Source organism: Vibrio sp. Evd11 (genome assembly GCF_900382755.1).
GTDB lineage: Bacteria > Pseudomonadota > Gammaproteobacteria > Enterobacterales > Vibrionaceae > Vibrio > Vibrio lentus.
Window position 1 is genome coordinate 1 of sequence record NZ_OSDX01000032.1, and the last position, 47,976, is coordinate 47,976.

The following is a 47,976-nucleotide window of genomic DNA, read 5'->3' on the forward strand; positions in this document are numbered from 1 at the left end:
TCGAATTAATGATAATTTTCAAGTTCTCAAGCCTGCACCTTCAAGTTGAACGGGTATATAAGCAATTTCATACAGCGCTGACGGAGTCACTGAATCAATACCCACAAATCAAAGGACGCTATCACCTATCCCCCACGGAAGGCGCGTTTCTGATTTGGTTAACCTTGCCCGATTCGTTCGACAGTTATGAGCTCTATTTAGACTGCTTAGAGCACAAATTGGGTATTCTTCCGGGAACGGCGATCGGTAAAAATGATCAATACAAACATTGTGTTCGATTCAGTGTTACCAACCTAGAAGAGACCAAAGAGTGGCGAGAAGGAGTTGAGATAATGGCGAGATTGATTGCCAAACAATTGGATTAATAGAACGGACGTAAGCTGATTTATGCGTAAGCCAGTTTAAGCGTTATCCATGTATAAACATTAAACTGCCTTACTCCCTAGTGAGTGAAGCCACCATTAAAATTTGCCGGTCAATAACGTCGTACAGAGGATTATTATGTTCCGGCTCGCATCACTTTCATGGTGTTTTTTCGCCTCTTCAACAGCTTTCAGTAACGGCAACAGCCCTACTCAATATGAGAGCGCCGTCAGTAAAACCTATAATGTTGAAAAGTCGTCCCTCTCTGAGAGTGATGCAATGCTCACAGCGACCAGCTTGTACCAGACACAGGGTAAAGAAACACAGGTAATGCGAATCAGCAACCGCATTGAAGAGCAGATGCAAACCACTACGATAAACTTTTCCTGTGTCGACGTTCCTTAAAGGCCCCTTTTTCTGGCGACCCAGTTTGTCGCCAATAATTACACTTTCATGCTAAATCCGAAGTACCCCCCCCTCAATTCGCGACATATCTCTGCCTTTCCAGCTGTCCACTGTGTCGTGAATTCGGTAGCCGAGTTCCATTTTCATGTTCTCTATCGGTTCGAAAGTTGAGCCAAACTGACCTCAAGCCAACACGCCATCATCCCTTTTGGCGAAACTATAACCAGTCGATGCGCCACCGAAAATTGCCCATTTTGAGTCGAAGTTATAAACATAATCATAAGAGCCAGTCGTAGTTGTGTAGTCTGACTTCATACTATGCGCCACTCCTATCCCCCAACGATGCCTATCATCGATCAACGCATGATAGCCGACCGCAGGCGTAAACTCCGACTCATTCAACGCGGTGTAACCATCGAGTACACCTAAACTCACAAAGTGTTCAACGTCATCACTCACCGCAAACGCTTCACTCACCACGAATCCTGACAACATCACAGCAGGGACCACAAAGTACTTCACTCTTCCTCCAAAATATAAAACATCATTCAATTAAAGATTGCAATAGAGGCTTCTGAAGGAAAGTAAAATGAGAAGTAAAAGAGACCAACAGAGCCAATAGCTTATGCAACAACTCAAAACGCGAGAGACTCTAAGGCCTCAAGCAAGCTAATTGTCAGAGCTATGACAACTTTGGGTACACAGCATCAATAATTGGAAAGGTAGGTTGATAAACAGGCAAACACAGGTGTCTATCAACCTAAATGACCATCTAGTCGAGAATGATGTGGGGAAGGTAACGAGACATATCTTGAGTCACTAGGGAGCTGTCTTCTCGGATTGAGATTCCAGCGGGCTCATCGTTAATCAACCAACTACCAACCAAGGTATAGTTATCACCAAACTTTGGTAATGGATGAAAAGCCTGAATGATATGTCCTTCTTCACCGTAAGGGCCGTCGGTATCGAGAACAAGCTCTTGATCTCTTACAACTTGAATATTGGCACCTTCCCGTGAAAATAGAGGCTTAATTACATGATCTTTGAGCTCGGAATTTTTCAGTTGTTTTAGTTTAGGATCATCTGAAAAATACGCAGCTAGTAAGTTCGGATGGTTAGGGAATTTTTCCCATAACAAAGGAAGAATTGCCTTGTTAGATAGCACTGACTTCCACATAGGCTCTAGCCAATTCACTTTGGCCGTCTCCAAGTGCTTGGCGTAATCCTCTTGGAACATGAATTCCCAAGGGTAAAGCTTAAACATCCATCGAATCAGGTTATCTTGAGTGTCGGTAAACTCTCCATCTCTCGTTACGCCGATGTCTTCAATATGAACAAACTTCGTTTTCAACCCGGCTTCAATCGCACAGTCTTGCATATACTGAACCGTACCACGATCTTCTTCAGTATCTTTACAGCATGAAAAGTGTAATGTCTGACCGGGTTGTAAGCGAGCTAACTCTTGGAATCTCGCCATCATTAACTCTTGAAGCAAGTTAAATTGATCAGAATCCCGCCTTAGCTTTCCTGAGTTCACCAAATCTTCAAGCCAAAACCATTGCCAGAATCCTGTTTCAAACAGCGATGTAGGTGTATCAGCGTTGTTTTCATAAAACTTGGCCGGACCACGCCCAGCATAAGCAAGATCGATACGAGAATAGAGAGAAGGCTCCCTTCGCTTCCACGAATCCAAAACACCTTGCCACATGGGTTGAGGAATTTGAAAACGTTTAAGCCAGTATTCATCGCGCACGACCACATCCACGATCTCGAGACACATTTCATGAATTTCTCGAGTTGGCTCTTCAAGATCTTCTTCGATTTGCTTCAGAGTGAACTGGTAGTAAGCCGTTTCATCCCAATACGGTTCATCGTACATGGTATGGAAACCAAAACCATACTCTGCCGCCAGCTGCTTCCAGTGTTTTCGAGGTTCCGAATTCAGACGAAGCATTAGCCGCCCCAACCTTTACTTGAGCTCTTAGAACTACTCCAACTTGATTTCGCTGATACCGTGGAGCCAAAACCACCACGAGAGATAGTTCGTTTCACCGTCGGCTTGGGCTTAAACTCGTCACGACTCACAGATACCGTGCCACGTTGATATGACTTCCCATAAGTTCGACCATCCGCAGTAATCCAATCATCATAGAAAATGCTACGAGAGTACGTCGATGTAAACATAGGCTGAGAATAGTAACGACGATCATCTACCATGCGTGCGAACATAAACCCTGCCATCGCAGGCATAAACCAATTGTTTTGAGGAGCAGCAACACATCCGCTAAAGCCAAACTCATGCGCACAATCATCAATGCTCTTATACTTAGGTGCCGTGCGACTCGCTTCTTCTAGAGCATCCTGATAAGCACTTTTGCACTCCGCCGCATAAGATGGGTGATCATAAATACAATCATCAATCGTGCCATAAATATTGGTTCGAACAGAATCATCACTGCAGCCAGAAATCATTGCTGTTGTCACCGCTACAGAAATCGGGGCCAAACTGAACTGACGCCAGTTTTTACGCATTTCAGGCAAAACTACATTTTGACTACGTTTCATTCCGCCTCCTAGTAGGTCATACAAGCGGCATTAAGCAGGCCAATAGCGATAGACATAGATGCCATTACGATACCTGCAGGAATTTCGTTAGCCTTAATACGCTCGACCAATTTTGGCATAAAACCATAACGAACTATCGCAAAAGCGAGTAGTTGTGCGACCAAAGCAATCACACCCCAGATAGCAAAATCGACCAGATTTACTGAGTTCTTTGCTGCACCAGCAATCGCCAAGCTATAACCTAGGAAAGCACCAGATAGCGTGATACCAGCTGCAATATTTTGTTCATCCTTAACCAACTTCCACTCGTCGTAAGGAGTGCAACGAATATAAACAAACTTAAAAAGCAGTAAGAAGAAAATTGACAATGCGAAGTAAAGTGCAAACGCACCAAGCCCTGCCAGAGAATTTACAAATTGAGACATAATGTTTCCTTAACGGAGATAGAGAGTTGTTAGCTAATTAACGTGAAGTCAGTTGGAGTAAGATTAATACCAGTGCTTGTTACTACACTGCGAACATGCTGATTATTGACGATCGACTCTTCGGCGCTCACCAATAGTGACTCGAATAAATCCGTTTCAGCCTCACGTTCATAAACCATGATAAATTGATCGGTGGTTGTAATATTTCCCGACTGATCCCAAGTGGTCTCCGTCATGGGAACCGGACGAATATTGTCCCAAACCTTGGAAAAGCGATGCCCTTCAAGCTCCTTATACGATTGAACCACATCATTGTCTAACAATGATTGCCACTGAGCGTCGGTATCAATCGGCTTAGACTCATAGAAATACCAAAGCTTCACTTCTTCAATATCAGCTTCTTGATTCCCATGTTGAAGGATCTGTAAATACCCCTCGTCGTCAGTGTAATACCGCAAAAGGCGAGTCTGATTATCAAGTTTGACCTCGCCAACTGCTTTAATGATTTGAGTTCGAGCTGCACCTTCAATAACTAGACTAGGTTCAATAATCTTCAGTTTGAGATCATCGAGTTCAAACGCACCGCCTAACCTCAATCCAATCACTTCCGGCGCTTGGGGTGCCTGAGGTTTCTCGTCTTTTTGTTTTTTAAACCAGCCAAACATAAAGCACTCCTTGTTTAACAAACGAAAGAGCGTAACGGCCAAGCGCTACGCTCCATATACACGCAACTTAGAAGCTACTTCCCGAGAATTCGAGCTAGTTCGTCTTCAGCTGACGTACTTCCCCCAGACACAATGCCAGCATCCGCCAACTTCTTATCTAAACTGCTGCCAGATTGCTGTTCATGGAGTTCTTGTGCAGCTTCAAATTGTGCTTGCCTTTCATCCTGGCGGCGCTTTATACGATCTAAAGACTCAACCGCAGTATGCATTTTTGCATTAGCGCCAACATTTGTTGCAGATACAGCGGCCTGCGCTTTTTGGACTGCTTCATTGGCTTTAACAACGTCAACTTGTTGTTCTAATTGACGTAATTTGTCTTTCGCTTGTGCGATATTCGTACGCATAGATTGCTCAGACTGAGTAAACTGCTGAAAATAAGCCTGCTCCGCTTGTTGTTCGCTACGCAGCGTCGCGACCTTTGTCGCACACTCCAACGCTAGATCCTGTTGGCCTTTTTCCATCGCTGAACGGGCATGCCCTTCGTATTCAGCTATTCCACTATCGAAGCTCGCGACTTTCTGTTCTGACAGCTTTCTTTTTGCAATGATTTTAACTAAAGCTTCATCTGAACGGCGCAACTCCTCTTTTGCTTCTCGGATTTCTTGATCAAGAATCCTTAGAGCTTGGTTGTCCGCTACCGCTTCTGCCGCTTCATTTGCGCCACCTTTGATGGCCGTTACTAGTTTTTTCCAAACACTCATCTGCTCTCTCCTTATAAGTATTCTTGGTAAAGGTCGATGAATGCCTCAACGTTTCTAAATAGAGTAGCAACCTCAATGACTACGCTCTCTTTTTTAGATTGAGACGACAATGAACCAAACGCTGTGTAATAGCTCTCACCATTCACGTCATTAATCCCAATAGTTGATAGAGGGAACATCTTGTGCGTACGCAGGATTGTTTCATTAAGCGCATGCTTATCCTTGACGTCAGATTGAGAGAACAACAAGACTTCAACCAATATCTGTTCCCCTGAAACGGCTAAAAAAGCAATAATTCCATCTTCGTTTTGTATCACGATAGACTGCTCAGTTGACTCAACACTCCAACCCTGATGCTCACTTAAGAGCACTTGTAACTCATTAGTATTCCAATTCATTATTTGTTGCCTTTTGACGTTCAAACCAAAGCATGACTCGTGTCTTATTAAACACGCAGTTAAGAAAGCCGCTTTTATTACATAAAAAACAAAAACATATGTTATAAAAGCGAACCAAATTGTATCTTTAATCCATTTATCAATCCCACTTTATACGTTTTTTATGTGGACTTCATTGCATAATTATAGTGTAAATTTCTTTTCCAACTATCAATTTCTATCTAATAACCCAGTCGTATAGAGCTCCATTAATTTAAATGCAGCGTACCTGTGCACATAAGAAAAGTGGTCAAGCAATACACTTTATTGTTACCGAAGCGTTGTTACAGGAGCGTCCCTGGAGGTGGGGCAATATTCCAAAGTAAAAGCAGCCAAAACTTGCCATAAATTGTATTCAATCGAGCGCCTTATACGCTAATAAGGTGCAAGAACAACTTTTAAATCGAGCAAAACACAGCTTTACCGGAACGAACGTTCAGCATAAAATTTCGAACATATGTTCAGATTAATGAAGCAGATGTTATGTCCAAGACCGCGAAGTTCGATAGACAAGACGCAGTAGATAAGGCAACGAACCTGTATTGGGAAAAGGACTTCACGCAACTTCTATGCGTAACCTGCAATATGTGCTTGGTCTTCGTCCGGGTAGCATCTATTCAACCGCTGGCAGCAAAGCAAGTCTATTTAAAGAGGTGCTTGCTCACTATACAGAGCTTGGCATTCTCAACCTGAACCGCTTTCGCAACGAAACAGACTCACCAATCAAAGCGCTTGAAAACTTCGCAGGACGTGAAGTCGTGAACCCAAACAAAGCGTGCCAAATAGCATGTATATATTGTCGATATCGCACTAGGCTCACTAACCACAGCGGTTATCGTTGGCTTCTGGAAACCAGTGGTCGTTGAAACAGAAGAAGACACAGTTGAAGCTGCGCCAGTTCAAGATCAAACAGCACCTGTAGCTGGTGAAGGCGAGTACGATATCGTAGCAGTAACATGTTGCCCTTCTGGTGTTGCACACACCTTCATGGCAGCCAAAGCACTAGAAAAAGCAGGTGCGGCAGCAGGCCTTAAGATTAAGGTAGAAACACAAGGTCAAAACGGCATTCAAAACCGCATCACTGACTTAGATGTAGCAAATGCGAAACTGGTTATCTTGGCTCACGATATTCAAGTGAAAGACGCTCACCGCTTTGCCAATGCGAACGTGATTGAGTGTTCAACCAAAGAAGCGATGAAGAAAGCCGCGGATATGGTAACTATCTAAAACAGAGGTCACCTAAAACGGAAACTATCCAAAAGAATCAATAAATTAGTGAATGCTCACTATTGATAAAGTACCCCCTACTAAGTAGAACCCCCTACTAAGAAAAATCCCCGTTCGTCTAGTCAACGAATGGGGATTTCTTTATTCAGCTCTCACTTAATTGGCGAGGCAAGATCAGCTCTTAGGATCAAGTGTCTCTTCTGTCTCTAAATCGAATAAGTGACATTGGCTTGTGTTGAAATGCAGCACTGTCTCTTCGCCACTGTTTGCCGTGCGATCTGCATCGAAAGGCACGCGAGCCACCAGCTTATCTGCACCCAATTTGAAGTAGAGATACAGCTCATTCCCCATCGACTCGACCACATCAAGCCTGTGCGTTTGGGTATTAACCTCCGACAACGGTGCGTCGTGATTAGCCAACTGAATGTGCTCAGGACGAACGCCAAACCACACCCACTCTCCCGATTTTTCGCGAGCAATAGCCTGCTTATCCTGTGGCAGCGTCCAACGAGTTCCACTTTCAGAAACCACGTTCATCACACCATCAATCTCATCCAACCTTGCCTTGAGGAGATTCATCGCTGGCGAACCAATAAAGCCCGCGACAAACTTGTTTGCCGGGTATTGATAAAGATTCATAGGCGTATCGACCTGCATGATCTCACCTTGATTCAACACGCAGATGCGATCACCAAGAGTCATGGCTTCCACCTGATCGTGTGTCACGTAGATCATGGTGGCGTTTTGCCCTTCTTGCTTAAGATTGTTGTGCAGCTGCGCAATGCTGACTCGCGTTGAAACCCGCAGCTTCGCATCCAAGTTAGACAAAGGCTCATCAAACAAGAACACATCTGGTTTACGAACCATCGCACGACCAAGCGCGACACGCTGCCTTTGACCGCCCGACATTTCACCCGGCTTGTTATCTAACAAGTGCTCAATGTCTAGTGTCTTGGCTGCTTCTTCGATACGTTCAGTGATTTCGCGCTTTGGCAGCTTCTGCTGCTTAAGGCCAAAAGCCATGTTGTCGTATACCGACATGTGTGGGTAAAGCGCGTAGTTCTGAAACACCATAGAGATACCGCGATCTTTAGGTTGCAGCTCATTCACACGTTTATCGCCAATGTAGACATCGCCTTCTGAGATATCTTCAAGGCCTGCGATCATTCGAAGTGTGGTAGATTTTGCGCAGCCAGACGGCCCAACAAACACCATGAACTCACCTTCGCGAATATTCAGATCGACACCGTGCACGGCCTTAAAACCATTTGGGTAGGTTTTCTCTACCCCTCTCAGTGTGACTTCAGCCATAACCTGTCCTTAAATCAATTGGTTAAATACTATCTTTACAATTTGTCGTGGACGTTTTAGCCACGTTCTTGCAGTTGGTTGAGCTCAAAATGAGCGACTGATGCGATAACCAGATCCGCCACTGGCTCCAGCTCACTGTGTTGTGCAGTTCCCGTCAGCACACCAACATTGCTTGCGCCTGCATTGCGGCCAAATTCCATATCCGAAACCGTGTCACCAAACATGATCACCTCATGTGGCTCAATACCGCATTGCTCACAGAAGGCATTAAGTAGTGCTGGCGCTGGTTTAGGTTCGATATCACCATCGGAGTAACCAACATAATCAAACATCCCACTCAAACCCGATTGCTCTAATGTGTAGATCGTTGAGTCTTTGGTATCTGCAGTCGCGATGCCTAAAATCATGCCTTGCTGCTTAAACAGACCGAGCTTTTCGGTCACACCCGGTAGTGCTTCAATCCAGCTTGGGTTCTCTTCCACTTCTTCATTGAATGCCGCTTTGGTCACTTTAGTGAACTCAGTGAGCAAGACATTGGGTTGCAGCATGTTGAACCACGCTGTCGCGGTATCTTCCACTGGGTTTGAGGCTAATAGTCCATAGTTATCAACCACATCACCTTCAACACCGATGGCCAAGAGTAACTCAGCAGGTGTGACAGTTTGATTACCCTGATGCTGGTCACTGTAATATTTCACACGCTCACAAGCACCACGAGAAACGTTGAGCCACATCTTGTGGAACTCTAACAATGTGCCGTCTTTATCAAATAACATCGCCTTAAACTTCATCACGGCTCATTCGCTCCATTAGTTCTCCCCAAGTACGCACTAGGGGTTGGTTAAATTCTGGTTGTTTACCGTCGAATACGGCGTTGATGCAGCCTTCAAACTCACGCTCGTCAGATGCAGATTGATTGCTGTTGATTAATGTTGAAGAAAGATCCCCACGACGAACATCCACTCGACACCAACGGTAGCCCTGATCAATATGGATACTTTGCAGCTCATCACTCAAAGCGATTCGATCGACAATCTCACCATCTACCACGCACTCCGCGTAGTAAGGGTTTTCTGAGTCAGAGACGGCAATTCGGTATGTAAGCGCTTGTCCTTGAGAGTCATTACCCGGCAGTAAGTCACCTAAATTGATATCAAATTTCAAGCCGCAGCGGCGCTCTAGGTAAACTTGCCCATTACGCAAACCGGACAAGATGCCTTCACCGCTCAAGCCATGGCTGTAAACGAAGGTGGATGGGTCACCGTAGATAGAAGGCTCATCGGCCTTAGGATTACGCTCATGCGGTTCAAGGTGTGAATCACTGCCGCCAATCGCGGTAATGCGCTGGCCACAATTCCACATTTCATTGAGAACCAATAACGCTTCTTCGGTCGCTTTCGGCGAGGTCGACCAAGTTGGGTCACAACACACTTCAAACGTAGACACTTGGCTGAGATCGACTTGATCGTAATGCCAATGCCACGGCTTCATCATTGGGTGATTGATGCCAAGGGAGCTGTGTCCACTTTTCACTAAACTCAATCCCGCTTCCATGGTCGCTTGCCTGCTGTGTTCGACGTCTCTAAGGTCCAAAGACTTGACCGGACCATGCACATTGAAGTGCCCGAGATCGGTCGTGACTTCTAACGCAGGTAAGAACAAGCACTGCTTTGATACTGGCAGTTTAGGCTGGCAGATGTTGTGCTCTGTAAAGAAGAAAAAATCGAGCCCTTGTGATTCCACAATGTCTTTAGCCGCGGCCAAGGTATTGTGACCATCAGAAAGCTGAGTGTGAGCGTGTAAATCGCCACGATACCAGCGAGAATCAGAGCTCAGCATGTGGCTGTAATCAAACTCGATATCGTGATCACTTGTCACCGTTGGGGTCAGTTCTAACTCAGCATCGCTATTAACTAACTCTTCAATGCAAAGTATATCGACTTGATACTGCATCGCACGCTCGGTGCGGAACTCACCCTCAAGGTTGTAAAGCTCTAAGAACCACTGGCCCGATGGAATCGCTCCATCAATCGCGCCTAAACCAGAGTTTTTCAGTTGAATAGTGAGTGACTTGTGCGCCTTTTCAAATAGCACTTTGCCACGAAATGCCTGGTTGGCATCGTAGGCTGCCGCGTATAAGAATCCTTTTTTCACCGTTGTGCCGGTAATCGTTACGCTGTGAGAACCTGCTGATACATCAAAGGGGATACGTACTCTGCCAAACGGCAGCTCACCTTGAAATTGGGTCATTGTCTTCACCAAATTCGTCCTAATTGAAGGACTGGGTCAAAAAGAGGCCCACCCGAATAGATGGGCCTTTATGCATGCAAAGATAGTTCTAACCACTTTACTGATTAAGAACGATTCGCTCGGTCTAGTGCACGTTGCGCTTTCTTAGCCGCTTGTTTTAGCGCTTTATCAGCAGGCACGTTTTGGATTTGAATCTGATCCGCTGCCACCTTCAGAGCATCCATGATCTTACCGTTGGTAGGGTCTAGGAAATCTTTGGTCGCCGTGTTCGCTTGCTTCAACGGAATCAGAGCTTGTGGGTTGTCTTTGGTGAATGCTTGGTATTCTGGAACTTCAGAAACACTGTTGCGCACTGGGATGTAGCCCGTAAACATCGACCATGCTGCCGTGTTTTTCGCGTTGGTGTAGAACTCAACAAACTCAAATGCACCTTTCGCCGCTGCGTCGTCAGTGCCTTTTGGCATGACGTAAACCAACGCACCCGCTTGTGGTGCAGAAGGGTTTGAGCCCCAACCTGGTTGCGTGGTTGCTGAAAGCTTAGTGAAGTCCAAGTCACCTTGATCACCCGATGAACCGGTGTAGCCTAGTGCGTTGTCTTTCATCACATCATCAATGGTTTTGTACCAGTATTCCCAACCTTGACCACCATAGTGAATACGCATGATTTGATCATCGTGGATCCACTTACGGAAGCTGTCCCACACCTCAACCCACTCAGGAGAGTCAATCAGCACTTTCTTACCGTCATCGCTGATGATCTTAGCGCCGTTAGAAAATGCCGCGTCAATCATGTTGTCTTGACCCCACATCGGCTCCCAGCCGTAGAAGGTCACATTACCTTTCTCATCACGTTGTGTGACTTTCTCTGCGATCTTAGCCACGCCTTGCCATGTCTTTAGATCTTGCTCAGTAAAGCCGTTATCTGCCAACACCTGCTTGTTGTAGTAGAACACTTGGGTTGTACCGTAAGCAGGTAGGCCGATGATGGTGCCATCTTCTGCTGTCACTTGATCTTTAAACGCGCCGATGAAATCAGAGAAGTTGAACTCTTCATCCATGAACGGCGTTAGGTCACGGCTCAAACCACGTCCATGCATCGCTTCCGCACGGCCTGAATCTAACAGCACAAGTTCAGGTGCCGTTTTCGACGCTAAACCGGCTTGCAGCTTCTGGTAGGTTTCCGTGTAGTTACCTTGCAATGCGGGCTTCACCACATACTCATCTTGGCTCGCATTGAACTCTTCGATGAGCTTAGTCATCATTTGCTGTGGCTTAGTACCACCGGAATACCAAAAGTTAACTTCGGTTGCCGCAAGAACACTGCTAGAGAACATAGACGCGCTTGCTGCGCCAGTACACACTAGTGCGAGAGTTTTTAGTTTCATTTCCGTTTACTCTTTTACGCCGTTATCGGCGATACCTGAAAGAATCGTCTTTTGACAAATGACGAATAGAATTAACAAAGGCAATACTGCAATGGTGCTCGCCGCCATGATTTGCGACCAGTTCAACCCATAGTTACCTTCGGCAATAAAGTAGTGACGAATACCAGTAGCGATCAGGTTTAAATCCTGAGTCGTAATCACCAGACTTGGCCACATGTAGCTGTTGTAATTGGTAATAAAAGTGATGAGGAACAGTGTTGCGACTGCTGCTCGGCATTGCGGTAAGATGATTGCCCATAAGATCTTGAGCTCACCTGCACCATCAATTCGTGCCGCTTCAATCAGCGACGGATGCACCTTGATAAACACTTGGCGTAAATAGAACACACCGAACACCGACGCCGCGTTCGACGCCACCAAGCCCATGTGTGAATCCAACAAACCCAGTTTTGCCAAGGTGATGTAAGACGGAATGTACGTCACTGCGCCCGGCAGCATGTAACAGCCCATCACGACGAAATAGAGCACTGTCTTCGAGCGAAACTTCAGCTGAGTCAGCGCGTATGCAAACATCGCTGAATTCACAATCACCAACAAGGTAGTGAACAAAGCCACACTAAAGCTGTTGAAGATGTACAAGCCAAACGGCGCGCTGTGGAAAGTTTCAACAAAGGTTTCCCAGCGAAACTGCTCTGGAATCAAGTCCAGCGGGTTAGCAAAGATCTCATCGTTACTTTTCAACGAACCAGACAGCATCCATAAGAACGGAAACACCATAATGGTTCCGCACGTTGCCAAGAATAGGTGCTTAGCCAGTGCGAGGAACGAACGGCGATCCACTGAATTTGTCTTTGACGCAACCTCTGACTTCGTCGCTTTGGCTTGAGCTCTAACTTTGGTTTTCGCTGCGCCCTGATTTAAGACTTGATTGGCATCCAATACTTGCGTGGTCATAATTCTGTCCTTTCAAAAATCGACTAGTAGTACACCCAACGCTTGCCGATGTAGGTATTAATAAGTGCCAGCAATCCAGTAATCAGGAATATCACTAACGATGTCGCGGCCGCAGGTCCCATTTCGTAACGTTCAAACGCCTGTTGGTAGAACAAGTACAATAAGGTACGTGTCTCACCACCCGGCCCGCCTTGCGTTAGGATCTGGAACTGATCGAACGCCTGCATTGCCGTGATAATATTGACCACCACTAAAAAGAATGTGGTTGGAGAAATCAGTGGCAGCGTTATCTTCAAAAAGCGCGTTAAGCTACTACAGCCATCAATCAAAGAAGCCTCATACAGTGACTCTGGAATCTTGTTGAGCGCACTGATGTAAAACAACATCGTCCAACCAATCGCCTGCCAAACTGTCACGATAATCACCGCAACCAAGGCTGTGTTTCCGTTCTCTAACCATGGAATCGCACTAAACCCCGCCGACTCCAATAAGTGGTTTGCCAAGCCTGATTTGCTCTCGAATACCCAAGACCACACGATCGAAACTGCTACCGTTGGCGTAATCCACGGTGAGAAAATCACCGCACGATAAAACTGGCTGCCCTTAAAGTTTTTGTGCAGCAGCATGGCAAATACAAGGCCAAAAATGATGGTTGGAATAACCACACCAACCGAGAACCAAAACGTGTTTAGCATCGCTTGGATGAACTCGTAGTCCTCGACCATGTACTCGTAATTTTCTAAACCGATGAACGAATAATCTGGCGAGATGTAATCCCAATCGGTGAAGCTGATGTAAATCGAATAACCAAATGGTACGAGCCAAAAAGTAAACAGTGGCACCAACAACGGTGCAGTAAATAGCAGTACCTTTAAGCGGTTTTTCATTGGTTCTGAGAAAGCACTCATGGTGACCTCGTCCTGATTTGTATGCGGTTAAATTAAGGGGTTTGTGTGACAGGTTAGTAAGAGCGCCCTTCATTTTTTTTATGGCTACCCATTAGGAAATCTTTCTTCCAGTTCACCGTCTTCCATCTGGTGATAAAGCCAATCACAAAAGAAATTCACCTTGGCACTACGTCGGTGTTTGGTAATCAAATAGTGGGCAGATTCAGCAGGCATCGAGGACTCTGTCGCCAGAACAAGGTCGTTTTTCTCTAACAACTCGGACACCGCAAGCGAACGCACCAACAACACGCCGATCCCATGCTTAACCGCTTCTAGGGCATGCAAAGAGTTACTCACTTCAAGTAGCACCTTCGGTAAAGTCATCTCGAATTGGTTATGGCTTAGCCATTGCAGCCAGTTCTCGCGGTAACCTTTTACTTGTACGGTCGGCAGAGCAGAAAAATCATGCTCAGCCAAGGCTTCTTGATATTGGTTTTTAAATTCTGGGCTGCACACCAACTGCCAATGTTCTTGAAACAGTCGCTCACTATGAGTGTCTTCGCTTTCGACCTTACCGTTGGTCAGTTCAATCTCGACATTCTGACAAGGGTTGGTTGATGGCCAGTCCACCAGCTGAATATCGAGCCTGATAAAAGGGTATTTTTGATAAAAAGATGGCAGGCGAGGTAGCAGCCAGTTATGGCAAAAGGTGTGATTAACGCGCAGGCTCAACACGTCGGTTTCTTTCTCCCCGAACAGGATTTGAGTCTGCAGTTTCAGGTGTGCCAATGAGCCCGCCACAATCGGTTGATAATGCTGGGCAGCCGAAGTCAGCTTTACGCCTTTGGAGCTGCGTTCAAACAGTGTGGTATCGAGAAAGGTTTCTAAACTTTTAAGCTGCTGACTCACCGCAGCTTGGGTAACACACAGCTCGCGCGCGGCAGCGCCAATAGAACCGAGGCGGGCAACAGCTTCGAACGCAACAAGGGCACGTAGAGGGGGTAACATGGCTTCACCTGATTGAAATAAAAGTGAAAAATACTTCAGTCAGGTTTCAGTTTTTTGCGCTTATCGTTACAGATTAATGACGAAGGGACGTTGATCAGAGATTTATGATCAACGTCCCTTTTCTTTATTTCAGACTTTTAATGATGTACCAGAAGCTCAACTACTCTTTGATGTAGAGATCCTTAGAGTAGATACGCCCTTCTACATTGTTCTTCGCAAAACCACCGACACTTGGTCGCACTAAACGAGCCTGCATGTAGTAATAGATTGGTGCGATCGGCATGTCTTCTGCCATCAATTGCTCTGCTTGGTCATAGAAACCTTGGCGATCTTGTTCGCTGGTTGCGGCTAGTGCGCTATCCATTGCTGCGTCGTACTTGTCATTACTGTAGCGAGCAAAGTTACCCGAAGAACCAGAACGCAACAGGCTCAAGAAGGTTGATGCTTCGTTGTAATCACCACACCAAGAGGCACGCATTACATCAAAATCACCTTGGCGACGAGACACCAAGTAAGACTTCCATTCTTGGTTTTCGAGTTCGACTTGAGCACCCAAATTACCCTTCAACATTGACGCAATCGCCACTGCAATCGACTTGTTCGACTCACTGGTGTTGTAGAGCAGTTTAAAATCCAATGGGTTAGACGCATCGTAGCCCGCTTCTTTCAGTAACTCTTTTGCTTTTTGATCACGTTCTTTCTGAGTCCACGTACTGTATTCAGGTTGTGTCGCATCAAAACCAGCCGTGTACTCATGTGCAAAGGTATAAGCCGGTAAGTTGCCCACCTGAGTCACACCATTGGTGATAACGTCACGCATCATAGAATAAGAGACAGCTTTACGTACTCGCGCATCATCAAAAGGTGGTCGCGTAGTATTGAATGCGTAGTAATAAGTACACAGCAAAGGCACTGTGGTAAACGCATCTTGGTATTTGCTTTTAAGCTGCTGCGCCATATGGGTAGGCACATCAGACGTAATATCGACCTCGCCCACGGCATAACGGTTAATCGAGGCATTCTGATTCTCAAACGGAATATAAGTCACTTCGGTTAAGTGAGTATCTGAACTGTCCCAATATTTCGGGTTCTTGTTCAGTTCAATGCGCTCGTTCACCACCCACTCGTCTAGTACGAATGCCCCATTACCAACAAATTGCTTAGGTTCGCTCCACGGCTTGTCGCTACTTTCTAGGGCTGCTTTGTGCACTGGCATCATAGATGTATGGCCCGTCATCGCCACAAAGTAAGGCACTTGACTGTCAAGTTCAAAACGCACTGTGTGTTTATCAACAGCTGATACGCCTAGCTCTTCAAGTGGCTTCTTACCTTCTGCCACATCAGCAATGTTGTTGATTTTGGTGAGCTTCAGGTACCACACATTTGGCGATGCCGTTTTAGGATCGACCGCGCGTCTTAACGCATACACGAAATCATCGGCCGTCACCGGATCGCCATTTGACCATTGCGCGTCTTTACGAAGGTGGAATACAAAGGTCTTGTTGTCTTCGGTTTCCCAAGACTGTGCAACACCCGGAGTGATGTTGCCATCACGGTCTTGAATCACTAAACCTTCAAACAAGTCACGCAGTATGTGCATTTCTGGTAAGCCTTCTGCTTTTGCAGGATCAAGCGTCGCCGCTTCCGCATCATTAGCACGCACTAAGTGTTGCTGCTTTGCAAGAGTGGTTCCCGCAGGCAACGTTTCAGCAACGGCAGTTACTGAGATAAAAGGGGTCAAAAGAGATGAAATGAGTAACGCTGTTGAATGTTTCTTAAAATCCATATGTTTTTGCTCTCCTAGCCTATCTTTGAAGCAAGTAATAAAATTAACAATGCGACTGTTGACGAGTTTTAACGCTTTCGTTTATCTAAGTAGGGTTGTGTAATCGTTAATACTTGATCGTACTTGATCAATCAGGAGATAAAGGTGAGTTTAATTCCAAGAACGGAAAGAGCTGCATTTTCAATAAAGCCGCTGCCATATGGAAGGTCGGTATTGGGCGCACCCTTGCTCTATTTCCCCGCGCAAGTTGAAAGCGAATCTCGAGGGCTAATCATAGCAGGTACACACGGTGATGAAACCGCACCTATCGCAGGTTTGTCTTGTGCGCTAAGAAGCTTGCCATCAGCCAACTTACGACACGATGTGATCTTATCAATGAATCCAGACGGCAACCAACTAGGTACCCGTGCCAACGCTAATCAAGTCGACCTAAACCGAGCCTTCCCAACGCAAAACTGGACAGAAAACGGCACCGTCTATCGCTGGAGTTCCCACACTCCAGTAAGAGACGTAAAAGTGGAAACGGGACGAGTTGATCAACTAGAACCTGAAGTGCAATCGCTCATCAACCTCATTGAGCAGCGCCAACCTAAATTCGTCATATCTTTCCACGAACCACTCGCTATGGTCGACGACTCCGAACAATCGAAACTTGCCACTTGGCTAGGCAAACAGTTCAACCTACCGCTCGTTGAAGACGTCGACTACGAAACCCCAGGCTCATTCGGCACCTGGTGCCAAGAAAGAAATCTACCATGTATTACTGTAGAGCTCCCACCTGTTTCTGCGGACCTGACTATAGAGCAATATTTGGATGCGTTTGTAGCTGTGTTGGGGTGTGAGGGGAGTTAGCACAACTCATTTTTGGACAAAAATGAGCTGGAGTATTCACTCGCAACCGCCTTCTTCGGATAACTTAAATTTAGGGAAACTATCAATTAGCTTAGTAAGCTCATCAACCACATCTTTAGAGCTATGTGGTTAATAAGATAGAGGAGGTAACGAACTTAGACTTTTTTCAGCATAGTGCCCCTACAACTGGGAGTGTAGCCAAAAAGCAGCAGTAGGCATCGGTAGGTTAGCTAATAAGCTGCTCTGAAATACCTTTGAATGAGGCAAAACAGGTATCAAAGTCATGTGGTTCTGTGTTGTACACCATTGGGGCCACAAACGCGTCAAAACGTTTACGATAATCCTCGTTAGCTTCTAGCTCTTCTAACCCCAGCTTTAACTCATTACGTGGATCGTCGACAAACTCCTGATGTTGATTTCCATATCGCTCCTTGTCTTCTTCCAACACGGTATCAAACATCGGCTTTAACACGTCCATATCAATCGTATGCTCTGCGCTAATGCAGTGAACATCGTAGATGTGACGAACCAATGTTTCGTCATCCTTACGCTTTGGATCACGCTTGACTGACATGGTGCGGCGTAACATGGAAAGCACTTTTTCAACCAACGTCGAATCAATGGAAATACACAACATAGCGCTTACTTCGGCAGGTTGCGTGTAGCTCTGTGACACCAGCGATGAAATAGAGCGAGATTCAACGCCTTGAAGTTCAATGGTTTCGATGAGCTCAAGTTTGATATAAGGTCGTAGACACGGTGCTTGATGGTATTGTTGCGGGTACTCTATTTCGATTTCGACATAGCGATACTCATCGCTTACCGTTTTATCACTGTAATTCAGATAAGGGTGCTCAACTAACCTCGCAATGAGGTGTTCGACTAACGCCTTACGAGCTCTTTTCTTCGCACCTGTGCCCTTGTCGAGAAATTCCTGAGTTGGAATCAATTTTATGTCGACGTCTTCAGACATACGCAGGATCTTAATGTTGGACTTGGCCAAAGCTGTTCCACCTGAAAAAACGAGCCGGTGGTGCTCACTTTCCACGTTTTCCAACATGGCAAGCAGTGACACCACCCAATAGTCCTTTTCTGTGATCGATGGGTTACCTAAGTCGAGGGCATCAGAGACTTCAAGAAACTGCTTTTTTAGTTTTGGTATGCTCATTGTCGATTATTCAATACTCTATTACCAACCTTAAGGCTGCGGTTGAAATGCTTAGAATCCCACGTGTATCTGATAGACGCTGGTATTTGAGTGGACTGTCCATTGATGCTCTTCAATGACATGGCATCCATCTCAAAGTCTACACCGCGCAATTTTAGGACCTCACGCATAATTGCGTCAGTACCACCGGGGTTCATTGGCATCGGTTTATTAGTTAGGCTGTTGATCGTTGACTTGGTGTATAAGCCATATCCGATTTTCATCAGTACACCTTTATCCACAAGTTTTTTCAAGACACGACCAATTTGGTCATAGCTCGCATAGTTGTCGAAATCTTTCCGTTCGAACACATAGCGGCGAGAGCGTTTTATCTTTTGATTAATACGGTCAGTTGCTGTCATAATTCACCCTCCTACATAGTACTTAATCGTAGTATACTTGAGCCCATCGTTATTTGAAATATTTACGGCATCCATTTAAGAGAAAATACGACGTGCATATTTTTATTATCAACTTATGATTATGTTTTTATTAGATTTTTTTCATTTACAAATTAACGACCTGCTTTAGGATTTATAAGCGACCTAATTCTAAATTTAACCTTTATATTGGAGTAAATGGCTATATAGCGCGTGACTACCGAATGAAGCTCATGTGTACTCACTGACAGGGAGAGGAATTATTAGTCTTGGGCCTTTTTTGACCTGTAACCTCGTTCGTAAGGTTTTAAAACGATCAGTGAGCAACACTTTTGTATTGGTTGGTTGTACGCTCACGGATCGAGCTTCTACTGCTGCCTTTACTTAAAACGCCACTAATTATTGTGTACTTAACTTTACATTAAAGGCATGAAATAAATTGAGCCAAAAAGTAGCTTCTGAAAATGTTGCGAACATCAGCCATAACACGTCTTGGGGCAAAAGCGAGGTAGAGTTCTTAATGACTCACAGTTCTTAATGACTCACCGACATCGAAAACAGGTTGATAATCACCATACCTGCCAAAATCAAAGTGATGCCAATGATCGCGAGATATCGAGCTTTTCCAGTAGACCAGCCAAACAACGCAGAGCCAACGACATCATTTGCGCTATATTCGACGCACAAAAAAGTGCGAGAGACGGATGTCATTCTCGCGCTTTTTTAGAACCGTATAACTCGAAGTTTACGGCTAGATCTTAGCAGTAAACGTACGGCTAATTACATCTTGTTGCTGCTCACGTGTTAGTGAGTTGAATCGCACAGCGTAACCCGAGACCCGGATAGTTAACTGTGGGTACTTTTCTGGATGTTCAACGGCATCCAGCAACATGTCGCGGTTAAGTACGTTAACGTTAAGATGTTGCCCACCCTCAACACGAATCGATCCTGCACTTTCCTCGTGGTGGAAGTAACCATCCATTAGTGCTGCTAGGTTCACTTTTTGGCTTAGGTCATCTTTACCTAGTGCATTTGGTACGATTGAGAAGGTGTAAGAGATACCATCTTTAGCGAACTCGAATGGCAGTTTGGCAACCGAAGAAAGTGAAGCCACCGCTCCTTTCTCATCACGACCGTGCATTGGGTTTGCGCCCGGGCCAAATGGCATACCAGCGCGGCGCCCATCAGGCGTGTTACCGGTTTTTTTACCATATACAACGTTTGAAGTAATCGTAAGGATAGATTGAGTTGGAACCGCTTCACGGTAGGTGTTCATCTTCTGAATTTTCTTCATAAAACGTTCAACCAAATCACAAGCAATATCATCGACACGTGAATCGTTGTTGCCGAATTTCGGATATTCGCCTTCAATCTCAAAGTCGACAGCGATGCCATCTTCGTTACGCACAGGTGTTACCTTCGCGTATTTAATAGCCGCTAGTGAGTCAGCAACAACCGATAACCCTGCAATGCCACAAGCCATTGTACGATGAACATCGCGATCCATTAATGCCATTAATGATGCTTCATAACTGTAACGGTCATGTGAGTAATGGATCACGTTCAGCGCAGTGACGTATTGCGTTGCAAGCCAATCCATCATGTCATCAAAACGAGGCATTAAGCGGTCAAAATCGAGCGCTTCATCTTCGATACGAGCAACTTGAGGGCCAACCTGCATGTTAGATTTTTCATCCACACCACCATTAATGGTGTAAAGCAGAGCTTTAGCAAGGTTTGCACGAGCACCAAAGAACTGCATATGTTGGCCAACCACCTGTGGGCTCACACAGCACGCAATCGCGTAATCGTCGTTATCAAAATCAGCACGCATTAGGTCATCGTTCTCATACTGAAGTGATGAGGTTTCGATCGACACTTTAGCCGCGTATTGTTTAAACGCAATAGGCAGTTGTTCAGACCATAGAACGGTCATGTTCGGCTCAGGTGCAGGGCCCATCGTGTGCAAAGTATGTAAGTAGCGGAAAGTCGTTTTGCTCACGAGAGTACGACCGTCAACGCCCATACCAGCCATTGCTTCAGTTGCCCAAATTGGGTCGCCTGAGAAAAGTGAATCGTATTCAGGTGTTCGAAGGAAACGAACCATACGAAGCTTCATGATGAAATGATCAATCAACTCTTGCGCTTGTTTTTCATCAATCAGACCAAGTTTAAGGTCACGCTCAATGTAAACATCTAAGAAAGTTGATGTACGGCCTAGTGACATCGCTGCGCCATTTTGAGACTTAACCGCAGCTAAGTAGCCAAAATAGGTAAACTGGATTGCTTCTTGTGCAGTACGAGCAGGAGAAGACATATCAATGCCGTACTTCAAACCCATTTCTCGCATTTCATCAAGGGCACGAATTTGATCAGTAAGCTCTTCACGTAGGCGCAATGTCTTATCTAAATCCCCCCCTGTTTCAAGCATTTTCTGAGTCGATTTTAACTGCTCATTTTTGTCTGATTTTAGGAAGTCGATACCGTACAAAGCAAGACGACGATAATCGCCAATGATACGTCCACGACCATAAGCATCTGGCAGACCAGTAATAATCCCAGAACGGCGACATGCTTTAATTTCGTCAGTATAAAGATCGAACGCTACTTGGTTATGCGTTTTGCGGTACTCAGTGAAGATCTTTTCTATTTGTGGTTCTAATTCACGACCGTACACCTCGCACGACGTTTTCACCATCCGAATACCACCGTTAGCGATAATGCCGCGTTTCAGTGGTTTATCGGTTTGTAGACCCACGATTTTTTCGAGGTTTTTTGCAATGTAACCTGCATCATGTGAAGTGATAGTAGAAACGATATCAGTATCAAAATCGACCGGGGCATGAGTGCGACTTTCTTCTTTAATACCCTCTAGCACAGATTCCCATAGCTGTGTCGTCGAATCCGACACGTCCGCAAGGAAAGATTCATCACCTTCATAAGGGGTGTAGTTTCGCTGAATAAAATCACGTGCATTAACGGATGTTTGCCACTCGCCAGCTTGAAATCCCGCCCAAGCTTCCATCATATCGGTTGTCGGAATAGTCATAATGACCTCCTAAGTTATTGATAAACAGACAATATCGATGATTATTTATAATCATTGGTTTCTGCTGGCTATACTAAACCGACCAATCTATGAGTAAAGTGAGCTGTTTTCATAAAATACATGCACAAAATGCATGTGATGGAATTACTACATTACATTCAATACCTTAAGTTGAAGGTTAACAACTCTAGATTCCAATTAGTTTGTTCCTTTAGAAGTAGGAATCGACTTTTAGTGACTCACCGAACTCGAAAACAGGTTGATAATCACCACACCTGCCAGAATCAAAGCGATGCCGATGACTGCGTAGATATCGAGCTTTTGCCCGTAGACCAGCCAAGACAAAGCTGCGACTAGCACGATCCCTGCCCCGCACCAAATCGCATACGCCACACCTAAAGACATGGTTTGCACTGTGAGAGACAACAGATAAAAAGCACAGCCGTAGCTAGCCAATACCGCGGCAGTAGCCGGTAGAGAAGTAAACTGCTGTGTTTTAGGTAATAGAGAAGTTGCGACAACTTCAAGCACGATGGCGAGTGACAGCATCACTGGAGGTGGAAGAGATAAAAGCATGTTCGAGTCTACAACGAGAAAATAGGCGGAAAGCTTACGTCCCATTTGTTTCTAATAAATGTCTTGCCTACATAGTTCCTGTTTACAGTGTCCTTAGATTTTCTGAGTAACTAACCCTCCTTTCTGAACCCTTCTGAATACACCAATTATTACACATGCGTAATAATCATTTTCTATTTAAGGGGATTATCAAAACACGCACTCACACCTATACTGGCTCCAACAAAACGAGAGAGCGGAAACAATTAAGCTCAACTACTCTTAACGGGTTGAAGCTAATTGCACAGTTATCCGCTGTACTGACATATATAGGAAACATCCAATGACAATCGAAATTAAACCTGGTCAAACTCATATCAAATCAAAAGCAATGGTTGCATGGGCAGCTGGCGAGCCACTAAAAATGGAAGAAGTTGATGTACAACTTCCTAAAGCTGGTGAGGTTCTAGTTCGCATCGTTGCTACTGGTGTTTGTCACACTGACGCATTCACATTATCAGGTGACGATCCAGAAGGTATCTTCCCTTCAATCCTTGGTCACGAAGGTGGCGGTATCGTTGAGATGATCGGCGAAGGCGTTACAAGTGTTGAGATTGGCGACCACGTTATCCCACTTTACACAGCTGAATGTGGCGAATGTAAGTTCTGTAAATCTGGTAAAACTAACCTATGCCAAGCCGTTCGTGAAACGCAAGGTAAAGGCCTAATGCCAGACGGTACAAGCCGCTTCTCTATCAATGGCGAAACAATTTTCCATTACATGGGTTGCTCGACTTTCTCTGAGTACACAGTACTTCCAGAAATCTCTCTAGCGAAAGTAAGCAAAGAAGCACCACTTGAAGAAGTTTGTCTTCTAGGTTGTGGTGTAACAACAGGTATGGGTGCGGTACTAAACACAGCTAAAGTTGAAAAAGGCGACAACGTTGCTGTATTCGGCCTAGGCGGTATCGGTCTATCTGCAATCATTGGTGCTCGCATGGCTGGTGCTGACCGCATCATCGGTGTTGATATCAACGAGAGCAAATTCGAGCTAGCAAAACAGCTTGGCGCGACCGACTGCATCAACCCAACTAAATTCGACAAGCCAATCCAAGACGTTATCGTTGAGATGACAGACGGCGGTGTTGAGTACTCTTTCGAGTGTATCGGTAACGTAAACGTGATGCGTCAAGCACTTGAGTGCTGCCACAAAGGTTGGGGCGAATCAGTCATCATTGGTGTTGCAGGTGCAGGTCAAGAGATCTCAACTCGTCCATTCCAACTAGTGACTGGTCGTGTATGGCGTGGTTCTGCTTTCGGTGGTGTTAAAGGCCGCTCTGAGCTTCCAGAAATCGTTAACCGTTACATGGCGGGTGAGTTTGGTCTTCAAGAGTTCATCACTCACACTATGGGTCTGCAAGACGTAAACGAAGCATTCGACCTAATGCACAAAGGTGAATCTATCCGTACTGTTCTACATATGGATAAATAAATCTCCTTGGTCTCGATACTTAGGTGTCGAGGCCAAAGCTATAAATGAAAAGCAACAAACTGTCTTCACCACCTCCTGCCCGGTGGGTGGTGAAACTTTAAATGACATAGACAAGTTACTCCCCAAAACCATCAACCTAACGGAGCACAATAGATGACAATCGAAAACATTAGCCAAGCAAAGGTTGCTGGTGGTTGGCATAAACAATACACCCACTTTTCTGCAACGCTTGACTGCAACATGCGTTTTGCGATTTTCTTGCCACCTAACGCAAGCAAAGAAAACCCAGTTCCTGTTTTGTATTGGTTATCAGGCTTAACCTGTACCGATGAAAACTTCATGCAAAAAGCCGGCGCATTCAAAGCCGCGGCTGAGCAAGGCATTGCTATTGTTGCACCGGACACGAGTCCGCGCGGTGAAGGTGTTGCCAACAATGAAAGCTACGATCTCGGCCAAGGTGCAGGTTTCTATGTGAATGCTACTCAAGCACCATGGGACAACCATTACCACATGTACGATTACGTGGTAACAGAGCTCCCAGCTTTGATTGAATCTTTCTTCCCAGTAACGTCTGTGAAATCAATTTCGGGTCACAGCATGGGCGGACACGGTGCCCTAACGATTGGTATCAAAAACGAAGATAGCTACCGTTCTATCTCCGCATTCAGCCCAATCACCAACCCAATGCAATGCCCTTGGGGACAGAAAGCATTCAACCAATACCTTGGCTTAGATATTGAAGAGTGGAAGCACTACGATGCCTCTGAGCTTCTCAAAACCAAAGGCACTAAGCTGCCAATGTTGGTTGACCAAGGTGAAGCCGATAACTTCTTGATTGAGCAGCTTAAGCCTGAGCAATTAGTCGAAGCGGCTAAGGTAACCAATGCCGATTTGGAGCTACGTATGCAGCCAGGTTACGACCACAGCTACTACTTCATCTCTAGCTTTATTGATGAGCATATTGAGTTCCACGCTGCTTACCTAAACAAGTAGTCACACCGATTTAGCCCACACCTTGCAAAAGCGTGAGGTGTGGGCTTTTTTGTGCCTGCTGTTTGGGCAAATACGCTGTGACTAAAGAGCAGCAACAACGATTAACACTTTCAAATACTCCGCTATACCAACAAAAAACAATACAACTAAAAGGTACGACTATGAGCTGGTTTTTCTTAATGATGGGCGTGATGGCGGAAGCACTTTCTCACGTAGCACTTAAAGCAACCGACGGTTTCAGTTTGTCTAAACCCATCCCTGCTCTATTGGTGATTTCAGGACACTTAGCTGCATTTCTATTTTTGAGCCAAGCGATGAAAGGGATGCCAGTTGGTGTAGTGCACTCTTTATGGGCGGGCTTGGCTATCGTCACCGTGAGCTTGATTTCTACGTTTGTTTACCGCCAACACCTCGATACTATGGTGTGGGTTGGTATGTTATTTGTGGCGGCAGGTGTTGTGATGATCAACCTATCTCAAGGTCACTCGCACTAGTGTAGATCGTGACTTATGAACAGTGTGTCAATTCATTCAAACTTCCTAACAGACAGGTGCCGCCTTCACTTATTCATACTCTTACAATCAACAATTCAAACCTGTTACCATAGCGTCTTCAACATCACCTATTTTGAAGGTTGCTATGAAAGCAATTAAGACTCTTTTCTTCCTTATGGTTTTATTGAGCGGTCTGTTTACCGCTTGGCTGTTTATCCCAATTCCAGCGACCATGGACAAGCAAACGCTCGACGTTCCATTAACGGAACCGTTCAAGCTTGTGGCGTACCGCAGCAACCCGAATGATGCGAGCAAGCCGCTGACTTACCACTACTATGTGATTTCAGATGCGGTTGGCGTGGACGACATGGACCCGTTCCTAGTTACCACAGACCAATTCGTGAAACTTGGCGAATTCGACGAGAACACGTTCAATTTAACGGTTAACGGCAAGATTGAGAGCTACACCAACGATTTGTGGATCAAAAAATCTGACGGCAAGCTTCAGCACTGGTACGTGAGTATCGATGCGAACTATGTGCGTTAACGTCGAACCCAAATAGACCCGATTTAAAACTGCGCTTTGGCTTCCAAGCGCAGTTTTTGTTTCTAGCGCAATTTTTGTTTCAAGCCGCCCGCCTTAAACTCTCCCTCACTTTTTACCCACCACTGCCGTGCTCTTAAAAATGCTACTAGCAGAGCGGGTGTTATAAGCTCATGAGATAAGATAAGCTCCACCTATGCTCGACTCCCTATAAATCAAAAATAATAAAGGATCACTCGTGGAATTTACGCTCGACAAATTTAACGGCATCATCATCGACCCAGCAACTGCCCCTCACGATGCTGATTCATTCAATGCCGAACTCAGCGAGATCACCGAATTTTCAAAGCAGAATAACAAAGGCATCATTTGGATTAGCTTGCCTATTTCACTCTCGCACCTTATTCCGGTGGCGACTGAACTTGGCTTTGTGTTTCACAACTGTCTAGAAGACGAAATTACGCTGATCCACAAATCCGAAATTGTAGAGTTTGTGCCTTTCATCCCTACCCACACCTTGGGTGCTGGCGCGTTGATCACCAACGAACACAATCAAGTGCTGATGATTAAAGAGCACGGTATGACTGGCTACAAGTTACCTGGCGGCCATATTGAGTTGGGTGAAGGCATTGAAGAATCGGTGGTTCGTGAAACCTTGGAAGAGACAGGTATCGAGGCAACGTTCATTTCTGTGGTTGGCATGGCGACAAGACACCCGTATCAATTCGGCAAATCAAACCTCTACTTTATTTGTCACCTTATCGCTCAAACTCAAGATATCGCGATTCAAGACACTGATGAAATTGCAGAAGCTAAATGGATTGATGTTGAAGAGTATATTAACAACCCCGACAGCTACCCGTTCAACCGCCAGTTAGTCGGCTCTTTGATAGGCAAACAAGGATTAGAGCTTACCCAACTAGAAGGCAACTATGGCCCGGTCCACAAGCCCGAGATCTTCTTTTCGAAAAGCTAGAGTGCTTCAGATATAAAAACGCCCAATTCGAATGAATCGGGCGTTTTGGTTTTACTTTTTGTTTTTCTTAATTAAGCCAACTGCGTTGTTAGTTATTCTTTGTACCCATGATTCATTCTCATACTTTTAGAACGAACCTGTATTAGAAGAAGCCCAACGGATTAGTATCGTAGCTGATCAATAGGTTCTTCGTATTTTGGTAGTGATCGAGCATCATCTTGTGTGTCTCACGGCCTATGCCCGATTTTTTGTAACCACCAAACGCCGCATGTGCTGGGTAAGCGTGGTAACAGTTCACCCAAATACGCCCCGCTTCAATGTTACGACCCATGCGATACGCTAGGTTTGCATCACGTGTCCACACGCCTGCACCCAAGCCATACTCGGTATCGTTAGCGATTTCTAACGCTTCCGCTTCATCTTTAAACGTCGTGACCGCGATAACAGGACCGAAGATCTCTTCTTGGAATACACGCATCTTGTTGTGTCCTTCCAGCATGGTTGGCTGAATGTAGTAACCGTTGCCGAGATCATCCGGTTGCTGCGCGATTTCACCACCTGTTAGCACTTTCGCACCTTCTTGACGACCGATTTCTAGGTAGCTCAAGATCTTATCAAACTGCTCTTTTGAAGCTTGTGCGCCAACCTGCGTATCGGTATCTAGCGGGTTACCTTGTTTAATCGTTTGAGCACGCTCGACCACCTTGGCGATAAACTTGTCGTACACCGATTCATGGATCAACACACGTGATGGACAGGTACACACTTCACCTTGGTTGAAGAACGCAAGCAGCATGCCTTCGACACACTTGTCTAGGTATTCATCTTCATGGTTAAAGATGTCTGGGAAGTAAATGTTTGGAGACTTACCGCCAAGCTCTACCGTTGATGGAATCAAGCTTTCTGCGGCACATTTCAGGATATGGTGGCCGACCTCTGTTGAACCGGTAAACGCTAGCTTCGCCAAACGATCGCTGGTTGCTAACGCTTGACCCGCTTCGCTACCAAAACCATTCACGATGTTGACTACGCCAGCGGGCAGAAGATCAGCGATCTTCTCCATCATCACCAAAATCGACGTTGGTGTTTGCTCGGCGGGTTTCATCACCACACAACAGCCCGCAGCCAGTGCAGGAGCCAATTTCCAAGCCGCCATTAAAATCGGGAAGTTCCAAGGAATGATCTGCCCTACGACACCAATAGGTTCTGGGAAGTGGTAGCTTGCGGTGTTTGAATCTAGCTCTGCTGCGCTGCCTTCTTGCGCTCGAATACAGCCAGCAAAGTAACGGAAGTGATCGACAACCAAAGGAATGTCCGCCGCTAATGTTTCACGCACAGGCTTGCCGTTTTCCCACGTTTCGGCGACTGCGATTTCTTCAAGGTTCGCTTCAATGCGGTCGGCAATTTTAAGCAGGATGTTCGAACGCTCAGTCACACTGGTCGAAGCCCAGCTAGCACGAGCAGCATGCGCCGCATCAAGTGCCAAGCTAATATCCGCCTCGGTTGAACGTGCCACTTGGCAATACACCTGACCATTCACTGGGGAAGTGTTATCAAAATACTCGCCGCTGACAGGCTTCACCCACTCGCCACCGATAAAGTTATCGTATTGCGCTTTAAAGTTCACCACTGCGTTATCACTACCCGGCTGTGCGTAAATCATAGTTAGATCCTTCTTAGATTTTTAGTCGTTGTTCATTCGTTATTGAGCTTATGTTGTCGAGCTAGCATGGCGGCTTCCCTTGAGAAGAGATCTCATGAAAAGAGCTCTAAAAAAGAGTGCCACCATGTTTATGCTTTCTGTTTAAAACACTGATACTTCGTGTTTTCTTCACAACAGTAACAACGCAAATCACACGCCAGAACTTCAAAACTTGTTGTTAATAAATTGTAAAACTATGATTACCAAACGTTTACAACCCAAAGTGAGTTGCATTGAACGGACGTATGGAAACCACTCCAGTGTTCAACTGTTCCAAATTGGTACACCCTCACTGTTACGACATGGAACAGTCATGCACCTTCAACAAGCAAACACCTCAGATTGGCTTTCATCCTCTTGGCACCGCAGCACAGAAGCGGGTCTAAAACAGAGACGACTTCCCGAAGACATTCGCCTGCCACAATCGATTCTTAAACAGCGACGTCACCAATCTTCGAGCTTAATTCAAATAGTCGAACGTAATGCTCTACCTCTGTTTAATCAGATGTTTGCACGCACTGACAGTCGTTTGATTTTGACCGATATTGAGGGCGTCATTCTGGCAAGTTGGGGACAGGAGCGGTTTAAGGAGAAACTGACGTCAATTGCACTCAGCTCAGGGGCGTGTTGGCAGGAACAACTGAAAGGCACCAACGCGATTGGCACCGCCATTGTGGAAGCCAAGCCAGTATCGATCATTGGCGAACAGCACTTCATCCACCAGCATCGATTTATCAGTTGTTCAGCGAGCCCGGTGTTTGATCACCAAGGCCAAATGGTTGGGGTGTTAGACATTACCAGCGAGCAGCAACAACACGACAGCTCAGTGCAATTACTGGTTCAAAATATGGTTCAGCTTGTTGAGAATCAGCTACTGAGTCACATCCCACAAGGCACCACTCGTATTGACCTCGCATACGAGAAATCGTTATTACACAGTGGTTGGCAAGGGATAGTGATAGCCAATGAAGCTGGCGAGGTAGTAGCGCACAATCAAGTCGCCTCTCAGCTGCTGGATCAAACCTCGATCGTCGGCGAATGCATAGATACCCTGTTCAATCGAACTTCATTAGATACACCTTTTGTGTTTGAGAAACAGCACCTCAAACAACCAACCGCAAAACGCACTCGCTCTATTTCAGCATCGTGCGATCTGCACCATGGCGAACAACAAATTGAACATGCTTGGCAGCAAGCCAACAAGGTTATCGACAAAGGGATCAGCCTACTAATCTTAGGTGAAACGGGCGTTGGCAAAGGCGAGTTTGTTAAAGCATTGCACAAACAAAGCCAGCGTAAATCGTCGCCCTTAGTGGCGGTAAATTGCGGTGCGCTACCGAAAGATCTTATCGAATCTGAACTGTTTGGTTACGCGCCGGGCGCTTTTACTGGCGCAAGCCACAAAGGTTTCCAAGGTAAGATCCGCCAAGCAGATAAAGGCATTCTATTTTTGGATGAAATAGCCGACATGCCGTTAGAGGCTCAGTGTCGATTGCTGCATGTTCTGCAAGACAAATCGGTAGTGCCTGTTGGCTCAAATCAGAGCTACCAAGTCGATTGTCAGATCATCGCTGCGACGCATAAAAACCTAGAACAGTTAGTCGCAACTGGAGAGTTTCGACAAGATCTCTTTTACCGCCTAAACGGCTTGGCCTTTACTCTGCCAAGCTTGCAACACCGACAAGACAAGCACGCCTTAATCGAGCACATTCATCGTAAATACGCAGAAGACGAACAGACAATCTGCCCGCACTTAATGAGCTTGCTGTGCGCCTATTCATGGCCCGGTAATATCCGCGAGTTAGACAATTTACTTAAGGTCGCCGCCTTACTCGCGAGTGATGAACCACAGCTCACCTTAGAGCACGTACCTAGCCACCTTGCTCAACATCTCACGTCGTTAGCACACGATAATCAGCACCAACTAATAACTCCTAATGCCATCAAAGGTACAGCGAATTCCGATTTAAAAAGTACAGTTGAAGAAACCTTGCTACAAACCTATCAAGCGAACCAAGGCAACATCAGTAAGACATCTCGAATACTGGGCATCAGCCGTAATACCATTTATCGAAAGCTGAAAAGCTTAGGCATTCTTCAATAAAACATGAACAATGATTTGGATGCTCTAATTGAGCATCCAAAGTAGAAACACACACTTTATAAGTGGACATACAGTGCTTCGGACTAAATTAAAGTGTGAGTAAAGTCACGTAATAAGTAATCCATATTCAGGACACCCTCAAACTACAACCTCTTGATTTACCGACAAATAAATATCAATAATAAATTTAAAAGATCAATAAATACAAATAGCTAATGAAATACTAACGGCCATTTGCTTACCTTATAGAACCCGCCTACAAGATATAAATCTGAGTACTATGCAATCCTATTTATAATTTTGATCACCCTATTCTTTTTGTGTTCATTATTTTGAATTTTCCATTCACTTATCTTGTTTAAAATCTCTGGAAAACTACCAATATTTGGCTATAGGGATCATATGTTTAACAGTATACGAACGCGAATTGCGGTGAGTGCAGGTGGAGCAATGGCTTTCACTCTGTTGATCGCAATGGGCATGACCACCAGCGCATTTACCGATGTGAACAAACAAGTCACTGAAAAAGTAAAGACGCAGCTGACAGACGCCACAACGACAGATTTGCAAAACACAGCCATTCAACAAGGTTTGAACATTGCTAACCAACTTGATCCTGTACTAGCAAACCTTAAGCAAGCACGATCCATTATCGAATTAAGTTCAGAAACCAACGCAAGCGCAGACCTTATCGTTAAACAGTTTACTGCCGCCTTGGAAGCCCAAAACAAAGCTGTATTTGCTGGCTACATGGTGTGGGAGAACAAGACTTGGCCACAACAAACCGATCTGAATAACGAGATCAGCTTGGACACCGAATTGGGTTTTAACAGTCAGGGCTACCTTGCGCCTTTCTTCTCTCCAAATGATCAGAACAGCTTTGACGCCGTCGCAATGGAGAGCTTTAGCAATACCGAACTCAACAGCAATGGTGAGCGCAAAGATGACTGGCACTTAATGCCATACCAAACCGGTAAGACATTTGTGATGGAACCCTATTTCTATCCAGTTCGCGGTAAGCAAGAGCTCATCACCACCATCAGCCAACCAATCAAACAAGACGGGAAAATCATTGGCTCAATTGGTTTTGATTTGTCTTTGTTTGAGCTTCAAAGCCAAAGCGAATTGCTTGCACGTAACTTGTTTGATGGCGAAGGAAAAATCCTTATTACATCATGGAAAGGCATAACTCTCGCCAACAGCCGAGCTGGAAACATGGTGGGTAAAAGAGTCTCTTCTGAATTGGAATCGGAATGGTCGACTATTCAATCTATCGCTAAACAAGAAGGTGCAGGCCTTGTTAATTTCGGCGGAGATGAGTACGCAATTACCGCAATTGATACCAGTGATGCTCCTTGGGTAGTCATGGTATCCGTTCCCAGTAGTCACCTTACAAAAAGCGTCGACGATTACACGCAATGGAGTGATGCACAGAATTCAAAAGCACTTGAAAAAGGTGTGTGGGCGGGGATCATCGCAGCTCTTCTAGGCATAGCCTCAATGGCATTCATTGCCAATTCTCTAGGCAAAGTGCTGAACAATTTAGTGGATCGCTTTAAAGATGCAGCACAAGGCGAAGGCGACTTAACTTACCGCATTGAAGTGAAAGGAAAAGATGAAACTGCTCAGCTTGCACACTGGTTCAATACCTTCCTATCTCGTATGCAAGAGATGCTACTTACCGTGATGGTAACGGCCGACCAAGTGGATAAAAACGCAACAGAAGGTCAAGCTCGTGCTGAAGTTTCACGTGACCAGTTGAACTCTCAGGTTAACGAGGTGAACTCACTTGCAACCGCCATCAATGAAATGAGTGCAACTGCGCAAGAAGTGGCAAGTTCAGCTGTTCAAGCAGCCGCAGCCGCAAGCCAAGTACAAAGCAACAGCCTTAATGGCATGACACGCATGGACAATGCCGCCAGCGCGGTAGACAGCTTGGCTGTGCAGGTTAACGATGCGCAGCAACAAACACAGAACCTAGTCGATTCAAGCACCGCTATTCAGGGCATCTTGAGCGAGATTGGTGGTATTGCAGAACAAACCAACTTACTTGCGCTCAATGCCGCTATTGAGGCTGCACGTGCTGGTGAAGCAGGACGAGGCTTTGCTGTCGTGGCAGATGAAGTACGTAACCTCGCAAATCGCACTCAAGGCTCGACAGAGGAGATTCGCTCGATGCTGGCTCGCCTAGAGCAAGAGACTCAATCTATCGTGATATTGATGGAGCAAAGCCAGAAGCAAGCGAACGATACCAAAGGCGAAACCCAAGCTGCACACCTCGCCTTGTCTGAAATCAACCAAGCAATTGAAGTGATTAACGACATGAATAATCAGATTGCTTCGGCTGCTGAAGAACAAAGCTCAGTATCAGAAGAGATTAACCGCAATGTAGTGATCATCAATGACACCGCTGTGGAAGTGATGGACACCATGACATCATCAGTAGCAATCAGTAACGAACTGACCGTAAAAGCTGGAGATTTACACGGTGAGTTAAGCAAGTTTAAGCTCTCTTAACTCACGTTCAGTCTTCCATAAAAATAAGGCCGAGAAACGCAATGTTCTCGGCCTCTTCATTTCTTAATTCCCGCTCAGCTTCAAACTCATCGATTACAGTTCATCTATTAGATTTTACGGAACCAAGCTCGCCTAACAAAGCTACTCAGAATCCAACTCGACAAGTTGATTGAGCACTTCTTTGTCTAACACCGGGTGATGTTTGCTCGCTAAGATCAATACAATATCTACCGAAGGCAGTGGTGGCATATCATCGAGTATTTTCAAATCCGGAGTCACGCTGAGTTTACCCATCGCACCAATGGCTAAACCCGCTTTGACGATAGCACGTTGTGCAGACGCCGTATTGCTGCATGCCAACAACTGATAAGGCGTACCCTGCTTAGTTAAACCATTCACTGCTGCAGCGTGATATTTACAGTCCGTTTGAAACAAGGCTAATGGAACAGGCTTGGAACCATCAAACGCATAATCAGGACTACTAATCCAAACCCCAATATCACTGGTGAGCCAATGTCCCTCTTCGCTGTCGGGCGCTCGAGTGACAATCGCGGCATCGAGTCGACCATCATCCAGCCACTCTCTCAGCGTAATGCTCGGCAGGCTAAATACTTGAATAGAACAGGTGGGTTCCGCTTTCTGTAACAGGCGAATGACTTTCGGCAGAATGGTGTCGTTATAGTCTTCTGGACAACCCAACCTAAGTGGCTTTTTGTCTTCATAACGCTTTACTTGCTTTAGCGCGGTATTGTGGAGGGCGACCAACTGCTCGGCATGAGAACGCAGCGCTAAGCCCGCTTCAGTCAGTATTAAATTACGTCCTTCTTTCTGGAAAAGAGTGACGTTGAGTTCTTCTTCCAATTTGCGCATCTGAGCACTGAATGCCGATTGGGTGCGGTTGATCTGTTTCGCGGCACGCGTAAAGCTACTGGTTTCTACAAACGCGAGAAAGCCTCGCAACGCATCAATGTCCATATTGAAATCACCACCCATCGTTTTTATTAATGTATTGCATCAAAATTATCCGTTAGTGCCTCGCAATACAATCCCCTAAGCTCAAAAGCGCCCCTAGGCTCAAAGCATATCCACCAAACACAAGGAAGCAACGATGCAGCTTTATATTGGAAACCAGAACTACTCAACTTGGTCACTGCGCGCATGGCTGATATTCGACAACTACAACCTGAATCCAGAAGTCATTAAGCTCAAGCTTTTCACCTCTGATTTCTATGACACTCTGGAGAAAGTGACACCAACGGCTAAGGTTCCAACCCTAGTTGATGGTGACGTTGCGGTGTGGGATTCATTGGCCATTCTCGAATACGTTAACGACGCCCACTTGAACGGTGCAGCGTGGCCTAGATCAGTGAAAGAACGCGCTCATGCCCGAGCAATTTCCGCAGAGATGCATTCTGGATTTTTTGCCGTCAGAAATGAAATGCCGATGAACTGCCGCGCGCAACGAAAGCTCAAACTCAGTGAAGACGCTTTGAAAGACATCGCTCGTATCGATGCCATTTGGTCAGCGCAAATGGAACAATACCCAAAGGGATGGTTGTTCGGTGAATGGTCGATTGCCGATGCGATGTTTGCACCCGTTGCATTACGTGTAGAAACCTATGGAATACAACTTTCAGAGAAGGCATCACAGTATCAACAACGTGTGCTTAACAGCCCATCGATACAAAAATGGCTGGCAGAGGCAAGCTTAGAAACCGATGTGGTTGAAGAGGACGAGGCGGGCGAGACTGTATAAATAGTTAGCAATGAGTCTCGATAAGGGCATCGAGACTCGTTCAATATTAGATGATTAGAAAGCGATTTCCTTACCGGCTACTCTTCAGCAGCGCTGTCTTGATGATCATTCGGTTCAAACTCCAAAATATCACCAGGTTGGCACTCTAAAACTTCACACAGCTTATCGAGTGTCGATAGCCTTACCGCTTTGGCTTTACCATTTTTTAATACTGATAAGTTGGCTTCAGTAATCCCAACTTCTTTTGCCAATGTCTTCAATCGCATTTTTCGTTTGGCCATCATAATGTCTAAATTAATGCGGATAGTCATGACAAGTCCTTTAAATGGTTTGGCTATGTTCGTCAGCCAGAATATAACCTTCTTTCATCACCCATGAGATGATCAAAATAATTATACCCAATATCAGTGTTAAAAAGTCCATACCAACAAAACTAATCTCAAAGATACGTTCACCTGGTGGATTATTGAACGATAGAATCACTGACATCAATGAACCATAGATAACTGAGCCTAATACCCAATAAAACAGGCTATATCCGAGCTTCTGGTAGGACATTGCGTTTTCTAAAGAGAAGATTTCACCTCGCTCATAGTTACGGAATAAACGTATCAGAACCATCAGTGCGTACATAAGGATGCTGGACATCAATAAGCTTGTGAACGCAGCAACGATTCTTGTTGTCATAGTGAGCGGTAACATCGTGAAATACCCGATGTCGTAGGTAAGATAAAAAATGCCCGTCGCACTAATAAAGTCATAGGGAGTCTCAATTGTTAGCCAGAAGTAACACACCATTATAGGGGTAAGTACAAAAAGGGATTGCAATAGCATACGTACACGTCGGCTTTGTTTTTGGATGTTGGACATACTTAGATTCCTGTTGAATTGACGAAGGGGATATTAAGATCAAAAAAAACGATGATCAACAAAAAATTATCGATAAACGATAATTTTATATCGATTTAAGTTTAGTAACATCAGGCCAATCTAGTGCGTATTCTGTCAATAAATTGAGATAACAACCGCCTGGTTCTAAAAGCTCCAACCCAATAATCCATTTTCATCAGACTTCCATTTACTTCCTAATAATTTGATCGATTGTGATCACCGAATCACAATGTGCAGATGTGATTGTTTATATTCAACGAAACTCAAATCATTAAGATAAACATCATGTTACGAGCAACGATCGCATTACTCAGCGTGGCCAGTTTCACTGTATCTGCCAATGTCACCCTTCCCTCCGGAGAAGACTGGATCAATCACGCCTCTGAAGGGCTGGCACCTTACTGGCTAATGCCTAGCGCTCAGGGAGAACCGATAGGCAACTTCCCGACGTTTCGTTGTGATGATGGCACCTTGCTCGATGTGTCTAACGTTTGTCCTGAACTCGATAGAGGTTTGATCATTCCTCACTTCGGCAAAGAGTTTACGCGCATGAAATCACGTCAAACTTATGCCTATGGCGTGCTCTACCACCTTACCGGAGACAAGCAGGCTTTAGCGCTTGCCAAACAAGGCGCCTACTACCTCATTGATCAACTAGAAGATAAGAAAAATGGTGGCTTTATTGGCTACACAAAAGAGGGCAAAGCTGGTCAAAATTGGCAGCAACGTACCTCTCAAGATCAAGCGTATGCTTTAGTTGGACTCGCGATGTATTACTACCTGACGCAAGACAAAAAGGTAGAAGAAGCACTCATCGCCCAACAAGCTTTTATCTTTGATAAGTATCGACTTAGCGACAACAGTGGTCTTGCTTGGGTACTTACTGACGGTGAAGATGGAAAAGCCACACGACGTGAATTGGTCGCGCAACTTGATCAAATTAACGGTTACATGTTGTTAGTCGCCCCTTTGCTGAAAGAGCCGATCAAATCAAAATGGCTTGATGACCTAAATTGGCTCACACAAGCTATGATCGACCACTATCACTCTGAAGATGAACAACGCTTCTACGGGGCTATTCACGACAAAGCAGCGATGATGCCGAATGCTAATCACAATGATTTTGGGCACACCATCAAAGCGTATTGGATGACTTATCTGACAGGCCAAACATTGAATAACTCAGAATGGAAAGAGTTTGGCATCAAAGGGATGAAGCACACCTTAGAGCAAGCTCAATACCAGAAAGAGTTCGTCAGCGTCTCCCAATATATTGGCGAGGAACTTCAGAATACGTGGAAAGGACAAGAGATTACTGGGTGGCAAAGCAGGCCAAACACGAATTGGGCGTCATCATGGGAATGGGCAGAGCTCGATCAAGCGGCCATGACGGTATCGCTTGTCGATGGTTCAATGAAAGATGTCCTGCAATACACGCTACCGACCTTTCATGATGTGTGGGTTGATCATCAATACGGTGGCGTAGGGCTTGAACCTAAACGCACTAAGGCTTTCCATTGGGGTAATGGCTATCATCAATTTGAACATGCGTTGATTGGTTATTTGTATGCTCAGCAAGTTGACGCTAAACCCGCGGTCTTGCATTACGCAAGGCCAACCAACAGCAAGATGCCAATGGAACCTTACTATTATCAAGGGGATGTGGTTAAGCTGGAGAGTCAAGTTGATGGAACGCAGACAGTCAGCTTCAATAACATTCGACCTTAACGTTAGACACTCACTCGTCGATACTTTTAGCTGTGATTTGCAGTTGAGACGGAAAAGATGAGTGACTAGCCGTTAGCAAAGCCTGAGAAGAAAAGATGCTTTTCAGGCTTTTGAAATACAGTCGAACGCATTTATTGGTAGGGTTTAAAATTGATATTTGAGCAATGGAACCCTATTGGGTCTCAGTTCAGAAAGCATAAGGCCTTGCGAAATCACTTCTTCTTGTTCTGCTCAACCAGCTTTTCATTCCACGCTACGTTGCCGTCTCGCTTGCTAACATCATACTCAGAACAAAACTGCGATATGGTCATGTTGTTGTCGCCAGTTGCTAGCTTTAGCGCTAACTGCACTTGCTGGAGCTTGCTTTGCAGACGAAGATTTTGGCCTGCCTTCGGGCTTTTTTCTTTGGCGAACTTTAAGGCAGCATGTTTACGCTCGGCAGCCCCCGCTCGGCGATCGGCTTCTGATAATAGATATTTTAGCTGCGCGACACTTTTCCCTTTTTTGAAAGCAGGTTCAAGCAGTTCGACACACTCATCAAATGATGGATTTATAACATACGGATCAATTTTGTGCGCTTGTTGGCGCATCCACTCTAACGCGAGCTTTTCATCTGACATTTTGCAATCTTTACCAATAAAACAGCCGTACATGGTATCGCTCAATAGCAAACCGCTGCAATAAAAAGTTGAGCAAGTTTTGCCTTTTTAACGAGTACTTGTCGTCAGGTATCAATAACGACAAATCGGACAGCGACTCCAGCCCCGCTACAAAGAGCCAAACTTGACGCTATTGATACCTCTTTCGGCCTTTTTAACGCATCACAAACAGCTCTTCGTGATAGTTCTGCTCAACATTAAACTTGCACGCATCGAGTTCTTTTTTAAGCGATATTGAGAACCGCTCTGGCCCGCAGAAATACAGCTCATAATCGTTTAAATCACCACACTGGTGAGCAATGCGTTCAGCGTTTAATCGAGGTGAGTGTAAGGTATCTATCACGTTCAACTTCACTCCGACTTGATGTGCAAGGTGCCATAGCTCATCCACCAAATGCTCATCGAGACCACGAGTGCAATAGAATAGCTCGATGCGAGTGTGAGTCTTCTCTGTTTTGAGCGCTACAAGCGTTGCAAAAAACGACGCTATCCCGACACCACCAGCAATCCAAATTTGTGGCTTACTTAGGTCAAACTCAAGTCGCCCATAAGGCCCTTCCACCGTAACCGCATCGCCCGCCTTTACTCGCTCATAAAGACCATTCGTAAAGTCACCCAACTCTTTAATCAAGAAACGCAGTTCTGAATCTTCGCTACCTGAAACAATAGTAAACGGATGAGGATCTTCATTACCAAAACGTAAGTACGCAAACTGCCCTGCTTTGTGTCCTCGCCAAGATGTATCGGGCTTTAGCACCAACTCCATCACTTCGGCTTGTGGAAAATATCGAGTGGAGGAAACAACAGCAGAGTGACGATTACGACGCCCTACAAAACCCAACAAACTATAAATCGCTGCGATAGACCCAACTAAAGCAAATGCCACCGTTAGGTAATAAATAGGCTGGCCCCAATAGGCATGTTTGAGAAGTAATACCGAGTGAAAAGCGATCAATAGGTACGCGACCGACATCAGGCGATGTGACAGTTTAAACGGTTTGTATTTCACAGCCGCCCACAACGACGCTACCAGTAAGACGAGTAATAAGTAAAAGCCCCACTCTCCAATGTTTTCAGCAAAACCGTGTAGTCCATTGACCCACGCCTCCCAACCAGACAAGGTTCTTGCAGGGCCTGAACCGTCATGACGAACAGGTTTCGCCAACACACCTGACATCACTAGCCACTTAGGGATCTGGTACCACAACCAGTGCGTCACACCCAATGCAACGCCACCGATACCCAACCATTTGTGGACTCGATACGCTTTATCCATACCTTTGAGCCAATTCTCAACCATAGGTAGACGCATCGCCAAGATCATGGTGATGGACATTAACATCAGAGACAAAATACCCGAGTACTGAATCATGTCCGAGCGCCATTCAAATACGTTGCTTGAAGCGAAGAGTTGCGGTTCCATCGCAAACCAAAAGGCTGACATTGTGGCAATCATTGCCCAGATGATATTGCGGACTGTTTTCATTTTTTAACACTCATAAAGACGACATCATTACTTTAGCGTGCGTGATGTAAAGCGACGTCAACATGCGTAAATCTATGCAAAGAGACAAGCTCAACTGATCGATAACGGATGCTTCTGCGTAAATATGGTTTGGCTAATGAACACGTTCGTCGATAACAATGGGAAGCAAAAAAGACATGAAGGACATGACCCTTTCAAGACAAGATATTCAAACAATGGATCAGAGAGAACGCGCTCGCTTAATCAACTCCTTATCGGGATTCAAAAGCGCAAACCTAATTGGTACGTGTGATAAACAAGGACTAGAAAACCTTGCTGTGGTGAGCTCGGTGGTTCATTTAGGGTCGAATCCACCTTTATTCGGCTTCATAGTTCGACCAGCAGAAAGTCGTCGCCATACATTAGAGAATATCCTAGAAACTCAGCACTTCACCATCAACAGCATCGGCGCTGATTTTGTTCAAAAAGCGCATCAAACCTCGGCTCGTTATCCAAAGACGGCATCCGAATTCAAAGCCGTCGGCCTCACGCCTTACTATGACGACATGTTCCCCGCGCCATTTGTTTTAGAAAGCAGTCTCAAAATAGGGTTAGTTTTGAAAGAACAGATATCGATTGAGAGCAATCAAACGCAAATGTTGATTGGAGAGGTCATTACGATTCAAGCACCCAAACGTGCCGTGATGCCGGATGGCTACCTTGATGTCGAAGCGCTAGATTTAGTCACGATTTCAGGGCTAGACAGCTACCATGTCACTCAAAGGCTTCACCGCTTAAGTTATGCCAAGCCAGACAAATCTCTGTTTCCGCTGACTCGTGAAGGAAACCCAACATCATGGGAAGCTCGTGAGCTCAATTTAAGCTAATTTTGTTCGGTAATTTAGTCACAAAGGTGTTAACTTTCTCAGCTTAACTCAGTGCGCACACAACGATCTGAGCTACATCTACCGCCATTTCCAAGGACTCTTTTGAAGTTAACTCACTTTAAGTACAAGACTCGCAAAGGCCCAGATTATCGGCATGGCGATCAGGTGTCATTCATGGACATCAAACAGACCTTCGGTATGGGCAGCATTCGTGTGGGTGCTTGGGTGACGAAAGAAGAAAAAGAACTCGCTGCGAATCTGATATTCGACTCGTTAGCAGACTTGGCTTACATCCTGGCTTTGCCACCAGAAGCAATTGGCTTGCGTGGCACATTAGGCTTAGCGTTCGGCAGTGGCGGCAGAAAGGGTGTACAAGCACACTACGCGCCAAACCAAAGAGAATTAGCCCTCGCTAAAAACGCAGGGGCAGGTGCGTTAGCGCATGAGTTCTGGCATGCATTTGACCACTACATTGCCGAAAAAGCGTTTGAGATTGGTGACACCTCCGGTCCTCGCAAGCAAATCTTGTTCGCCAGTGACTGTTGGCTACACGATAGAAAGGTGCGACCTCATCCATTAAACGAGAGTTTGATGTCTGTATTCGATGCCACACTACTCAGTGACAACAACCTAGATAAACACGACTACGTTGCGCGCAGCGTTATTGCAGACAAGGCAACGTCAGCTCGTTACTTCTCACTACCCACAGAAATGATGGCGCGAGCCTTTGAAGCTACGATTGAGTCCTGCTCAGATATCGAGAATTCTTACTTAGTCGATGGCACGACCAAGCCGGATATGTTCCCTCTCTATCCAGACCTCACGCATCGCAAAGAGATTTATCAAGCGCTTCAAGGTTATTTCGCGCCGTTGGGTCGATCTCTAAGTAAGTAACGTTCGAGTCGTTAGAGGTAAGAGATGATCCATCAGCGAAAAGTGTTTATAGTCCAGACATACACTTCAACATCTATGATTTAGAGGCAGTAATGATCAGTTGGCCATCTTTGGTAAAACTCGACGGTGATGATGAGCTTATTTACGTCGCATCCGAGAACGATTTTCAAGCAGAATGCTCAGACATGATCTTGGGCGAAGATGATTATCTGATTGATTCAGAGGGCGACAGCTACGCACTTCAATCGAGCTCAAATCAACTGTCTCTAGCTAAACGAGCTGAGCAGTATTCAGTTGAAAACGTGACTAAGCTGATTCGAAATCACGAGTTCCAGAAAGCTCAAGTGTGCCTAATGAAGATCCACTTCCTAACGATCGAAGAAGCGATTCAGTCTTTGGCTTTTGAGGCTCGCTAATACTGCTTAAGAGCTCATATCAAAGCGAATCCCCAAGACAGATTAAACAAAAACAGCGCCAATTCAGGCGCTGTTTTTGTTTGTTATTTCGCTATCGCTTAATTAAGCGATAAAAAGTGAGACTAAGCGATAAAAATCTGAGCCAGTGCGTAGCCTAAACAACATGCACCGACCACACCGATTAAACCGACCGACATGAATGAGTGGTTGAAGTACCACTTACCAATCTTGGTGGTGCCAGAAACATCGAAGTTTACTGTTGCGATATCTGATGGGTAGTTCGGGATGAAGAAGTAGCCGTAAACCGCTGGCATCAAGCCGATAAGCAGTGCTGGATCTAATCCTAATCCAAGACCAACAGGTAGCATCATACGTGCAGTAGCGGCTTGCGAGTTCACCACAACCGATACGATGAATAGCGCTAGTGCAAACGTCCATGGGTAATTCGTTACCATTTCTACAATGCCAGACTTGAACTGAGGCATTGCGTATTGGAAATAGGTATCCGACATCCAAGCGATACCGAAGATAGCAATCGCTGCCACCATACCCGATTTGAATACCACGCCATTTGGTACATCACGTGGGTCAGTTTTGGTTGCCAACAAGATGATACCGCCGAAACAGAGCATCATCATTTGGATAATCACCGACATCTTGATTGGCTTGTCGCCGTCTACAATGGTTCTGATCTCAGGCACCATCGCCACGATAACAATCACGACAATCGACAATAGGAAAATCAATACCGCATTACGAGCCGAAGTTGGAAGCACTTCATCCAAAGAGGTCGCGGTGGTGCTTTCTATGCGTTTTTTCCACTCAGGATCTTTTAGACGCGCTTGGTATTCAGGATCGTCGTTCAGTTCTTTACCGCGTTTCAAGCTATACAGAGAAAGCAAAAGTGTGCCGAACAGCGTTGCAGGAACCGTCACCATCAGAATAGAAAGCAGAGTAATAGAATGTTGGATATCAGAAAGTTGCGCGAGGTAATACACCACAGCAGCCGAGATTGGAGATGCCGTAATCGCCAGTTGAGAGGCAACAGACGCAGCCGCCATCGGGCGCTCAGGACGAATACCATTCTTCAACGCAACATCGCCGATGATTGGCATGATGGAGTAAACCGCATGACCAGTACCCAATAGGAAAGTCATCGAGTAAGTCACGAACGGTGCTATCAAGGTGACGCGTTTCGGGTTCTTTCTCAGTACCCTTTCCGCAACTTGCAGCATGTATTTCAAGCCACCCGCCGCTTCGAGGATCGAGGCACAGGTAACAACAGCGAGGATGATCAGCATTACGGTGACAGGTGGAGACGTTGGTGGCATCTTGAAGACAAACACCTCGATAACCAAGCCAATCCCAGAAACAACACCTAAGCCGATACCGCCATACCGAGACCCGATATAAAGTACGACTAATAAAAATAGAAACTCAAAATACAACATAAGCAACCTTGCTAAAAATGTGGACTAATTCTATTTTGTCCGTAAGTTCCACCATTTACTTTTTGCTTGGTCACACTATGATTGCAGGCTTCCGCAAATTGTTTTTTATAAGATTATGGTCACGCTAACACGCCTGTAAGTTTATGAATTGTAATAGGAAGCTAGGTACTCAACCTAGATTTGTTATGTATGATAACCATTCTTGTGTCTGTTAGAACGGTATGACCTATAAAATATCAAGCTCATAACTTAACGATATCATTCCAGACCAAATCAATTGCATCACAGCTCATCCAGAGGCATATTACTGAGCCAATTCTGCATATTCTCACGCAACACTGACTCGCCTATCTCCAGACACTATGTCAAAATACTCGCCCTCACGACGACAACACAGAAAGAACCACGTATATGAATTTTCAAGCTGCTATTTTTGATATGGATGGACTGCTGCTCGACACCGAGCGACTTTGTATGCAGGTTTTTGAAGAAGCATGTCACGCGCAAGGTGTTCCGTTTTTGCAGGATGTTTACCTAGGCATCATTGGCTGTAACGCAAAAACCATCGAACAGATCTTTAGAAATGGCTACGGCGAAGGGTTAGATTACCCAGCATTGAACCATGAATGGCGCACGCGCTACAGTGCGATTGTTAAGCACCAGGCTATCCCAGTTAAAGATGGCGTGATTGAGCTTCTTGAATGGCTGAAATCAAACGACATTCCAATCGCGGTGGCGACCTCGACTCAGCTTGATATCGCGAAAAAAAAGCTTGAGTTGGCAGGCCTAGATTCTTACTTCACCTCACTAAGCACAGGCTGTGAAGTGACCAATGGTAAACCTCACCCAGAGATCTACTTATTGGCGGCAGAACGCCTAGGTGTTGCCCCTGAAACCTGCCTAGCGTTTGAAGACTCAAACAACGGTATTCGCGCATCAATGGCAGCCAACATGATCAGCTTCCAAATCCCTGATTTAGTAGAGCCATGTGACGAAGTAAAAGCGCTTGGTCACACGATCAGCCCTTCTCTGCATGATGTGCTAGCACAGCTTCAACAAGCTGCAGCTTAGGCTCTGATTACCGTTGATAATGCTTTAATCAACACAGAATAACCTTTCTATTAAGCCGACTCACAGAGTCGGTTTTTTTGTGGGTATTCCTTTTATAAAAGATAAAAACTCGCGCTTGAAACTGTTAAAGTCGATATGAAACGACACTGATCGATAAGCAACATTGATAACGTCTAAAAATGGAGAAAGGGACGCGTGATAGAAAAATTAGAAAGCCAACTGCTTGATTTTGCGCAACAAGAAATGACACAAGATGCAGCGCACGACATCAGCCATATTAAGCGCGTAGTCAAAACCGCCAAGGCTTTGTGTGCTCAAGAACAAGCTAAGCTTGAAGTCGTGCTGCCCGCCGCTTACCTTCATGATTGCTTCACCTTTCCGAAGAACCACCCAGACCGCGCTCAAAGCTCACAAATGGCGGCAGACAAGGCCATCTCTTATCTCAAATCTATCGAGTATCCTGCGTCCTACCTTGATGAGATCCATCATGCCATTGTTACTCACAGCTACAGCGCCAACATCACGCCAGAAACCTTGGAAGCTCAAATCGTCCAAGATGCCGATCGCCTAGATTCTCTCGGTGCGATTGGTATTGCACGCTGCCTGTACGTGGGTCAGAGTTTTAACGCAGAGCTCTATAACCACGAAGACCCATTCGCTGAAGTTCGTGACTTGGATGACAAGCATTACAGCGTCGACCATTTCTACGTGAAACTGTTTAAACTGGCTGGAACCATGAATACAGAATCCGCCAAGTTAGAAGCCAACAAGCGCACCGACTACATGCGTGGTTTTCTTGATCAGTTGCGCACAGAAGTTTAACGGCTTAGAAAACAGACACACGATAAGGGAGAGTGAAGGATATGGAAATAAACCGCTTTAAAGCATCCGACGCCGACGAGATCGTCACTTGGTTTACATCCCTAGAAGACTACGTTTTGTGGGGCGGGCGAACCTTTGGTTGGCCGTTAGAAGTAGCTTCGATCATCGAACGATCTCAAGAGCCTCATGTCGAGCTTTACACATTCTCCACGCCTAGCACTAACTCGAATGCCAATGAATTACTTGGCTTTATGGAGTTTCAGCGTATGTCAGACAGTGAGCTTCGCTTTTGCCGAGTCGCGATTCACCCAAGCCAACGTGGTAAAGGGCTTGGGCAATCCATGATAGAAAGTGCATTAGAAGCGGCGAAACAGATCCCTGATGTCACAACCATCTCCTTGGCCGTATTTAAGCAAAACCACGGCGCAAAACGCTGCTACGACAAAGCCGGCTTTCAAGTGGTAGACAAAGAGCCGAGCGTCAAAGAGTTCAATGGCAAAACGTGGCCCCTGTATCAAATGGAATTAAAGCTCTGCTAGTTCGTTTTAATTACTAGATTTGACCCCATATCATTAAGTATTGGCTACACAGATGTAATTTGGAACCTTCAATGACCCAAGAAAAATTCGACACTATTTATCAACGTGCAGCTCACCGCAAAGGCGGAGCGGCCGAACTCGAAAAAATTGTTCGTGCACCACTTTCACAAGCCGAGCTATCACAAATCACCGACGACCGTTGGCTGGCCGCCTTTACTGAAAAGGTATTCCAGTGTGGCATTTCGTGGAATGTAGTGAGAAAAAAATGGCCACAATTTGAAGAAGTGTTCTTTGAATTCAATATCGAAAAAATGCTGATGCTGCCGAATGAAATGTGGGAACAGAAAGCGCAAGATCCGCGCATTATTCGCCACCTCACTAAAGTGATGACCATCCCTGCCAATGCCATCATGATCCACAATGCTAAGCGTGAAGCCGATTCATTCTCGCAAATGGTTGCCGACTGGCCATCAGAACGTATCACTGAACTTTGGGATTATCTGAAGAAACACGGCAAGCGATTAGGCGGTAATACTGGTGCCTACACTCTGCGCCAAATGGGTAAAGACACGTTCATCTTGTCATCAGATGTTGAAGCACACCTACGCAGCACAGACGTGGTGGATAGCGGTCGTAATACCAAGCGAGCACAACTGGCAGCGGGTAAAGCCTTCAACGAATGGCAGCAACAGTCAGGGCGTAGCCTGAGCGAAATCAGCCAAATTGTTGCCTACAGCTGCGGTGATAATCGAGTTTAATTAAATTTAAAATGGCTTAAAGCTAAAGATTGCACACAGTTCCCTGCAAACAAAATGTTATAAGTCATTAACAAATAAGCGTGCATCGCACTTCCATCCAGTGGCATTGTATAGATAAATGTATACAATATAGAGTAATACTCATGAATTATTCTCGACCAACCCAACTCGACTAAACAAGGGTCCTTATCTCTATGACAGTTCTCAAAAACTCTGTCTCCAAAGGTGTAAAAACGAAAGTAACAGGCCAGACTCAAGACGATGTTGTTTACTGCCATATCTTCGACGCGATACTAGAACAAAGGCTGCCACCAGCCACCAAATTAAGCGAAGAAGCGTTAGCAGAAATCTTTAGCGTTAGCCGCACCATTATCCGCCGTGCCTTACTGCGTCTTTCTTTAGAACAAGTTGTGGTGATCCGTCCTAACCGAGGAGCCGTGATTGCAGCCCCAACGGTTGACGAAGCCAAACAAATCTTTAAAGCACGTGAAGTGATGGAAATTGCTATCACTGAGCTGGCGGTAAAAAACGCAACCAAAGCTCAAATAGAAGAATGCAGAAAATTAGTCGCAAAAGAGAACTGTGCTTTCGACCAAGGTGATTACGGCTCTGGCCTACGTTTGTCTGGTGAGTTCCACATCAAATTGGCTGAAATGGCCGAGAACGCGCCACTGCTGGCTTTCCAACGCAGCTTGGTATCGCAAACTTCACTGCTGATCGCTCAATACGAAACGGGCAACCACTCGAACTGCTCTCTAGACGAACACTCAGGCTTACTGGATGCAATAGAGTCAGGCAACGAACAACAAGCCGTAGAGTTGATGCAAGAACACCTAAGCCATATTCGTTCGAAGCTCAACCTAGACAGCAGCACAGCTTCTAGTGATCTGCATGTCGTGTTCTCAGATCTGCTAAAGAGCAAGTCATAGAAGATTCAACAAACGATTGATAACCATCCGTTAACAACTTTTTGTTAACAAAACAGGAGAGAAGTAAGCCTCTGCGTTTACTTCTCTTTTTTATGCCCTCTCCCCTAAAAATAAAGACGACGATCGGCTCACATCCATCTAAAAACACTGTATATTCTTGCCTCAACAACGATCTTAGCCTCTACAGAATCACTTCCAACAGTGCCATAAATCTTGTCTTTATCTTGTATACATAGCTATCCATTCATTCACGCCATAAAACTGTTCATCCTCAATCCAAACCCTTATAAAACAGACGACTATGACCAAAATTAAATTGTATACAATTCACAACAAACCCTCCTTGTTGCATTTTTGTAACTTAACAACCACCTACTAAAGTAGGTGGGTTAGTATTACGGACTGAAAGTCCGGAT

The 47,976-nt window shown here is 45.4% G+C and carries 45 protein-coding genes and 4 pseudogenes; 22 read left to right on the forward strand and 27 right to left on the reverse strand.

Annotation, left to right across the window (positions count from 1 at the left end):
• Together ED652_RS14270 and ED652_RS23780 are read left to right on the forward strand one after the other, a co-directional pair.
• Positions 1-365 (forward strand): annotated as a pseudogene (locus ED652_RS14270) (PLP-dependent aminotransferase family protein); the annotation flags it as partial.
• A 136-nt stretch (positions 366-501) separates the two neighbouring features.
• Complete coding sequence (locus ED652_RS23780; RefSeq protein WP_162929943.1) at positions 502-768, forward strand: hypothetical protein; 267 nt, start codon at positions 502-504, stop codon at positions 766-768.
• 183 nt (positions 769-951) lie between these two features.
• On the opposite strand, the gene ED652_RS14275 is transcribed toward ED652_RS23780, so the two are convergent.
• The 7 genes from ED652_RS14275 to ED652_RS14305 form a co-directional block, all read right to left on the reverse strand.
• Positions 952-1,290 (reverse strand): hypothetical protein, encoded by a 339-nt coding sequence (locus tag ED652_RS14275; protein ID WP_122055241.1) that lies wholly within the window; start codon positions 1,288-1,290, stop codon positions 952-954.
• Positions 1,291-1,540: 250 nt separating this feature from the next.
• Positions 1,541-2,722, reverse strand: a complete 1,182-nt coding sequence (locus ED652_RS14280) for a glutathionylspermidine synthase family protein (RefSeq protein ID WP_122055242.1) — start codon at positions 2,720-2,722, stop codon at positions 1,541-1,543.
• Entirely contained in the window at positions 2,722-3,333 is a 612-nt protein-coding gene (locus ED652_RS14285) for a DUF1190 family protein (protein WP_122055243.1), read from the reverse strand. Before ED652_RS14285 ends, ED652_RS14280 begins: the two co-directional genes overlap by 1 nt.
• Before the next feature lie 8 nt (positions 3,334-3,341).
• Positions 3,342-3,758, reverse strand: coding sequence for a DUF350 domain-containing protein (locus tag ED652_RS14290; protein WP_004741677.1), 417 nt, complete (start codon positions 3,756-3,758; stop codon positions 3,342-3,344).
• 29 nt (positions 3,759-3,787) lie between these two features.
• Positions 3,788-4,423, reverse strand: a complete 636-nt coding sequence (locus ED652_RS14295; RefSeq protein WP_122055244.1) for a YjfK family protein — start codon at positions 4,421-4,423, stop codon at positions 3,788-3,790.
• A gap of 74 nt (positions 4,424-4,497) precedes the next feature.
• Positions 4,498-5,184: a PspA/IM30 family protein gene (locus ED652_RS14300; protein ID WP_032553455.1), complete on the reverse strand. Its 687-nt coding sequence runs from the start codon at positions 5,182-5,184 to the stop codon at positions 4,498-4,500.
• Positions 5,185-5,195: 11 nt separating this feature from the next.
• Positions 5,196-5,582, reverse strand: a complete 387-nt coding sequence (locus tag ED652_RS14305) for a DUF2170 family protein (protein ID WP_122055245.1) — start codon at positions 5,580-5,582, stop codon at positions 5,196-5,198.
• A gap of 522 nt (positions 5,583-6,104) precedes the next feature.
• On the opposite strand from ED652_RS14305, the pseudogene ED652_RS14310 reads away from it, so the two are divergent.
• Positions 6,105-6,423 (forward strand): annotated as a pseudogene (locus ED652_RS14310) (TetR/AcrR family transcriptional regulator); the annotation flags it as partial.
• Positions 6,411-6,848: pseudogene (locus ED652_RS14315) on the forward strand (PTS fructose transporter subunit IIB); the annotation flags it as partial. The pseudogenes ED652_RS14310 and ED652_RS14315, both read left to right, overlap by 13 nt.
• 174 nt (positions 6,849-7,022) lie before the next feature.
• On the opposite strand, the gene ED652_RS14320 reads toward ED652_RS14315, so the two are convergent.
• The 8 genes from ED652_RS14320 to ED652_RS14355 all read right to left on the reverse strand — a co-directional run bounded on the left by ED652_RS14320 (position 7,023) and on the right by ED652_RS14355 (position 16,429).
• Positions 7,023-8,159, reverse strand: a complete 1,137-nt coding sequence (locus tag ED652_RS14320) for an ABC transporter ATP-binding protein (RefSeq protein ID WP_122055246.1) — start codon at positions 8,157-8,159, stop codon at positions 7,023-7,025.
• 56 nt (positions 8,160-8,215) lie between these two features.
• Positions 8,216-8,950, reverse strand: coding sequence for an HAD family hydrolase (locus tag ED652_RS14325; RefSeq protein ID WP_122055247.1), 735 nt, complete (start codon positions 8,948-8,950; stop codon positions 8,216-8,218).
• On the reverse strand, positions 8,940-10,409 hold the full coding sequence (locus tag ED652_RS14330) for a CehA/McbA family metallohydrolase (RefSeq protein WP_122055248.1): 1,470 nt from the start codon (positions 10,407-10,409) through the stop codon (positions 8,940-8,942). The genes ED652_RS14325 and ED652_RS14330 overlap by 11 nt, the downstream gene beginning before the upstream one ends.
• A gap of 104 nt (positions 10,410-10,513) precedes the next feature.
• Complete coding sequence (locus tag ED652_RS14335; protein ID WP_122055249.1) at positions 10,514-11,794, reverse strand: extracellular solute-binding protein; 1,281 nt, start codon at positions 11,792-11,794, stop codon at positions 10,514-10,516.
• A 6-nt stretch (positions 11,795-11,800) separates the two neighbouring features.
• Positions 11,801-12,748, reverse strand: coding sequence for a carbohydrate ABC transporter permease (locus ED652_RS14340; RefSeq protein ID WP_122055250.1), 948 nt, complete (start codon positions 12,746-12,748; stop codon positions 11,801-11,803).
• A 23-nt stretch (positions 12,749-12,771) separates the two neighbouring features.
• Positions 12,772-13,656, reverse strand: a complete 885-nt coding sequence (locus ED652_RS14345) for a carbohydrate ABC transporter permease (protein WP_122055251.1) — start codon at positions 13,654-13,656, stop codon at positions 12,772-12,774.
• An 84-nt stretch (positions 13,657-13,740) separates the two neighbouring features.
• Positions 13,741-14,643 carry a LysR substrate-binding domain-containing protein gene (locus ED652_RS14350; protein ID WP_122055252.1) on the reverse strand — a complete coding sequence of 301 codons (903 nt, stop codon included), beginning with the start codon at positions 14,641-14,643 and terminating at the stop codon, positions 13,741-13,743.
• 160 nt (positions 14,644-14,803) lie between these two features.
• The gene (locus tag ED652_RS14355) at positions 14,804-16,429 is read right to left on the reverse strand and encodes an ABC transporter substrate-binding protein (RefSeq protein ID WP_122055253.1); all 1,626 of its coding nucleotides are present in this window, start codon (positions 16,427-16,429) and stop codon (positions 14,804-14,806) included.
• 144 nt (positions 16,430-16,573) lie between these two features.
• Here ED652_RS14355 and mpaA point away from each other — a divergent pair, with 144 nt between their 5' ends.
• Positions 16,574-17,281, forward strand: a complete 708-nt coding sequence (gene mpaA / locus ED652_RS14360; RefSeq protein WP_122055254.1) for a murein tripeptide amidase MpaA — start codon at positions 16,574-16,576, stop codon at positions 17,279-17,281.
• Between the two features lie 226 nt (positions 17,282-17,507).
• Here mpaA and ED652_RS14365 read toward each other — a convergent pair whose 3' ends face one another.
• The 5 genes and pseudogenes from ED652_RS14365 to ED652_RS14385 all read right to left on the reverse strand — a co-directional run bounded on the left by ED652_RS14365 (position 17,508) and on the right by ED652_RS14385 (position 22,493).
• Positions 17,508-18,449 carry a nucleotidyl transferase AbiEii/AbiGii toxin family protein gene (locus ED652_RS14365; protein WP_122055255.1) on the reverse strand — a complete coding sequence of 314 codons (942 nt, stop codon included), beginning with the start codon at positions 18,447-18,449 and terminating at the stop codon, positions 17,508-17,510.
• Positions 18,446-18,850 (reverse strand): DUF6088 family protein, encoded by a 405-nt coding sequence (locus ED652_RS14370; protein WP_122055256.1) that lies wholly within the window; start codon positions 18,848-18,850, stop codon positions 18,446-18,448. The genes ED652_RS14365 and ED652_RS14370 overlap by 4 nt, the downstream gene beginning before the upstream one ends.
• A 552-nt stretch (positions 18,851-19,402) precedes the next feature.
• Positions 19,403-19,477, reverse strand: a pseudogene (locus ED652_RS14375) (QacE family quaternary ammonium compound efflux SMR transporter); the annotation flags it as partial.
• 142 nt (positions 19,478-19,619) lie between these two features.
• Complete coding sequence (pflB, locus tag ED652_RS14380; RefSeq protein WP_122055257.1) at positions 19,620-21,917, reverse strand: formate C-acetyltransferase; 2,298 nt, start codon at positions 21,915-21,917, stop codon at positions 19,620-19,622.
• 231 nt (positions 21,918-22,148) lie between these two features.
• Positions 22,149-22,493, reverse strand: coding sequence for a multidrug efflux SMR transporter (locus ED652_RS14385; RefSeq protein ID WP_122055269.1), 345 nt, complete (start codon positions 22,491-22,493; stop codon positions 22,149-22,151).
• Between the two features lie 322 nt (positions 22,494-22,815).
• On the opposite strand from ED652_RS14385, the gene ED652_RS14390 reads away from it, so the two are divergent.
• The 5 genes from ED652_RS14390 to ED652_RS14410 all read left to right on the forward strand — a co-directional run bounded on the left by ED652_RS14390 (position 22,816) and on the right by ED652_RS14410 (position 26,971).
• Positions 22,816-23,964 carry an S-(hydroxymethyl)glutathione dehydrogenase/class III alcohol dehydrogenase gene (locus ED652_RS14390; RefSeq protein WP_012601124.1) on the forward strand — a complete coding sequence of 383 codons (1,149 nt, stop codon included), beginning with the start codon at positions 22,816-22,818 and terminating at the stop codon, positions 23,962-23,964.
• A 153-nt stretch (positions 23,965-24,117) separates the two neighbouring features.
• A complete protein-coding gene (gene fghA, locus ED652_RS14395) occupies positions 24,118-24,957 on the forward strand; it encodes an S-formylglutathione hydrolase (RefSeq protein WP_108122788.1) in 840 nt (279 codons plus the stop codon).
• A 161-nt stretch (positions 24,958-25,118) separates the two neighbouring features.
• Positions 25,119-25,451, forward strand: coding sequence for a multidrug efflux SMR transporter (locus tag ED652_RS14400; protein ID WP_012601126.1), 333 nt, complete (start codon positions 25,119-25,121; stop codon positions 25,449-25,451).
• Between the two features lie 145 nt (positions 25,452-25,596).
• Entirely contained in the window at positions 25,597-25,998 is a 402-nt protein-coding gene (locus ED652_RS14405) for a hypothetical protein (RefSeq protein ID WP_122055258.1), read from the forward strand.
• Positions 25,999-26,233: 235 nt separating this feature from the next.
• A complete protein-coding gene (locus ED652_RS14410) occupies positions 26,234-26,971 on the forward strand; it encodes an NUDIX domain-containing protein (protein ID WP_122055259.1) in 738 nt (245 codons plus the stop codon).
• A 142-nt stretch (positions 26,972-27,113) separates the two neighbouring features.
• Here the strand turns inward: ED652_RS14410 and ED652_RS14415 are convergent, their stop codons facing one another.
• Entirely contained in the window at positions 27,114-28,634 is a 1,521-nt protein-coding gene (locus ED652_RS14415; RefSeq protein WP_016785531.1) for an aldehyde dehydrogenase family protein, read from the reverse strand.
• 352 nt (positions 28,635-28,986) lie between these two features.
• Here ED652_RS14415 and ED652_RS14420 point away from each other — a divergent pair, with 352 nt between their 5' ends.
• Both ED652_RS14420 and ED652_RS14425 read left to right on the forward strand, forming a co-directional pair.
• On the forward strand, positions 28,987-30,777 hold the full coding sequence (locus ED652_RS14420; RefSeq protein ID WP_122055260.1) for a sigma-54-dependent Fis family transcriptional regulator: 1,791 nt from the start codon (positions 28,987-28,989) through the stop codon (positions 30,775-30,777).
• A gap of 402 nt (positions 30,778-31,179) precedes the next feature.
• A complete protein-coding gene (locus tag ED652_RS14425) occupies positions 31,180-33,294 on the forward strand; it encodes a methyl-accepting chemotaxis protein (protein ID WP_122055261.1) in 2,115 nt (704 codons plus the stop codon).
• A 141-nt stretch (positions 33,295-33,435) separates the two neighbouring features.
• Here ED652_RS14425 and ED652_RS14430 read toward each other — a convergent pair whose 3' ends face one another.
• Positions 33,436-34,287 carry a LysR family transcriptional regulator gene (locus ED652_RS14430; RefSeq protein WP_122055262.1) on the reverse strand — a complete coding sequence of 284 codons (852 nt, stop codon included), beginning with the start codon at positions 34,285-34,287 and terminating at the stop codon, positions 33,436-33,438.
• A 115-nt stretch (positions 34,288-34,402) separates the two neighbouring features.
• Between ED652_RS14430 and ED652_RS14435 the strand changes: the two genes are divergently transcribed.
• On the forward strand, positions 34,403-35,050 hold the full coding sequence (locus ED652_RS14435) for a glutathione S-transferase family protein (protein WP_122055263.1): 648 nt from the start codon (positions 34,403-34,405) through the stop codon (positions 35,048-35,050).
• A 77-nt stretch (positions 35,051-35,127) separates the two neighbouring features.
• Here the strand turns inward: ED652_RS14435 and ED652_RS14440 are convergent, their stop codons facing one another.
• A complete protein-coding gene (locus tag ED652_RS14440) occupies positions 35,128-35,361 on the reverse strand; it encodes a helix-turn-helix transcriptional regulator (protein ID WP_122055264.1) in 234 nt (77 codons plus the stop codon).
• A gap of 10 nt (positions 35,362-35,371) precedes the next feature.
• Complete coding sequence (locus ED652_RS14445) at positions 35,372-35,920, reverse strand: DUF2975 domain-containing protein (protein ID WP_102383830.1); 549 nt, start codon at positions 35,918-35,920, stop codon at positions 35,372-35,374.
• Between the two features lie 306 nt (positions 35,921-36,226).
• On the opposite strand from ED652_RS14445, the gene ED652_RS14450 reads away from it, so the two are divergent.
• The gene (locus ED652_RS14450) at positions 36,227-37,669 is read left to right on the forward strand and encodes an N-acylglucosamine 2-epimerase (protein WP_122055265.1); all 1,443 of its coding nucleotides are present in this window, start codon (positions 36,227-36,229) and stop codon (positions 37,667-37,669) included.
• A gap of 212 nt (positions 37,670-37,881) precedes the next feature.
• Here ED652_RS14450 and ED652_RS14455 read toward each other — a convergent pair whose 3' ends face one another.
• Together ED652_RS14455 and ED652_RS14460 are read right to left on the reverse strand one after the other, a co-directional pair.
• Complete coding sequence (locus ED652_RS14455; RefSeq protein ID WP_029223609.1) at positions 37,882-38,289, reverse strand: hypothetical protein; 408 nt, start codon at positions 38,287-38,289, stop codon at positions 37,882-37,884.
• Positions 38,290-38,482: 193 nt separating this feature from the next.
• Positions 38,483-39,814, reverse strand: a complete 1,332-nt coding sequence (locus ED652_RS14460; RefSeq protein WP_122055266.1) for a ferric reductase-like transmembrane domain-containing protein — start codon at positions 39,812-39,814, stop codon at positions 38,483-38,485.
• Between the two features lie 176 nt (positions 39,815-39,990).
• Between ED652_RS14460 and ED652_RS14465 the strand changes: the two genes are divergently transcribed.
• From ED652_RS14465 to ED652_RS14475, 3 genes are all read left to right on the forward strand, one after another.
• Positions 39,991-40,680 (forward strand): flavin reductase family protein, encoded by a 690-nt coding sequence (locus tag ED652_RS14465; protein ID WP_122055270.1) that lies wholly within the window; start codon positions 39,991-39,993, stop codon positions 40,678-40,680.
• Positions 40,681-40,782: 102 nt separating this feature from the next.
• Complete coding sequence (locus tag ED652_RS14470) at positions 40,783-41,574, forward strand: CLCA_X family protein (protein WP_017076945.1); 792 nt, start codon at positions 40,783-40,785, stop codon at positions 41,572-41,574.
• A gap of 92 nt (positions 41,575-41,666) precedes the next feature.
• A complete protein-coding gene (locus ED652_RS14475; RefSeq protein ID WP_122055267.1) occupies positions 41,667-41,990 on the forward strand; it encodes a DUF4144 domain-containing protein in 324 nt (107 codons plus the stop codon).
• A gap of 122 nt (positions 41,991-42,112) precedes the next feature.
• Here ED652_RS14475 and ED652_RS14480 read toward each other — a convergent pair whose 3' ends face one another.
• Positions 42,113-43,441 carry an anaerobic C4-dicarboxylate transporter gene (locus ED652_RS14480; protein WP_004732879.1) on the reverse strand — a complete coding sequence of 443 codons (1,329 nt, stop codon included), beginning with the start codon at positions 43,439-43,441 and terminating at the stop codon, positions 42,113-42,115.
• A 411-nt stretch (positions 43,442-43,852) separates the two neighbouring features.
• Between ED652_RS14480 and ED652_RS14485 the strand changes: the two genes are divergently transcribed.
• The 5 genes from ED652_RS14485 (at position 43,853) to ED652_RS14505 (ending at position 47,560) form a co-directional block, all read left to right on the forward strand.
• Positions 43,853-44,512 (forward strand): HAD family phosphatase, encoded by a 660-nt coding sequence (locus tag ED652_RS14485; RefSeq protein ID WP_054541477.1) that lies wholly within the window; start codon positions 43,853-43,855, stop codon positions 44,510-44,512.
• A gap of 195 nt (positions 44,513-44,707) precedes the next feature.
• Positions 44,708-45,334, forward strand: coding sequence for an HD domain-containing protein (locus tag ED652_RS14490; protein ID WP_122055268.1), 627 nt, complete (start codon positions 44,708-44,710; stop codon positions 45,332-45,334).
• A 41-nt stretch (positions 45,335-45,375) separates the two neighbouring features.
• Positions 45,376-45,873, forward strand: a complete 498-nt coding sequence (locus ED652_RS14495; RefSeq protein ID WP_102267765.1) for an N-acetyltransferase — start codon at positions 45,376-45,378, stop codon at positions 45,871-45,873.
• A gap of 71 nt (positions 45,874-45,944) precedes the next feature.
• The gene (locus tag ED652_RS14500) at positions 45,945-46,631 is read left to right on the forward strand and encodes a DNA-3-methyladenine glycosylase I (RefSeq protein WP_102267763.1); all 687 of its coding nucleotides are present in this window, start codon (positions 45,945-45,947) and stop codon (positions 46,629-46,631) included.
• Between the two features lie 194 nt (positions 46,632-46,825).
• A complete protein-coding gene (locus ED652_RS14505; RefSeq protein ID WP_017061609.1) occupies positions 46,826-47,560 on the forward strand; it encodes a GntR family transcriptional regulator in 735 nt (244 codons plus the stop codon).
• Positions 47,561-47,976 lie beyond the last annotated feature (416 nt).

Excerpts from the sequence above, each read along its gene's own strand:
- ED652_RS14485 (WP_054541477.1), top strand. The coding sequence starts at position 43,853 with ATGAATTTTCAAGCTGCTATTTTTGATATGGATGGACTGCTGCTCGAC.
- ED652_RS14465 (WP_122055270.1), top strand. The coding sequence starts at position 39,991 with ATGAAGGACATGACCCTTTCAAGACAAGATATTCAAACAATGGATCAG.
- ED652_RS14405 (WP_122055258.1), top strand. The coding sequence starts at position 25,597 with ATGAAAGCAATTAAGACTCTTTTCTTCCTTATGGTTTTATTGAGCGGT.
- ED652_RS14505 (WP_017061609.1), top strand. The coding sequence starts at position 46,826 with ATGACAGTTCTCAAAAACTCTGTCTCCAAAGGTGTAAAAACGAAAGTA.
- ED652_RS14475 (WP_122055267.1), top strand. The coding sequence starts at position 41,667 with ATGATCAGTTGGCCATCTTTGGTAAAACTCGACGGTGATGATGAGCTT.
- ED652_RS14435 (WP_122055263.1), top strand. The coding sequence starts at position 34,403 with ATGCAGCTTTATATTGGAAACCAGAACTACTCAACTTGGTCACTGCGC.
- ED652_RS14325 (WP_122055247.1), bottom strand. The coding sequence starts at position 8,950 with ATGAAGTTTAAGGCGATGTTATTTGATAAAGACGGCACATTGTTAGAG.
- ED652_RS14285 (WP_122055243.1), bottom strand. The coding sequence starts at position 3,333 with ATGAAACGTAGTCAAAATGTAGTTTTGCCTGAAATGCGTAAAAACTGG.
- ED652_RS14430 (WP_122055262.1), bottom strand. The coding sequence starts at position 34,287 with ATGGGTGGTGATTTCAATATGGACATTGATGCGTTGCGAGGCTTTCTC.
- ED652_RS14335 (WP_122055249.1), bottom strand. The coding sequence starts at position 11,794 with ATGAAACTAAAAACTCTCGCACTAGTGTGTACTGGCGCAGCAAGCGCG.
- ED652_RS14415 (WP_016785531.1), bottom strand. The coding sequence starts at position 28,634 with ATGATTTACGCACAGCCGGGTAGTGATAACGCAGTGGTGAACTTTAAA.
- ED652_RS14425 (WP_122055261.1), top strand. The coding sequence starts at position 31,180 with ATGTTTAACAGTATACGAACGCGAATTGCGGTGAGTGCAGGTGGAGCA.
- ED652_RS14290 (WP_004741677.1), bottom strand. The coding sequence starts at position 3,758 with ATGTCTCAATTTGTAAATTCTCTGGCAGGGCTTGGTGCGTTTGCACTT.
- ED652_RS14400 (WP_012601126.1), top strand. The coding sequence starts at position 25,119 with ATGAGCTGGTTTTTCTTAATGATGGGCGTGATGGCGGAAGCACTTTCT.
- ED652_RS23780 (WP_162929943.1), top strand. The coding sequence starts at position 502 with ATGTTCCGGCTCGCATCACTTTCATGGTGTTTTTTCGCCTCTTCAACA.
- ED652_RS14480 (WP_004732879.1), bottom strand. The coding sequence starts at position 43,441 with ATGTTGTATTTTGAGTTTCTATTTTTATTAGTCGTACTTTATATCGGG.
- ED652_RS14330 (WP_122055248.1), bottom strand. The coding sequence starts at position 10,409 with ATGACCCAATTTCAAGGTGAGCTGCCGTTTGGCAGAGTACGTATCCCC.
- ED652_RS14345 (WP_122055251.1), bottom strand. The coding sequence starts at position 13,656 with ATGAGTGCTTTCTCAGAACCAATGAAAAACCGCTTAAAGGTACTGCTA.
- ED652_RS14500 (WP_102267763.1), top strand. The coding sequence starts at position 45,945 with ATGACCCAAGAAAAATTCGACACTATTTATCAACGTGCAGCTCACCGC.
- ED652_RS14305 (WP_122055245.1), bottom strand. The coding sequence starts at position 5,582 with ATGAATTGGAATACTAATGAGTTACAAGTGCTCTTAAGTGAGCATCAG.
- ED652_RS14320 (WP_122055246.1), bottom strand. The coding sequence starts at position 8,159 with ATGGCTGAAGTCACACTGAGAGGGGTAGAGAAAACCTACCCAAATGGT.
- ED652_RS14420 (WP_122055260.1), top strand. The coding sequence starts at position 28,987 with ATGCACCTTCAACAAGCAAACACCTCAGATTGGCTTTCATCCTCTTGG.
- fghA (WP_108122788.1), top strand. The coding sequence starts at position 24,118 with ATGACAATCGAAAACATTAGCCAAGCAAAGGTTGCTGGTGGTTGGCAT.
- ED652_RS14495 (WP_102267765.1), top strand. The coding sequence starts at position 45,376 with ATGGAAATAAACCGCTTTAAAGCATCCGACGCCGACGAGATCGTCACT.
- ED652_RS14370 (WP_122055256.1), bottom strand. The coding sequence starts at position 18,850 with ATGACAGCAACTGACCGTATTAATCAAAAGATAAAACGCTCTCGCCGC.
- ED652_RS14355 (WP_122055253.1), bottom strand. The coding sequence starts at position 16,429 with ATGGATTTTAAGAAACATTCAACAGCGTTACTCATTTCATCTCTTTTG.
- ED652_RS14455 (WP_029223609.1), bottom strand. The coding sequence starts at position 38,289 with ATGTCAGATGAAAAGCTCGCGTTAGAGTGGATGCGCCAACAAGCGCAC.
- ED652_RS14440 (WP_122055264.1), bottom strand. The coding sequence starts at position 35,361 with ATGACTATCCGCATTAATTTAGACATTATGATGGCCAAACGAAAAATG.
- ED652_RS14385 (WP_122055269.1), bottom strand. The coding sequence starts at position 22,493 with ATGCTTTTATCTCTTCCACCTCCAGTGATGCTGTCACTCGCCATCGTG.
- ED652_RS14350 (WP_122055252.1), bottom strand. The coding sequence starts at position 14,643 with ATGTTACCCCCTCTACGTGCCCTTGTTGCGTTCGAAGCTGTTGCCCGC.
- ED652_RS14390 (WP_012601124.1), top strand. The coding sequence starts at position 22,816 with ATGACAATCGAAATTAAACCTGGTCAAACTCATATCAAATCAAAAGCA.
- ED652_RS14300 (WP_032553455.1), bottom strand. The coding sequence starts at position 5,184 with ATGAGTGTTTGGAAAAAACTAGTAACGGCCATCAAAGGTGGCGCAAAT.
- ED652_RS14450 (WP_122055265.1), top strand. The coding sequence starts at position 36,227 with ATGTTACGAGCAACGATCGCATTACTCAGCGTGGCCAGTTTCACTGTA.
- ED652_RS14295 (WP_122055244.1), bottom strand. The coding sequence starts at position 4,423 with ATGTTTGGCTGGTTTAAAAAACAAAAAGACGAGAAACCTCAGGCACCC.
- ED652_RS14280 (WP_122055242.1), bottom strand. The coding sequence starts at position 2,722 with ATGCTTCGTCTGAATTCGGAACCTCGAAAACACTGGAAGCAGCTGGCG.
- ED652_RS14460 (WP_122055266.1), bottom strand. The coding sequence starts at position 39,814 with ATGAAAACAGTCCGCAATATCATCTGGGCAATGATTGCCACAATGTCA.
- ED652_RS14445 (WP_102383830.1), bottom strand. The coding sequence starts at position 35,920 with ATGTCCAACATCCAAAAACAAAGCCGACGTGTACGTATGCTATTGCAA.
- pflB (WP_122055257.1), bottom strand. The coding sequence starts at position 21,917 with ATGACTATTCCGACAACCGATATGATGGAAGCTTGGGCGGGATTTCAA.
- ED652_RS14340 (WP_122055250.1), bottom strand. The coding sequence starts at position 12,748 with ATGACCACGCAAGTATTGGATGCCAATCAAGTCTTAAATCAGGGCGCA.
- ED652_RS14365 (WP_122055255.1), bottom strand. The coding sequence starts at position 18,449 with ATGAGCATACCAAAACTAAAAAAGCAGTTTCTTGAAGTCTCTGATGCC.